At 71.0% G+C, this 52419-nt stretch carries 72 protein-coding genes (1 of these 72 only partly in view); 40 read left to right on the top strand and 32 right to left on the bottom strand.

Going from position 1 to position 52419, the window contains the following annotated elements; all coding sequences use genetic code 11:
- The 7 genes from ACIF8S_RS28545 to ACIF8S_RS28515 all read right to left on the bottom strand — a co-directional run.
- On the bottom strand, positions 1 to 811 hold the 5' portion of the coding sequence (locus ACIF8S_RS28545) for a hypothetical protein (protein WP_400002860.1). 797 nt of this gene lie to the left of the window's left edge; only the first 811 of its 1608 coding nucleotides appear in the window; it begins with the start codon at positions 809 to 811; its stop codon lies off the left edge, out of view.
- A 186-nt stretch (positions 812 to 997) separates the two neighbouring features.
- Positions 998 to 1411 (bottom strand): hypothetical protein, encoded by a 414-nt coding sequence (locus ACIF8S_RS28540; RefSeq protein ID WP_400002858.1) that lies wholly within the window; start codon positions 1409 to 1411, stop codon positions 998 to 1000.
- An 80-nt stretch (positions 1412 to 1491) separates the two neighbouring features.
- A complete protein-coding gene (locus ACIF8S_RS28535; RefSeq protein WP_400002856.1) occupies positions 1492 to 2697 on the bottom strand; it encodes a DUF2637 domain-containing protein in 1206 nt (401 codons plus the stop codon).
- Positions 2698 to 2850: 153 nt separating this feature from the next.
- Complete coding sequence (locus tag ACIF8S_RS28530) at positions 2851 to 3660, bottom strand: ATP-binding protein (RefSeq protein ID WP_400002854.1); 810 nt, start codon at positions 3658 to 3660, stop codon at positions 2851 to 2853.
- Between the two features lie 12 nt (positions 3661 to 3672).
- Positions 3673 to 4677 (bottom strand): hypothetical protein, encoded by a 1005-nt coding sequence (locus ACIF8S_RS28525; RefSeq protein ID WP_400002852.1) that lies wholly within the window; start codon positions 4675 to 4677, stop codon positions 3673 to 3675.
- On the bottom strand, positions 4674 to 4949 hold the full coding sequence (locus ACIF8S_RS28520; protein ID WP_400002850.1) for a MarR family transcriptional regulator: 276 nt from the start codon (positions 4947 to 4949) through the stop codon (positions 4674 to 4676). Before ACIF8S_RS28520 ends, ACIF8S_RS28525 begins: the two co-directional genes overlap by 4 nt.
- Before the next feature lie 59 nt (positions 4950 to 5008).
- The gene (locus tag ACIF8S_RS28515; protein ID WP_400002848.1) at positions 5009 to 5608 is read right to left on the bottom strand and encodes a hypothetical protein; all 600 of its coding nucleotides are present in this window, start codon (positions 5606 to 5608) and stop codon (positions 5009 to 5011) included.
- 430 nt (positions 5609 to 6038) lie between these two features.
- Between ACIF8S_RS28515 and ACIF8S_RS28510 the strand changes: the two genes are divergently transcribed.
- The 5 genes from ACIF8S_RS28510 (at position 6039) to ACIF8S_RS28490 (ending at position 9626) form a co-directional block, all read left to right on the top strand.
- Entirely contained in the window at positions 6039 to 6677 is a 639-nt protein-coding gene (locus ACIF8S_RS28510; RefSeq protein WP_400002846.1) for a hypothetical protein, read from the top strand.
- Between the two features lie 21 nt (positions 6678 to 6698).
- On the top strand, positions 6699 to 7340 hold the full coding sequence (locus ACIF8S_RS28505) for a hypothetical protein (protein WP_400002844.1): 642 nt from the start codon (positions 6699 to 6701) through the stop codon (positions 7338 to 7340).
- 31 nt (positions 7341 to 7371) lie between these two features.
- Positions 7372 to 7983, top strand: coding sequence for a hypothetical protein (locus ACIF8S_RS28500; RefSeq protein ID WP_400002842.1), 612 nt, complete (start codon positions 7372 to 7374; stop codon positions 7981 to 7983).
- A 74-nt stretch (positions 7984 to 8057) separates the two neighbouring features.
- Entirely contained in the window at positions 8058 to 9116 is a 1059-nt protein-coding gene (locus ACIF8S_RS28495; RefSeq protein ID WP_400002840.1) for a peptidoglycan-binding protein, read from the top strand.
- Between the two features lie 51 nt (positions 9117 to 9167).
- Positions 9168 to 9626 carry a single-stranded DNA-binding protein gene (locus tag ACIF8S_RS28490; protein WP_400002838.1) on the top strand — a complete coding sequence of 153 codons (459 nt, stop codon included), beginning with the start codon at positions 9168 to 9170 and terminating at the stop codon, positions 9624 to 9626.
- A 54-nt stretch (positions 9627 to 9680) separates the two neighbouring features.
- On the opposite strand, the gene ACIF8S_RS28485 is transcribed toward ACIF8S_RS28490, so the two are convergent.
- Genes ACIF8S_RS28485 through ACIF8S_RS28475 form a run of 3 tightly spaced genes read right to left on the bottom strand, consistent with a single transcriptional unit; the run spans position 9681 to position 12338 of the window.
- Positions 9681 to 11288 carry a hypothetical protein gene (locus tag ACIF8S_RS28485; RefSeq protein ID WP_400002836.1) on the bottom strand — a complete coding sequence of 536 codons (1608 nt, stop codon included), beginning with the start codon at positions 11286 to 11288 and terminating at the stop codon, positions 9681 to 9683.
- Positions 11285 to 11674, bottom strand: coding sequence for a hypothetical protein (locus ACIF8S_RS28480; protein WP_400002834.1), 390 nt, complete (start codon positions 11672 to 11674; stop codon positions 11285 to 11287). The genes ACIF8S_RS28485 and ACIF8S_RS28480 overlap by 4 nt, the downstream gene beginning before the upstream one ends.
- Entirely contained in the window at positions 11658 to 12338 is a 681-nt protein-coding gene (locus ACIF8S_RS28475; protein ID WP_400002832.1) for an RNA polymerase sigma factor, read from the bottom strand. The genes ACIF8S_RS28480 and ACIF8S_RS28475 overlap by 17 nt, the downstream gene beginning before the upstream one ends.
- A 248-nt stretch (positions 12339 to 12586) precedes the next feature.
- On the opposite strand from ACIF8S_RS28475, the gene ACIF8S_RS28470 reads away from it, so the two are divergent.
- A complete protein-coding gene (locus ACIF8S_RS28470; protein WP_400002830.1) occupies positions 12587 to 12850 on the top strand; it encodes a hypothetical protein in 264 nt (87 codons plus the stop codon).
- A 181-nt stretch (positions 12851 to 13031) separates the two neighbouring features.
- Entirely contained in the window at positions 13032 to 13544 is a 513-nt protein-coding gene (locus ACIF8S_RS28465; RefSeq protein WP_400002828.1) for a hypothetical protein, read from the top strand.
- 42 nt (positions 13545 to 13586) lie between these two features.
- Here the strand turns inward: ACIF8S_RS28465 and ACIF8S_RS28460 are convergent, their stop codons facing one another.
- On the bottom strand, positions 13587 to 14705 hold the full coding sequence (locus tag ACIF8S_RS28460) for a helix-turn-helix domain-containing protein (protein ID WP_400002826.1): 1119 nt from the start codon (positions 14703 to 14705) through the stop codon (positions 13587 to 13589).
- 352 nt (positions 14706 to 15057) lie between these two features.
- On the opposite strand from ACIF8S_RS28460, the gene ACIF8S_RS28455 reads away from it, so the two are divergent.
- Together ACIF8S_RS28455 and ACIF8S_RS28450 are read left to right on the top strand one after the other, a co-directional pair.
- On the top strand, positions 15058 to 15288 hold the full coding sequence (locus ACIF8S_RS28455) for a hypothetical protein (protein ID WP_400002824.1): 231 nt from the start codon (positions 15058 to 15060) through the stop codon (positions 15286 to 15288).
- Positions 15285 to 15602, top strand: a complete 318-nt coding sequence (locus ACIF8S_RS28450) for a type II toxin-antitoxin system PemK/MazF family toxin (RefSeq protein WP_400002822.1) — start codon at positions 15285 to 15287, stop codon at positions 15600 to 15602. Before ACIF8S_RS28455 ends, ACIF8S_RS28450 begins: the two co-directional genes overlap by 4 nt.
- 47 nt (positions 15603 to 15649) lie before the next feature.
- On the opposite strand, the gene ACIF8S_RS28445 is transcribed toward ACIF8S_RS28450, so the two are convergent.
- On the bottom strand, positions 15650 to 16099 hold the full coding sequence (locus ACIF8S_RS28445; protein WP_400002820.1) for a hypothetical protein: 450 nt from the start codon (positions 16097 to 16099) through the stop codon (positions 15650 to 15652).
- A 287-nt stretch (positions 16100 to 16386) separates the two neighbouring features.
- On the opposite strand from ACIF8S_RS28445, the gene ACIF8S_RS28440 reads away from it, so the two are divergent.
- The 6 genes from ACIF8S_RS28440 (at position 16387) to ACIF8S_RS28415 (ending at position 22226) form a co-directional block, all read left to right on the top strand.
- Positions 16387 to 17010: a hypothetical protein gene (locus tag ACIF8S_RS28440; RefSeq protein WP_400002818.1), complete on the top strand. Its 624-nt coding sequence runs from the start codon at positions 16387 to 16389 to the stop codon at positions 17008 to 17010.
- Positions 17007 to 17606 carry a toxin gene (locus ACIF8S_RS28435; RefSeq protein WP_400002816.1) on the top strand — a complete coding sequence of 200 codons (600 nt, stop codon included), beginning with the start codon at positions 17007 to 17009 and terminating at the stop codon, positions 17604 to 17606. The genes ACIF8S_RS28440 and ACIF8S_RS28435 overlap by 4 nt, the downstream gene beginning before the upstream one ends.
- Positions 17606 to 18817, top strand: coding sequence for an MAB_1171c family putative transporter (locus tag ACIF8S_RS28430; protein WP_400002814.1), 1212 nt, complete (start codon positions 17606 to 17608; stop codon positions 18815 to 18817). Before ACIF8S_RS28435 ends, ACIF8S_RS28430 begins: the two co-directional genes overlap by 1 nt.
- 126 nt (positions 18818 to 18943) lie before the next feature.
- On the top strand, positions 18944 to 20344 hold the full coding sequence (locus ACIF8S_RS28425; RefSeq protein ID WP_400002812.1) for an NAD(P)/FAD-dependent oxidoreductase: 1401 nt from the start codon (positions 18944 to 18946) through the stop codon (positions 20342 to 20344).
- A gap of 137 nt (positions 20345 to 20481) precedes the next feature.
- Positions 20482 to 21315 (top strand): ParA family protein, encoded by an 834-nt coding sequence (locus ACIF8S_RS28420; RefSeq protein ID WP_400002810.1) that lies wholly within the window; start codon positions 20482 to 20484, stop codon positions 21313 to 21315.
- Positions 21312 to 22226, top strand: coding sequence for a hypothetical protein (locus ACIF8S_RS28415; RefSeq protein ID WP_400002808.1), 915 nt, complete (start codon positions 21312 to 21314; stop codon positions 22224 to 22226). Before ACIF8S_RS28420 ends, ACIF8S_RS28415 begins: the two co-directional genes overlap by 4 nt.
- 104 nt (positions 22227 to 22330) lie before the next feature.
- Here ACIF8S_RS28415 and ACIF8S_RS28410 read toward each other — a convergent pair whose 3' ends face one another.
- From ACIF8S_RS28410 to ACIF8S_RS28330, 17 genes are all read right to left on the bottom strand, one after another.
- Positions 22331 to 23272 (bottom strand): hypothetical protein, encoded by a 942-nt coding sequence (locus ACIF8S_RS28410; RefSeq protein ID WP_400002806.1) that lies wholly within the window; start codon positions 23270 to 23272, stop codon positions 22331 to 22333.
- Positions 23273 to 23376: 104 nt separating this feature from the next.
- Entirely contained in the window at positions 23377 to 23652 is a 276-nt protein-coding gene (locus ACIF8S_RS28405; RefSeq protein WP_400002804.1) for a hypothetical protein, read from the bottom strand.
- A gap of 183 nt (positions 23653 to 23835) precedes the next feature.
- On the bottom strand, positions 23836 to 24567 hold the full coding sequence (locus tag ACIF8S_RS28400) for a hypothetical protein (RefSeq protein ID WP_400002802.1): 732 nt from the start codon (positions 24565 to 24567) through the stop codon (positions 23836 to 23838).
- A gap of 80 nt (positions 24568 to 24647) precedes the next feature.
- Positions 24648 to 25109: a hypothetical protein gene (locus tag ACIF8S_RS28395; RefSeq protein ID WP_400002801.1), complete on the bottom strand. Its 462-nt coding sequence runs from the start codon at positions 25107 to 25109 to the stop codon at positions 24648 to 24650.
- Positions 25102 to 25734: a hypothetical protein gene (locus ACIF8S_RS28390; RefSeq protein WP_400002800.1), complete on the bottom strand. Its 633-nt coding sequence runs from the start codon at positions 25732 to 25734 to the stop codon at positions 25102 to 25104. The genes ACIF8S_RS28395 and ACIF8S_RS28390 overlap by 8 nt, the downstream gene beginning before the upstream one ends.
- Positions 25735 to 25755: 21 nt before the next feature.
- Complete coding sequence (locus ACIF8S_RS28385; RefSeq protein WP_400002799.1) at positions 25756 to 25887, bottom strand: hypothetical protein; 132 nt, start codon at positions 25885 to 25887, stop codon at positions 25756 to 25758.
- A 27-nt stretch (positions 25888 to 25914) separates the two neighbouring features.
- Entirely contained in the window at positions 25915 to 26190 is a 276-nt protein-coding gene (locus tag ACIF8S_RS28380; protein WP_400002797.1) for a hypothetical protein, read from the bottom strand.
- A 72-nt stretch (positions 26191 to 26262) separates the two neighbouring features.
- Positions 26263 to 27183, bottom strand: coding sequence for a hypothetical protein (locus tag ACIF8S_RS28375; RefSeq protein ID WP_400002795.1), 921 nt, complete (start codon positions 27181 to 27183; stop codon positions 26263 to 26265).
- Between the two features lie 125 nt (positions 27184 to 27308).
- Positions 27309 to 28202 (bottom strand): hypothetical protein, encoded by an 894-nt coding sequence (locus ACIF8S_RS28370; RefSeq protein ID WP_400002793.1) that lies wholly within the window; start codon positions 28200 to 28202, stop codon positions 27309 to 27311.
- A 144-nt stretch (positions 28203 to 28346) separates the two neighbouring features.
- On the bottom strand, positions 28347 to 28925 hold the full coding sequence (locus ACIF8S_RS28365) for a hypothetical protein (RefSeq protein ID WP_400002792.1): 579 nt from the start codon (positions 28923 to 28925) through the stop codon (positions 28347 to 28349).
- A gap of 78 nt (positions 28926 to 29003) precedes the next feature.
- Positions 29004 to 29453, bottom strand: a complete 450-nt coding sequence (locus ACIF8S_RS28360; protein ID WP_400002791.1) for a hypothetical protein — start codon at positions 29451 to 29453, stop codon at positions 29004 to 29006.
- An 81-nt stretch (positions 29454 to 29534) separates the two neighbouring features.
- Positions 29535 to 30257, bottom strand: coding sequence for a hypothetical protein (locus ACIF8S_RS28355; protein WP_400002789.1), 723 nt, complete (start codon positions 30255 to 30257; stop codon positions 29535 to 29537).
- Positions 30258 to 30414: 157 nt separating this feature from the next.
- Positions 30415 to 31302: a hypothetical protein gene (locus ACIF8S_RS28350; RefSeq protein WP_400002788.1), complete on the bottom strand. Its 888-nt coding sequence runs from the start codon at positions 31300 to 31302 to the stop codon at positions 30415 to 30417.
- A 90-nt stretch (positions 31303 to 31392) separates the two neighbouring features.
- Complete coding sequence (locus tag ACIF8S_RS28345) at positions 31393 to 31815, bottom strand: hypothetical protein (RefSeq protein ID WP_400002786.1); 423 nt, start codon at positions 31813 to 31815, stop codon at positions 31393 to 31395.
- A gap of 226 nt (positions 31816 to 32041) precedes the next feature.
- Positions 32042 to 32401: a hypothetical protein gene (locus tag ACIF8S_RS28340; protein WP_400002784.1), complete on the bottom strand. Its 360-nt coding sequence runs from the start codon at positions 32399 to 32401 to the stop codon at positions 32042 to 32044.
- 95 nt (positions 32402 to 32496) lie between these two features.
- A complete protein-coding gene (locus tag ACIF8S_RS28335; protein ID WP_400002782.1) occupies positions 32497 to 33261 on the bottom strand; it encodes a hypothetical protein in 765 nt (254 codons plus the stop codon).
- A 194-nt stretch (positions 33262 to 33455) separates the two neighbouring features.
- On the bottom strand, positions 33456 to 35243 hold the full coding sequence (locus ACIF8S_RS28330) for a hypothetical protein (protein WP_400002781.1): 1788 nt from the start codon (positions 35241 to 35243) through the stop codon (positions 33456 to 33458).
- A gap of 271 nt (positions 35244 to 35514) precedes the next feature.
- On the opposite strand from ACIF8S_RS28330, the gene ACIF8S_RS28325 reads away from it, so the two are divergent.
- The 15 genes from ACIF8S_RS28325 to ACIF8S_RS28255 all read left to right on the top strand — a co-directional run bounded on the left by ACIF8S_RS28325 (position 35515) and on the right by ACIF8S_RS28255 (position 44667).
- Entirely contained in the window at positions 35515 to 35841 is a 327-nt protein-coding gene (locus tag ACIF8S_RS28325) for a hypothetical protein (RefSeq protein ID WP_400002780.1), read from the top strand.
- Positions 35842 to 35983: 142 nt separating this feature from the next.
- Positions 35984 to 36460 carry a hypothetical protein gene (locus tag ACIF8S_RS28320; RefSeq protein ID WP_400002778.1) on the top strand — a complete coding sequence of 159 codons (477 nt, stop codon included), beginning with the start codon at positions 35984 to 35986 and terminating at the stop codon, positions 36458 to 36460.
- Between the two features lie 69 nt (positions 36461 to 36529).
- Positions 36530 to 36970: a hypothetical protein gene (locus ACIF8S_RS28315; RefSeq protein WP_400002777.1), complete on the top strand. Its 441-nt coding sequence runs from the start codon at positions 36530 to 36532 to the stop codon at positions 36968 to 36970.
- Positions 36971 to 37047: 77 nt separating this feature from the next.
- Entirely contained in the window at positions 37048 to 37284 is a 237-nt protein-coding gene (locus ACIF8S_RS28310) for a hypothetical protein (protein ID WP_400002775.1), read from the top strand.
- A 183-nt stretch (positions 37285 to 37467) separates the two neighbouring features.
- Positions 37468 to 37842, top strand: a complete 375-nt coding sequence (locus ACIF8S_RS28305; RefSeq protein ID WP_400002774.1) for a hypothetical protein — start codon at positions 37468 to 37470, stop codon at positions 37840 to 37842.
- An 83-nt stretch (positions 37843 to 37925) separates the two neighbouring features.
- Positions 37926 to 38453 carry a hypothetical protein gene (locus ACIF8S_RS28300; RefSeq protein WP_400002772.1) on the top strand — a complete coding sequence of 176 codons (528 nt, stop codon included), beginning with the start codon at positions 37926 to 37928 and terminating at the stop codon, positions 38451 to 38453.
- Between the two features lie 102 nt (positions 38454 to 38555).
- Positions 38556 to 38948: a hypothetical protein gene (locus tag ACIF8S_RS28295; protein ID WP_400002771.1), complete on the top strand. Its 393-nt coding sequence runs from the start codon at positions 38556 to 38558 to the stop codon at positions 38946 to 38948.
- An 89-nt stretch (positions 38949 to 39037) separates the two neighbouring features.
- Positions 39038 to 39442, top strand: coding sequence for a hypothetical protein (locus tag ACIF8S_RS28290; protein WP_400002769.1), 405 nt, complete (start codon positions 39038 to 39040; stop codon positions 39440 to 39442).
- A gap of 124 nt (positions 39443 to 39566) precedes the next feature.
- Positions 39567 to 40376: a hypothetical protein gene (locus ACIF8S_RS28285; protein ID WP_400002767.1), complete on the top strand. Its 810-nt coding sequence runs from the start codon at positions 39567 to 39569 to the stop codon at positions 40374 to 40376.
- Positions 40377 to 40444: 68 nt separating this feature from the next.
- Entirely contained in the window at positions 40445 to 41296 is an 852-nt protein-coding gene (locus ACIF8S_RS28280) for a hypothetical protein (protein WP_400002766.1), read from the top strand.
- A gap of 58 nt (positions 41297 to 41354) precedes the next feature.
- Positions 41355 to 41876, top strand: coding sequence for a hypothetical protein (locus ACIF8S_RS28275; RefSeq protein WP_400002764.1), 522 nt, complete (start codon positions 41355 to 41357; stop codon positions 41874 to 41876).
- Between the two features lie 68 nt (positions 41877 to 41944).
- Positions 41945 to 42328, top strand: a complete 384-nt coding sequence (locus tag ACIF8S_RS28270; protein WP_400002763.1) for a hypothetical protein — start codon at positions 41945 to 41947, stop codon at positions 42326 to 42328.
- A 137-nt stretch (positions 42329 to 42465) separates the two neighbouring features.
- Complete coding sequence (locus ACIF8S_RS28265; protein WP_400002982.1) at positions 42466 to 43836, top strand: DNA cytosine methyltransferase; 1371 nt, start codon at positions 42466 to 42468, stop codon at positions 43834 to 43836.
- An 83-nt stretch (positions 43837 to 43919) separates the two neighbouring features.
- Positions 43920 to 44363 (top strand): hypothetical protein, encoded by a 444-nt coding sequence (locus ACIF8S_RS28260; RefSeq protein WP_400002761.1) that lies wholly within the window; start codon positions 43920 to 43922, stop codon positions 44361 to 44363.
- A 100-nt stretch (positions 44364 to 44463) separates the two neighbouring features.
- Positions 44464 to 44667, top strand: coding sequence for a hypothetical protein (locus ACIF8S_RS28255; RefSeq protein ID WP_400002759.1), 204 nt, complete (start codon positions 44464 to 44466; stop codon positions 44665 to 44667).
- On the opposite strand, the gene ACIF8S_RS28250 is transcribed toward ACIF8S_RS28255, so the two are convergent.
- Entirely contained in the window at positions 44654 to 45034 is a 381-nt protein-coding gene (locus tag ACIF8S_RS28250; RefSeq protein WP_400002757.1) for a hypothetical protein, read from the bottom strand. The genes ACIF8S_RS28255 and ACIF8S_RS28250 overlap by 14 nt on opposite strands.
- Positions 45035 to 45118: 84 nt before the next feature.
- Here ACIF8S_RS28250 and ACIF8S_RS28245 point away from each other — a divergent pair, with 84 nt between their 5' ends.
- The 3 genes from ACIF8S_RS28245 (at position 45119) to ACIF8S_RS28235 (ending at position 46453) form a co-directional block, all read left to right on the top strand.
- Entirely contained in the window at positions 45119 to 45430 is a 312-nt protein-coding gene (locus tag ACIF8S_RS28245) for a hypothetical protein (protein WP_400002756.1), read from the top strand.
- Between the two features lie 68 nt (positions 45431 to 45498).
- Complete coding sequence (locus ACIF8S_RS28240; protein WP_400002754.1) at positions 45499 to 45906, top strand: hypothetical protein; 408 nt, start codon at positions 45499 to 45501, stop codon at positions 45904 to 45906.
- A 400-nt stretch (positions 45907 to 46306) separates the two neighbouring features.
- Positions 46307 to 46453, top strand: coding sequence for a hypothetical protein (locus ACIF8S_RS28235; RefSeq protein ID WP_400002752.1), 147 nt, complete (start codon positions 46307 to 46309; stop codon positions 46451 to 46453).
- A gap of 123 nt (positions 46454 to 46576) precedes the next feature.
- Here ACIF8S_RS28235 and ACIF8S_RS28230 read toward each other — a convergent pair whose 3' ends face one another.
- Positions 46577 to 47455, bottom strand: coding sequence for a DNA ligase (locus tag ACIF8S_RS28230; RefSeq protein WP_400002751.1), 879 nt, complete (start codon positions 47453 to 47455; stop codon positions 46577 to 46579).
- 198 nt (positions 47456 to 47653) lie between these two features.
- Here ACIF8S_RS28230 and ACIF8S_RS28225 point away from each other — a divergent pair, with 198 nt between their 5' ends.
- Complete coding sequence (locus ACIF8S_RS28225) at positions 47654 to 48127, top strand: hypothetical protein (protein WP_400002750.1); 474 nt, start codon at positions 47654 to 47656, stop codon at positions 48125 to 48127.
- Positions 48128 to 48202: 75 nt separating this feature from the next.
- Positions 48203 to 48745: a hypothetical protein gene (locus tag ACIF8S_RS28220; protein WP_400002748.1), complete on the top strand. Its 543-nt coding sequence runs from the start codon at positions 48203 to 48205 to the stop codon at positions 48743 to 48745.
- 46 nt (positions 48746 to 48791) lie between these two features.
- On the opposite strand, the gene ACIF8S_RS28215 is transcribed toward ACIF8S_RS28220, so the two are convergent.
- The gene (locus ACIF8S_RS28215) at positions 48792 to 49349 is read right to left on the bottom strand and encodes a hypothetical protein (RefSeq protein ID WP_400002746.1); all 558 of its coding nucleotides are present in this window, start codon (positions 49347 to 49349) and stop codon (positions 48792 to 48794) included.
- A 58-nt stretch (positions 49350 to 49407) separates the two neighbouring features.
- Between ACIF8S_RS28215 and ACIF8S_RS28210 the strand changes: the two genes are divergently transcribed.
- The 5 genes from ACIF8S_RS28210 to ACIF8S_RS28190 all read left to right on the top strand — a co-directional run bounded on the left by ACIF8S_RS28210 (position 49408) and on the right by ACIF8S_RS28190 (position 52308).
- Positions 49408 to 49746, top strand: coding sequence for a hypothetical protein (locus ACIF8S_RS28210; protein WP_400002745.1), 339 nt, complete (start codon positions 49408 to 49410; stop codon positions 49744 to 49746).
- Between the two features lie 717 nt (positions 49747 to 50463).
- Positions 50464 to 50820, top strand: a complete 357-nt coding sequence (locus ACIF8S_RS28205) for an HNH endonuclease (protein ID WP_400002743.1) — start codon at positions 50464 to 50466, stop codon at positions 50818 to 50820.
- Positions 50817 to 50942: a hypothetical protein gene (locus ACIF8S_RS28200; RefSeq protein WP_400002742.1), complete on the top strand. Its 126-nt coding sequence runs from the start codon at positions 50817 to 50819 to the stop codon at positions 50940 to 50942. Before ACIF8S_RS28205 ends, ACIF8S_RS28200 begins: the two co-directional genes overlap by 4 nt.
- Complete coding sequence (locus ACIF8S_RS28195) at positions 50939 to 51322, top strand: hypothetical protein (RefSeq protein WP_400002741.1); 384 nt, start codon at positions 50939 to 50941, stop codon at positions 51320 to 51322. Before ACIF8S_RS28200 ends, ACIF8S_RS28195 begins: the two co-directional genes overlap by 4 nt.
- A gap of 365 nt (positions 51323 to 51687) precedes the next feature.
- Entirely contained in the window at positions 51688 to 52308 is a 621-nt protein-coding gene (locus ACIF8S_RS28190) for a hypothetical protein (protein ID WP_400002739.1), read from the top strand.
- Positions 52309 to 52419: the final 111 nt, after the last annotated feature.

Raw genomic sequence — 52419 nt, 5'->3', positions numbered from 1 at the left:
GTTGGTTCCGCTGCTGCGGCTGCTGCTGGGGCCGCTGTGCCTGCTGCTCGTCCAGATACGCCTCCGGCCGGACCTCGGTGACCTGGCGGGCGGCGGCGGCCTCGTGGAAGCCCATGCGGCGGAGCAGGGCGTCGATGCTGAAATCGTCGAAGCGCTCGCTCTGGCCGGGGGCGACTTCCCAGTGCAGGGTGCGCACGCCCGTCAGGTATGCCTCGCCCAGGGCGTGAAGCTCGACGATGGCGTCGACGGCGGAGGGGAGGTTCTTCTCGGCCTTGATCTTCCGCGTCTTGTCGCGGGTGGGCTTGTCGTTCTCGAACGCCGTGACGATCTCCTGCCGGGCGATCAGGACCGTGGGGCCGGTGTGCCGCCGCAGAAGCCACAGGATCTCGCCCCACCGGTCCTTCGCCCGGTTCCACAGGTCGGGGTCCACGGTGACGGGGAGGTCCGGGTTCGGGCCGCGGCGGCGCTGCTCCTGCGCCTTCTTCTCCGCGCGCCACCGGGCGTACATCGCCTGTTCGTCGCTGAGCATGTCCCAGAGCACGGTGACGTTGTCGACGACGATCATGTTCCTCTTGCCCTCGACGGCGGGCGGCTGTGCGACGGCCCACCGGACGGCATCGAGGATGTCCTGGTAACTGCCGTCGTGCGGAACGATCTCGTAGTGCGCTCCGGGGAGGCGACCGTAGTAGTCGGCGGTTCCCTCGGACCCGCCGATCTCGATCCAGTAGGTCATCCCGAGCAACTCGGAGGCGGTGCCTTCGGCGGCGATGCGGCTCTTACCCGTCTTCTCCGGCCCGGCGAGGAGGATCATCGGGGGGTTCGGCAGCCCGGTCGGCCGCCGGGATGTACGCGCGCGTTGAGGCGCGGTGATACCAGGCATTGGGTGTTCCTCACTTCGTGGTTCCCCGGGTGCTCTCCCGCGGAGGATGCAACGGCGGAGGGCTTAACCTCTCGCCGTTGCCATCGGCTTACCATTCTACCTGCCTGGTGAGGTAGATCAATGCCGATTCAGCAGATCAGCGACGGGAGTTGTCAGCTCCGGGTCCTGGTCTTCGCGGTGGCGGGCATACCACCGGTCGAGGTCCTCGGACCCTTCGGCCGCAGCCGCCATCTGCTCCTCCGGAAGGGCCTCCCACTCGGCCACCGAGTCCGCGTACTCGGTTTCGACCGTGCCCGGGTCACGACGGTTCAGCGCGTGCGTGATCTCCTCCCACGAGGCGCCACCGAGGGCTTCGCCGAGGACGACCAGGTCGACGATCTCGTTGACCATCTGCCGCAGCCGGCGGGCGTTCTCGATGCGTTCGGCCGGGCTGGTGGCGGTGGCCGTGGCCGCGAGTGCCTGCCGGGCGAGGTCGGACAGGTCGCGGTATCCGCGGGCGGTGGCGATCCGGGCCAGGATCTCCGGTGTCATGTGGAAGGGTCCGATCATGCAGGCGGCGGGCACCCCAGGTGGGGAGCCCGCCGCTTCGGTACGGGTAGGGGCAGGATGCCTTACGGGCTGACTGCCGTCATCGGGCGGGCGAACGCGGCGAGGACCTGGTCGATGGTCGCCCGCGGCGGCAGATCGATGCCTCGCTCGGCCGCGTACGTCTTGATCAGGCGCTGACGCACCTTGCGGCCGTTGCCCTCGCTCTGGCCCATCACGCCGGCGATCTCGGAGCCGGTCAGCGCGCCGCCGGGCTCGAACACCTCACGACGTCCGTTGTCGAGGACGTCCTTGATGATCTCGTACAGCTCATCCTCCGTGCTCCACTTCGGGACGGCGTACTGCCCCTGCGGCTGCTGCTGAGGCGGCTGCTGCTGCGGGACGGTCGCCGTGACCGGACGCGGCTTGCTGGCCGCCGCAGGGACCGCCGCGGGGGCGGGCGCCGGAACCGGGGTGGGAGCTGCAGCCGGGAGCGCCTTGTGCTGCTCGAGCGGCTCGGCCGGCGACAGGGCGAACACTCCCGTGGGCTCGAGACCAGCCGCGCGGAGACCGGCGGCGGCCGTCTCCTGCAGCGGGATACCGGTGCGCGCGAGACGGAGCGGCAGCAGGGCCTCGACAGGGGCCTTCCGGCGCCACGCCCGACCGAACCGGCCGCGGAGCTGCGCCTGGTAGACGATGCGCTCCTGCTCGAGAGCGAGGACGGTGTCGTAGTCCGTGATCTCCCACAGCTTCATCCGTCGCCACAGCAGGAACGTGGGCCAGGGCGCGAGGAACCAGCGCGACCACCGGACCTTGTCCATACGCCGGCGGCGGCCCGTGACCGCGCCGATCCGGACGGCGTAGATGTGCGCGGCGATCTCGGAGACGGCGACCCACAGCAGCGACATGGCGCCGTGCGCGATCTTGGACCACAGGGAATTTCCGGCCGCGACGTTCAGCGCGCAGGTAACCAGACTGAGGAGCCAGGGCACGAGCCGCGCCCACCACAGCGGCATGTCCATCCGGATGAGGAACAGGTACGCCCCGGTGAAGACCGGGATCGCCGAGTCGATCGCGGTGGGCAGCACCCACGGCTCGGTGAAGCCCCACGACATGGCCGCCTGGGACACGGAGTCGAACGACGCGTAGAAGCCGAGTCCTCCGACACCGGCGCCGCCCACTGCGACCAGGCCGGCGCCGAACTTCTCCCAGCGGGTGAACGGCGGGACGCCGGCGCTGTCGAGGTTCTTCGGCTTCCCGCCCCGGCGGGAACGGGGGAAGAGACGGATCAAGACACCTTTCCTCTCGTTCGGGTCTCCCCGGTCGGCTTATGCTCATGGCCTTCCGGGTCGACCAAACGATATAGCGTCTTCCGTCTTCTGCGCCGGTATGGACGACCACGCCCCGTCAGCGACGTGGACGATGCGGGCATTTCGACCCCGTGGTTACCAGTCGAGCGGCTTTGCTGGCTTCCTGCGGTCCGGGCCCACGATCTTCGCCAGGTGCGCCGAGGACTCCAGCCGGGACAGCAGTCGCTCGCCCAGGATGTCCACCACGCCCATCGCCTGACTGCCCGGCTGGCGGCGGCTCCCCAGGTTTGTGGTGTACGCCGTGGGCCGCCCGGCGGAGATCCGCGCGTCGATCAGGTCGATGGTCTCCCTGCGCGCGAACTCCGTGGCGGTCACGTCCATCTCGCCACACAGCTCGTCGAGGATCAGCAGGTCGCACTCCACGAACTTCTTGCGGACCTCCCACGCCTTCATGTTGTGCGGTGCGGAGTCCGGCCTGCGCCACGTCAGGTACGTTGCGTGCTTCACGTACAGGGTCCATAGGCCCCGCTCTGCGGCTTCGTTGCCGAGCGCGCACGCGGCAGCGCTCTTGCCGCTGCCGATGGGGCCCGGCATGAGCATGTTCAGGACGGTGGGGCGCGCGTCCAGCTTCTTTGCCTCGACCAGGGAGTCGAGCCAATTCCGCAGCGTGTTGGGCTTCTGCATGTCGTCGAGGTGGCTGAACCGGAACGCCAGGTACTCGTTTTGAGCGGCGTCCTCGATGCTGTTACGCCACATGTTGAGCCGCGCGCGGGCCTGCGGCACCGACACGTCCTCCCAGAGTCCGTCCTGGGGCGCGGGCTGGGGCGGCACACCGAGCTGGGAGATGTCGGCGCCGTTGCGCTCCATCACCTTCACGATGTGGGCGCTCAGGTCGCCGAGCACGTTCAGGCCGCGCGCCGGGGCGGAGGGCGTGGTGGTCGACATCGGGGCGGCTCCTTACGGTCGTGCGATGACACCGAACGTGGCGTCGTCGGAGTCGTGCGGGGTGCTGTCGGCGTTGTCGCCGCCGGGGGTGGTGGGCGCGTCCTGGCGGCCCCAGGTGGCCTCATCGCTGTACGGCACGCGGCCGGCGGGTCGGCTGGGGACGATGTGGTTCGTGGCCACGCCGAGGGCGGTCTGCCACTGCTGTGCGCTGGGCAGGTGCTTGCGTGCTTGGCGGAGGGCGTCCGCGCACTGCCGTTGGGTGTATCCCGCCTCGAGTGCCTTCTTCACCATGCCGCGCATGGCCAGGTAGCCGTTGGTCCGGCCGACGTACTTGCCGAGGTGCTTCTCGGCGTCGTCCCACCACCACTTCGCGACTGCTTCAGCGGCCGCGTCCAGGGCGGCCTTCTCCTCGTCCTTCTGCTTGGCTGCGGCCGCCTTCTTCGCGTCGTCGGCGGCCTTCTGCTCCGGTGTGCGACGGGGGCGCCGCTTCTTCGGCGGTGCGGCGGGCGGCTCGGCGTTGGCGGCCGCGGGTTCCGGCTCGACGTGGGCGGGCGGCTCCTCGTCGGCGTAGGGGTCCGGCTCGAAGCCGTCGCTGCCCAGGGTGCCGTCGGGGTACTGCACGAGGAACGTGCCGTCTTCCTGCTCGATGACGGGGACCGCGGGGTCCTTCTGCGTGCTGAAAATCTCGTGGTCGCGGACCCACTGCTGCAGGGGCGTGCCTGACAGGGCGGTCCCCATCACGCACTTGCCGTTGCGGAGCTTGCGGCGCTCCAGGCGGTAGTGGCCGGCGACCTGCAGTTCCCGAAGGGCCGTGCGGATCGCTTCGCGCCCTTCGCGGCCTTCGCCTCGGGAGAGTTGCTCGGCGCGGACCTGCCATCCCTCCTTCTGGTCGAGGAGGTAGACCAGGAGCCCGAGCGCGCGGTAGCTGAGGCTGGTGTTGCGGACCGTCGCGGATACCACGTGCACGAAATGAGGCTGGTTGATCCGGACCCCGGCCGGGTTGGACAGGCGGCTCATGCGGAGGCCTCACTGGCGGTGTCGGTCAGGCGGAAGTACGTGCGGTGCGTACGGTGGCCGTCGTCGCGTACGTAGCAGCGGCGTCGTTCGGCCATGCCCGCGGTGCGCAACTCGTTGAGCGCGGCGCGCACCTGGTGGGAGTTCAGGCTGAGCCCTTTGCATATGGACGCCACGGCCACCCACTCGCCGTCGGGGTGAAGGGCAAGCTGGAACAGGACACGGTGCGCGCGGTCGGAGAGGTCCCGGGTGCTGGTGGTCACGGTGGTGGTCATCGTTGTGGTCCCTGGGGAAACGGGCCCGGCCGCGGGGGGCCGGACCCATGCGGCCGTCGTCACTCGCTCGCGCCGGGCTGCGCCGTGGGCAGCAACTCCGGCGTCTCCCGCAGGTACTCGTTGAGTTCGCCCCGCCTGTACGCGGCGAGGAGCACGGCCTTCCCGATCGGCTGGCCCTTGTGCTTGTTCCAGGTCCAGGTGACGGTGCCGGTGGGCTTCCCGCCCGGCACGAACTTGATCCCCGGGACGACCTCACCGGTCCGCGAGTCGAAGATCGTGCCCGTCTCTGGGTCCCGCTGCGCGTGCGCCAGGACCGCGTTCACGAACGCGGGCTTCGGGACGATGACGATGTCGATCTCGTCCTTCTCCTCCGCGTACGCCTCGAACGCGGCGGCGTCGGCGACCTCAAACCGGTCCTTCGTGGTGTTGACCTTGTAGTGGCCCACCTTCTCGCCGCCGACCTCGACAACGAGTTCCGGCCGCTTCGTCGCCTGGAAGTCCTCCACCAGAGGGTCGCGCGGAGCGTCCTTGCGCGGCTTGATGACCTTCTGCTGGTGTTCTTCCATCGCGCGGGCGAGCGCGCCTACCAGCGCGAGGGTGGACAGCGGGATGCCCTGGGGCTCCTCGGACTGGGTGTCCTCGGTGACGTCGTGCGACATCTGGGTGTTCCTCTCCTCCCCGGACGCGTCGGCCCAGGGTTTGGGTCCTCCCGGGCGGGGTGTTCTCGGGGCGTCACCTTGAGGTACGTCGCCGGCCGATTTTTGTTACACCTAGGCCCAGGTAGCTGGGTTGCTCTCCCAACCGCTCCGAATAGTACACCGAGGCAAAGGGCTTGTGGAGTGCGCGACGTAAGCGGCGCACCCACCTACGTTCCTCCCGGCTCTGCAGCGTGCGGCGACGTCACCGAACGCGGCGGGGCCCCGGCTCCACCCCATCCGGAACGAGGGCGGAGCTGGCCCGGCGGCGGGTGAGGACCGGCCATGACGGCATGTCCCGCTTGCGAGGCGGGGCGCCGCGGTAGAAGTCCGCGGGCTCGCAGCCCTCACCCGTCGCCGGACACCGACCGCATGGGAGAGGACCGCACCAGCCGTGACCGAGACGATCGCCAGGCCGCCGCGCTTCATCGCCTACCTGCCGCTCACCGACCTGACACCGGCGGACCGCAACCCCAAGCGGCACGAACTCGAGCTCATGATCGCGTCGATCGACATGCACGGCCTGGTGGAGATCCCGGTCGTCGACGAACGCACCCAGAAGACCCTTCACGGCCACGGCCGCCGCGAATCCCTGATCGAGATGCAGAACCGCGGCATGCGCGCGCCGAGCGGCATCGTCATCGACGAGGACGGTGGCTGGCTCGTCCCGGTCCTGCGCGGCTGGGCGTCCAAGAGCGATGCCGATGCCGAGGCCCTCGCCATCAAGCTCAACCGGCTGCCCGGCGAGGGCGGATGGAACCCGCGCGAGCTCGCCGAGATCCTCGAGGACCTGGCCACCGGTGAGCCGGAGCTGTTCGACTCCCTCGCCATCACGGACGACGAGATGGACAAGCTGTTCGCCCAGGTCGACCCCGAGACCCTGCCCGGCGGCGGCCGCGAAGACGAAACGCCCCTGCTCCACCTGCCCGACGACGGAGAACGCAGCGGCGACGACCTCAGCCCGGACGATGAGGGACGCGCCCCCCACACCGCGTGCCCCGCCTGCGGGCACATGTTCACCCCCAGCCGCTGACCGCCCCTTCCGAGGAACACCATGGCCACCCGACGCAAGGCACGCCGGCCCCAGAGCCGGGCCGGCCGCCCGCGCCTACTCTCCGAAGAGGTCGAGCAGCGTCTCGTCGCGGCCTCGCGCACGGGCGTTGCTGTCGAACTGGCCGCCGAGATGGCCGGCGTCTCCCGCTCGAGCTTCCTCGCATGGATGGCCCGCGGCCGCGCCGAGATCGAGGCCCGCGAAACAGGCGAGAAGCCGAACCCGGACGAGGAGGAGTACGCGGCCCTGTACGAGAAGGTCCGCACCGCCCGCGCCTCCGCGGCCGCGCGCGCCATGATGAACATCCGCCGGGTCGCCGACGGCGGCATCGTCACCAAGGTCACCACCCGCAAGTTCCGGGACTCGGTGACCGGCGAGATCGTCGAGGAGACCGTGGAAGACCGCACGGCCCCCGACTGGCGCGCCGATGCCTGGTACCTGGAGCGGCAGCACCGCGACCAGTACGGCAAGGACGCCACCCTGGCCGTCGAGATCACCGGCCTGGGCGACATGCCAACCGGCGGCGACGACCAGGCCGTCGACCTGGCTGCGCTCGCCGAGCGCCTGGACCGCTCCCTCTTCGCGGTCGAGTACCCGCCGGAACTCGAGGACGGCAGCATCGTCGACGCCGAGGTCCTGGAGTGAATGTCGGCCCGCTGAGCTAGGGTCCGCCCGCATGGGAATCGCTGACACGTCCATCGCAGCCGCTGCCGCCGCCCTCAGCGGCGTGGCTGCCTTCGCCTCCTGGCGGGCCTCTAGAGAAGCCAACGCGACTGCCGGCTCCGTCGCCCAGATCGAACGGGACCGGTGGCACAACGCGCTGACGCCGCAGCTACGGATGCGGCAACAGCCCGACGGCCTCGATGTCCTGTATGAGGGCCCTGGGTCCCTGGGGCGCCTGCAGGTGCACCTGCAGGTGCGCGACGACCGCGACCGCTCGAACGACGTCGAACTTGCGGGCAGCGTCACCAGGGAGATGCGGGCCGAAGTGATCTGGGGCCCGCGGCGCTTCCGGCCGGGCATCGACGGGGCGGACGGGCAAGGCCGCACGGTGGGCCCGTTCTTCCTGGAGCCCAGCGACATGACCCGCCTCGCCACCGACTCCTCCGTGCGGCCGTCCTGGTACGAGGGCGTGGAGGGAGAGCAGCGTTGGCGGGAGCAGTACAGAGATGGCCGCATGCGGCTGTGGGCCACCTGCACCGCCGAGGGCCACAAGCCGTGGCGCCTCAGCTTCGTGGTGCCGGGCGGAGGCCACTGGGGTCGCACAGGCCCCATCGCGCAGGTGTGACGGCCACGGCGCGACGTTAGCCGTCGACGCCTTGCACGGTGCCCCTCCCTGATCACACAGCGGAGGGCACCACCGTGACGAACATCGACATCATCTCCCGCGGTACCTGGGGAGCACAGGCATGGAACGGCACTCCGGCGTCCGTTCCCCTGAGCCGCCGCACCGAATTCTTCATCCACTACGACGGCGGCACCCCGATCACCCGCACCGGCTACTCGATCATGCGCGCGATCGAGGCCGGGCATCTGGCACAGGGGTGGTCGGGGGTCGGCTACCACTTCGTCGTCGACCAGGCCGGCAACATCTACGAGGGCCGCGGCTGGTACCTGCAGGGCGCCCACTGCCCCGATCACAACATCACCGGCATCGGTGTGCAGATCGCCATCGGAGGCGACCAGAAGCCCAGCGCGAAGGCCCTGGCCGCAGCCCGAGCCCTGTACGAGAAGGCGTGCGAACTTACCGGCCGCCGACTGGCGATGAAGGGCCACCGGGACGGCTTCGCCACGCAGTGCCCCGGCAAGCACCTGTACGCGTGGGTGCAGCAGGGCATGCCGGCCGGGGACTACAAGCCCGCCCCGGACCCGGGCGGCTCGATCCCGGACGGCGGCTCGGGCTCCATCGCCCGCTACAAGGTCACCATCAAGGGCCTCGAGTACGGGTACGGGGCGTACGGCGCCCACGTCACCCGGGTCGGTCAGGAGCTGGTGAAGCGCGGGTTTGGACGGCACTACACCTCGGGCCCCGGGCCGCGCTGGACGGACGCCGACACCGCCAACTACGCGGAGTTCCAGAAGTCCCTCGGCTACACCGGGAAGGCCGCCGACGGCATCCCGGGCGAGGCGTCCCTCAAGGAGCTTCTCGGCACCCTCCCGAGCAAGGTCACCGTGAAGCCGGCGCCGCCGTTCCCCGGCCGGGACAAGTTCGGGCCGGGGAAGTCGAACGCGCACATCACCACGCTCGGGCAGCAGCTGGTCCGCAAGGGCTACGGCAGGCACTACACGAAGGGGCCGGGCCCGCGCTGGTCGGACGCGGACCGGGAGAACGTCCGCGACTTCCAGCTCTCGCGCAAGGAACTGGCAGGTGACGCGGACGGCCTGCCCGGACCGCTGACCTGGAAGCTCCTGTTCTCCTGACCGTTCAGCCGGCCCCCTGCCTGGGGGCCGGCTCACATCGAAAGGCCCTCCGTGGCAGGCGAGACCGTCATCACCGTCGTCGGCAACCTGGTCGACGACCCCGAACTCCGATTCACCCCGTCCGGCGCCGCGGTGGCCAAGTTCCGCGTCGCCTCGACCCCCCGCACCTTCGACCGCCAGACGAACGAGTGGAAGGACGGCGAGAGCCTGTTCCTGACCTGCGCCGTGTGGCGCCAGGCGGCGGAGAACGTCGCCGAGTCTCTCCAGCGCGGCATGCGCGTGATTGTGCAGGGACGCCTCAAGCAGCGCTCCTACGAGGACCGTGAGGGCGTCAAGCGCACGGTCTACGAGCTGGACGTCGAGGAGGTCGGGGCGAGCCTGCGCAACGCCACCGCGAAGGTCACCAGGAGCGGGAGCACCGGGCAGCGTTCGTCGGCCGCCGCGGCGCAGGGGCGCCCTGCGGCCGACGACCCGTGGAACGCCCCGAGCGGGGACGAGCCACCGTTCTGATACCGCGCACGACGTAGGGCCCCCAGATCGGCGTCTGGGGGCCCTACGGGTCTTTCAGGCGGCTGCGACCGTCCAGGCCGAGTCCAGGATCAGCAGATCGTTCCTGCCTTCCTCCTGCGGCCGTGCCGGGAGATCGGCGGGGGGCGTCTCGCCCGGAGGCCCCTCCGGCGTCGGGTCGGGCGCCTGATCGGCCGGAGGCTCTACGGGGTCGGTGGGCGGGGGGTCCACCGGCGACACCGGCTCCGTGGGCGCAGGCGGCTCGACCGGGGGCATCGACGGTTCCTCTCCCACCGGTGGTGTCACCGGGGGTGTCGTGGCCGGCGGTGGCGTCACCGGCGGCGGGGTGGTCGCCGGTGGTGACGTCGGGGGCGTCGTGGCGGGCGGGGTGGTCGCCGGAGGTGTTGCCGCGGGCGGCTTGGTCGGCTCCTGCGGCGGGGCCGTATCCGCAGGCGGCTTCGTCGGCTCCGCCGGCGGCGTGGTTGCCGGGGGCTTCGGCTCCACTGGGGTCGTGGACGGCTGCGTCGCCGGCTGGGTGGTCTGCGGCGGGCTGGTCGGTTCTGTGGTCGGCCCACTGGGGCCCGACGCCGGTTCGATACCCGCAGCGATGGCCACGATGTCCTCGCCCCCGGGAGCATCGACGCTGGGGCCCAACGGCGCCTGGTCCAGGCCCAGTACCAGCCGGGCCGCCATGATGGTGGGCGTGTCTGCGGGCACGGGGACCGGCGTCTGCGCGATGAGTTGGTGCACCTGGTTCTGGTCCAGGCCCAGCGTGCCGAGAGTCAGCGCGGCCAGTCGGGGAGGAAGAGGCGTCGCCATCACCTCGCCCATCGGGGTGACCCCGCGGTCAGCCTGGGCGATCAGCGTGCCGTACTCCGCAAGCCGCGCCGCGTCGGTGCCCCACAGCGCGTACCGGCCGTGAACCTGCAGGTTGGGGTAGAGGTCCTGCGTTCCGTCCTGCCGCGCCCACGTCTGCGCATAGGCGGCGTCGTAGAAGATGCGCAGGCCGATGCGCTCGCTGCCGTAGCTGAACGTGAAGATCGTGCTGTCCGGGCCGGTGGCGGCCTTGGTCGCCATGACCTTGCCGTCGGCGTCGGTGCACTCGGCCTCGAGGGGACTGATCGGGTCACAGTCGATGTTGTTGGCGCCGGCGAAGTGAGTGAACCGCGGCTCCAGGAACGGCGCCCGCTGAGGGTCGGCAGGCGAGTCGGGGGACGCGTCGGGTGCAGTCGCCGCTGTCTGTGAAGGAGCTTCGGGGGCGGTGCTGCCGACGTTGGTGTAGCGGCCCAGGGCCCAGCTCGCGGCCAGCGCGGGAAGCAGAGCAGCGACGAGGACGGCCCTGCGGCGCCGCCTGTTCGAGGGCTGCTCCTTGACGACGTCGTCGAGAGGGGCCACCGGCGGACGGTCCACGCTGGGCGGGGCGGGCCTGGTCAGGCCGAGCAGGTCGTCGAAGTCCTTGAACTCCCCCGGGCACTGCTCACGGATCATCCGCTCCGCTGCCTCGAGGGCGATGCCCGGCATCACGTTGCGCACGTTGCGCACGGCGCTGCTGAACGTCTGCCCGGAGGACAGAAAGAGCGTCCGGGCGCCGTTGATGTTGTAGAGCGCGGCGTCGGTGGGGAACTCCCCAACGACGATGCTGAGCTTGTCGGTGGGGCTGCTCAACTCAGGTGATCCTTCGCCCGGCGCTCGAGTATCTTCGCCATCGCCTGGGCGGTCTCCTCGAGGCGCTCAGGTGTGATCTCCTCGATGTCGGAGACCACGAGCTGGCCCCCGCCGGGCAGCGCGACCTCGGTGCGGTGGAGGTCCGTCTCCTCCAGGCCGTCGTCGGTGCCGGCGTCCTCGCGGCTCTCAACTGGGTTGAGGGTCCGCATGAAGGCGGTCATCATCGCGTCGTGGGTCTGCTGGATCCGCTCCGAGCTGCGGATGTGACCAGGTGCCAGGGCGCCCGCGGCCGCCAGGGCGCGCCGGGTGTCGGTGTCGTGGGGGATGGGGCCGCCCTCGAGCGCGCGCTCCAAGCGCTCGGAGCCCTTGTCAGCGCGTCGCAACATGAGGCGCCCTCTCCTGTGTCGTATTGACCCGAACACCGACAACTCTTCCTCTGCCCACTGCGATGGTCAGGAGTTCCTCCACCAGGTCGGCGGAAGAGTCCCCCTCCGGCAGCACCTGGGCCAGTCTGCGCAAAGACCGTACCGTCAGGGTGCGCACTGCGCCCTCCGTCTTGCCCATGATCTGAGCAGTATGCGCGGGACTGCAGCCGTCGAAGAAGCGGAGCCGTAGGCAGGTGCGCTGATCCGGCTTGAGTTCGTTCATCCTCGAGGCGATGGCTTCGGCGAGCTGCCGGCGTTCGACCTGCTGGGGCACGGACAGGCCCGGTCGCGGGCGGTCGAGCTGCAGGTGGTCGGCCTGCAGGACCTCGGTGGGGCGCCGCTGTTCCTTGCGCAAGTGGTCGACGGCGGTGTTCCGGGTGATGGTCATCAGCCAGCCCATGAGGTTCGTGCCGGGCCGGTAACGCGCCACGTTCTGCGCCACCTTGATCCAGACCTCTTGGGCGATGTCCTCGGAGATGTGGGGGTCGCGGACGTACTGCCGCACCCAGTTGTGCACCGTCGAGTGCAGCCGGGAGTACAGCTCGCTCATGGCCGACGGGGCGTCGGCGCCGCCGGCGGCCGCGCGGGCGATGAGCTGGTCATTGGTTGCTGCAGTTGCGGTCACGGCGTGGTGTCCCCCCATGTGCCGACGAGGCGCCCGATGTGCGGGGTCGGATTGCTCGGGACACCCAACCGGGTACAGGAGGATCGTCTTCCGCTGTGGCGCGAACGAAGCATAACCGGCCATGTTGCGACAGTCACCGCACGTATGACCGATAGTCGGTTTCCCTTGGCGTACTGTAATCTGCCGACCGCCGGCGCCGTCGGGAGAGCAACTCGGCGGACGCCCCACCGCGAAGAGAAGGAGCACCCGTGACGACCTCGCCCGCACCCGCGCCCGCCCCGGCGGCTGATGCTTCCATCTACGCGGCACTGATGCGGTTCCCGTACGAGCAGTGGCTGGACGCCCCGGCGGCGGCCGCGCATGTAGAGGACGTGGGACTACCTCGTGAAACCTTGCGCCTGGTGATCCGCGCCGGCCGCCGACGTGGTCTTCTGCTTACGAGAAGGGAACCCGATCGGCGCGGGTTCTACGTGATGCGAGTCGCCGGAAACGGCGGCCGCGCCAACGCCTGACTGATCTTTTGGATAACGGGCCTGGGCGCCTCTCCCTCCTAGCCAGCCGCGCCGCGAGGCGCGTGGCCTGTGCGCGAAAAGCACTTAGGGGAAGGAGGGGCGCCCAGGCCCGTTATCCGAAGACATGTGGTGGGTAGTAGCGTGGCACATTCTCACCGCTCATCGTGGGACAGGAGCTGCCGTGTCTGACTCGTTCACCGCGACCGCCGCGGCGCTGAGTGAGCAGGTACGCAGAGCCCGCGGCCGCCGCGACGAGAAGCGCGCGCACCGGGCACTGCAGGAGCTGCTCACCCTGTACGTACAGCTGGGCAACCGCGAGGTGGGCACGCTCCAGGAGCAGAACGACTACATCGTCGCCCGGCACCTGGGCCAGCTCCCCGAAGCCTTACAGGACCTGGGCGTCCGCCCGGACGACCTGCCGGAGCCCCCCGGCCGCCGGCGCCCCGCTCCCCCGGCCGTCGACCCGGAACGCATCGCCTCCCACCTTGCCCACGTCGGAGCCCCCGACGACGAGCCGCACGACCGATTCGTCGTGCAATACCGGCCGGAGGACGACAAGCGGTTCAAGGGCCGACTGTGCCCCTGGGCCGTCATCGACACCAGCGACGGTCTTCCTGTCGCCTGGTACTACGACAAGGACTTCGCCGAGCTGACCGCCGACGCGGTGAGCCAGCTCCGCCGCCCCGAGGACTGACCGCCCGCCCCGGACTGGGGCGGGCCTCAGCCGACGGCGTCGTCACAACGCCAGCTCGGGGACCCGGGAGCAAGCCGGGCAGAGATCCCCCTTCGCCTCGACGGGCACCCCGCACAGCCCGGCGCGGCCCTCACACTCGTACCGTCGCCGCACCACGGGATCCGAGTCCGCCGTGTACCGCGGAGGCGTGGGAGTCTCCTCGCTCTCCGCCGCACGACGGGGGCCGGGAAGCGGTGAGTCCAGCGCGTCCCGCAGACGTTTGGCGATGACCGCGCTCACGTCCTTGCGAAGGGGCTCCGGCAGAGGCCGTGTGAGCAGCTCCCACAGAACCTCGTCCTTCCAGCCACGCGCGAACAGCTCGTCGACGACCGTCCCCTGATCCCGCAAGGGCTTGCCGGTGATCATCAGGCGGGGGTGCTGGTTGCCGAGCTCCTGGAGGAAGCGCACCCCTTCGGTGCGGGGTACCTCCTGCTGCTGGGGGGCCATCTCTCCGTCCGTCCGTCCTTCCGTCTGGAGGATGCGGGTGGAACCTACGGAGGGACGGACGGTTCCGTGAGGGTTCTCTGGTGGATCACTGACGGTTAGTGGCTCATCTTGACCCCAGGTCGGGCTCAGGTTGACCCCGAGGTCGGGCTCATCTTGAACCGGGGTCGGGCTCATCTTGAGCCCAGGGTCGGGCTCATCTTGAGCCATCAGCAGGTCAAAGGGGGGTTCGGTGTTGTCCACAGGGTCGGGCTCATCTTGAGCCGTCAGCAGGTCAGCGCGTCGTGCGGTGCGCTTGGGAGCCTGCTTCTTCTTCTTGGTCGGCACCGGTACGTCGTCGCCGAACGTGAGCTTCTCGACCACGTTGTCGTCGTACTCGGTGCGCTTGCGACGCATCGCCGCCAGCAGTTCGAGGTTGACGCGCGTCAGGTTCGAGATCGGCTCGCCCGTCCGTGGGTCGACACGGCGCATCGAGGCGATCAGCTTCTTGTCGATCAGCCTCTTCTTGACGCGCTTGACCGTGGCCGTGGACGTGCCGCAGTCGTCCGCGAGACGCTGCTGCCCCGGCCAGCAGTAGCCGTGATCGTCGGTTCTGTTGCAGTAGGCGATCAGCAGCAGCTTCTCGGGCCCGTCCAGCCCTTCGGCTTCAAGCACCATGGCGATGTGCTTGATGGTCACGCCGGGACACCTGCCGTTTCTGCCAGGAGCAGGCGCTCGATGGAGCTGATGTCGGCTGGGATGTCGAGCGCGACGCCGATGTGGGTAGTGCTCATGAGAACTCTCTCTGTCGTACAGAGAGCAGGAACCGCGCATCGCGGATATCACAGGTGGGCACGGAAACGAGTGGTCCGCGCCGAGCAGCCTGTATGCTCGATGCCAAGCAGTCCCTACCCCCTTTGGCGAGGAACTGGGTAGGAAGATTGGGGCGTCGACCGGGCCAGGTTGGCGCCCCTTCTGCGTTTCTGCCGCTACTTTCGGTGTTGGCGATCACACCTTACACCCGCGTCATCCCGACGGTAGGATGGATGGCATGACGACACCGAAGATGCCCGCAAGGAGCAAGGTCAGCATCACGCTGCCTCCCGAACTCGAGCAGCGAGCCAAGGAAGCCGGCGGCTCCAACTTCTCGGCCTACGTGGAGCAGGCCCTCGAGGAGAAGCTGCTGAACGACGGGATGCTGGAGTACGCCCGCCTGCGTGCCCGAGATGCTGCCGACGACGTGTTCGAAGCCTCCGAGGCAGACATCGAGGCCGCTGCGTGAACCAGATCCAGCGGGGGGCGGTGTGGCGTATCCCCACCGTGGGCCGTGAGCGGACCGTCTTGGTCATCGAGAACAACGCGGTGATCCGGCTGCACCCGGGCGGCATCCTGTGCGCCTTGATCCAGGAAGCAGACGACGCTCGGGACACCCTGGTCACCGTTCCCGTCGAGAACCCTGTGCGCGGTGTCGTCATGGCTCCTGACATCGCAGCGTTCCGCCCCGTGCGCTTCGAGCAGGGCAAACTCGTGGGCTACCTCTCTGCCGCGGACATGGAACGCGTCGACCGTGCGGTTCGTGCGGTCCTTGACCTGTAGGACCACGTTGTCGTCTCGCCCCCGCCGGGCTCCGGTCGGGGGCGTTGTCATGCCGGGACCGCGGCCCAGGTGACCCGGCCGCCGTGGTCGCCGGCGTGCTGGCCCACTTCGGCGGCAAGGCGGTGCACCAGGTACAGCCCCGGCTCAACCTCGGGTGCGGGCAGCCGGCTGTCCATGTCTCCGATCGACACGGTGACGTGCGCACCGTCGTAGGAGATGCGGCCGGTCATCGTGGGGCCCGCCTGGTGGCGGGCGGTGATGTCGATCAGTTCCGTTGCGACCGCCTGCACGTCCTTGCGCGTCTGGTGGGCGTTCGGCACTCCGTCGAGCAGACGGGGCAGGGCCAGGGAGACGGCAGCAGAGGCGCGTTCCAAAGCCTCGGCAGGGGTGGCGGTGGGGCCCATGGCGAAGTCCACGGAGCTCTCGGTCCTGAGAGCTTCGGTGGTCCTGCCGAGCAGGCTTGTCCACTTGTGGGGTGTCGCATCGGAGAGCGTCACGGCTGGTCCGTCCCGTCGGCTACGTTGTGCGAATACTAGTTCGAATACCGTCAGCGGTCGCTGGGTCTTCGACTGGGGTTGGTGATCATGTCGGCTCTCGGTGGGGGCGATGGATGGTCCTGTGGCAGGTTCTGCGCGCGGCTACGCGGAGTGGCCGGATGGACCGCTTCCGCACATGCCGGATCTTGCAACGGCCTGGACCTTGGTGTCAACGATCGTTATCCGTTACTGAACGATCGTTTCGCGCCTGGGGGCTGACAGCGTAATGTGCACCAGACAGACGGACCATGACTGACCTTCAGGAGCGATTGGTGGCGTACTCCCTCGCCGAGACTCTTCGACGCCTGAGAGCGCATATCGGGGAGCAGGAGCTGAATCCCGAGGAGCTGGCCGATGAGACGGCTCTGCCCGTGACCGTCGTGCGGGCCCTGCTCAATGGCGACGATCCCGGGACAACGACCGTCGAGGAACGGGTGTGCTCCCGCATCAAGAACCTCTCCGACGCCCATCTGCACAAGTACGGAAAGCGGGAGGGCGACCTGGTTGCGGAGGTTCATACCCGGCTCGGCATCTCCGACGTGTGGGCGCGCAAGCTGCTCCGCGGTGAGAAGGTGCCGAACGTGACGCTGCTGCACGGCATCGCCGACTTCTTCGAGGTCGACGGCGGAGAGGCATTCTTCACCGCACCCCCGGCCGAGGCCCTGAACAGAGTCCTGCAGCTCAGGCTCAACAGGTACGAGACGCCCGAAGTCGACCCGGTCCAGGTCCTCATGGAGCGGTACGGCGTAGTCGGGTCCGACCTGCGCCTGCACGGCGCCGCCCTGACCAATGAGCAACTCGAGGCTCTCCTGGCCGGCGTCATCAAGTCCGTCATGCCGACCATCCAGCAGCAGGGGGACGCGCCGCGATGAGCACCCGCGCCATGAAGGGGCTGCTGTCGGCACTCGGCAAGGAAGCAGGCAAAGCCATCCAGCGGCCCGCCGAACCGAGGGTCGTCATGGAAGAGTTCTGCAAGGCGATGACTGCCCGCACCGGCCGGCCGATACAGCTCGTCTTTCGGTCCTTCCCGGCCGACATACCCGTCTCCGGCATGCGCCTGGACTGCGGCGACTACTCCATCATCGTCGTGGAGGAACGGGCCGTCCCCGACTCGCAACTGGTCATCCTCGGACACGAGCTGTACCACGAGGAGCAGGGAGAATGCAGCCACGGCATTTCCGCAGCGGCTCGCAGTCTCACCACGGAGCAGACCCCGGACATGCTCCAGCGGGCGGCCGAACAGATCCTGTCCAGCCAGGAAGTACCGCGCGAAGCGCTCATGGCGTTCGCCGCGCGCGCCGACTCCGCGGACGAGCACGAGGTCGAGGCCGAGACGTTCGGGCTGCTGTTCGGCCGTGAGGTCCGCACGTGGATCACCGGCCGCCACGCGAAGGGCCCCGTCACCCCCTCCACCGTTGAGGGCCGGATCGAGCTGTCGATGACCAACCGGCGAGGCCACCTCCTCTGATGAGCCTCGACGACCTCCACATCCCCTACGCCGTCCCCACCCTGCTGCTCGCCGTCGCGCTGGCGTTCAAGGCGCCCACCCTGGCCCGCGCCTGGAGGGACGCCGACGTCCGAGCAACGTCTCTCCTGCTGGGGCTGGCTACCTGCGTGTTCGTCTCCGTCACGCCGGTGAACATTCACCGCATCAACGAGGTCACCGGCGTACCGAACATCGCGGCACCGTGGACGTACTCGCTGCTGACGGCGTTCTGCGCGACCTGCCTGACGATGATCATGCGGTGGCGGGAGGAACCCTCACCGGCCCGCGACCGGCGGATGCGGCTCGTGTACGTGATCTACACCGGCATCATCGTCGGCCTGTGGGTGACGTTCCTCCTGGCCGACGTCGGCCAGGAACGCATCTACGACCTGGACACCTTCTACGCGAACACGCCCTTCATGCGTGAGCACGTGCTGCTCTACCTGGTCGCGCACATGGTCTCTGCCCTGGTTGCGGCGTACATGATCGGCACCTGGTTCTCCGCGGTGGAAAGCCGCTGGCTCAAGGCCGGACTTGTTTGCCTCCAGGCGGGATACGCCTCCGGACTCGTCTTTGACGTGGCGAAGATCGTGGCCGTCGGTGCGCGATGGAACGGCGTCGACTGGGACTTCCTCAGCACCAAGCTGGCCCCGCCGTTCGCCCTACTGGACGCCGTCCTCGTCGCCGTCGGCTTCATCATCCCCCAGGCCGGGCCGCCCCTGCAGCGGTGGATCTCCGACCGTCGCCAGTACCAGCGGCTGTACCCGCTCTGGCGTGCGCTGCGCACCATCGAGCCCTCCTCCGCCCAGGCCCGGGTCAGCCGCTTCGCACCTCTGGACCTGCGGCTCCTCCAGCGGGAACAGCACATCCACGACGCCATGCTGCGCCTCGCCCCCCACTACGACGCCGACCTGTACGAACGGCAGTTCCGCGCGGCTCGCGCCGCCCTCGGCGACGAGGAGTCGGCGCGCGGAACCGCTGGCGCAGCAGCCATCAAGGCCGCCGTCGCCTCATTCCACGAGCGGACACCACGAGAGACCACCGACCAGCCGGTCATCGGGCCCGAGATCACTGAGCACATCGAGGCCATCTCCCTCGCGATGCGCCGCCGCCCACGCCGCTCCGCCCGCCGGACCCCGACCGACAGCAGCGGCGACCTCGCCGCCACGAGCAGCGCAGAACCCAGCCGGTGACCCTCACCGGACCGACCGCCGCGAAGGAACCGCCCACCGTCACCTGATCGCCCGCACCCCTGGTGCGCCCTCGCACCGTCGCCAGCTCCCGCCAAGGGGCGACCAGAGCAGAAAGCCATGCCGAACATGTCTGAAAGCGTCTTCACCCGCCGGCCCACGGCGATAGTCATGGGCGCCAGTGCCGCCGGTCTCTTCGCGGCCGCCGCGCTCACCGAGTTCGCCGACGTCACCCTCATCGAACGCGACACCCTGCCCGACGGCCCTGAGGCACGCCGCGGTGTCCCCCAGTCCCGGCACGCACACCTCGTGTGGAGCGGCGGCGTCGACGCCTTCAACGAGCTGCTGCCCGGAGTCGTCGACGACATCGTCGCCAGCGGGGCCCGACTGGCTCACATCATGGGCGACATGGTCTCCCGCGCCCCCAACGAGGTGTGGTTCCGCCGGTTCACCTCGACCCACCACCGGAACCTGGTCTGCTCCCGCCCCCTCCTCGACTCCGGACTGCGCACCCGCGTCCTCGCCGACGAGCGGATCACCCTGCGCGAAGCCACCCACGTCGTCGGCCTCGAGGGCACCCGGGGCCGCATCACTGGCGTACGCGTCCAGGCCGGTGACCGTGAGGAGGCCCTCACCGCGGACCTGGTCGTCGACGCCACCGGGCGCGGCTCACGCACCCCGCAGTGGCTGGGCGACCTCGGCCTCCCCACGGTCACCGAGCGGGAGGTCAACGCCGGCGTCGCCTACGCCACCCGCCTCTACCGCGCCCCTGGCTCGACCGCCGACACGAACTTCCCCCTGATCAACGTGCAGGCCAACCCGGCGAAGGCGCCCGGCCAGGGCGGCATCATCCTGCCCATCGAAGACCACCAGTGGATCGTCACCCTGTCCGGGACCCGGGGCGGCGAACCCACCGCGGACCCGGACGCGTTCGTCGATTTCGCCCTCGGCCTGGGCGACCCCATCATCGGGGAGCTGCTGAAGAACGCCGAGCCCATCAGCGACGTCGCCACCACACGCAGCACCGCCAACCACCGCCGCTACTACGAGAAGATGAAGGCGTGGCCGGACGGCTACCTCGTCCTGGGCGACGCCATCGCCAGCTACAACCCCGTATATGGCCACGGCCTCACCGTGGCGGCGCAGTGCGCCATCGCTGTGCGCGACGTCCTGCGCTCCACGAACCTGACCGCGCCGGGCACCGCCCGCAGCCTCCAATGCGCCGCGTCCAAGCCGGTAGCCGCCGCCTGGGACCTGGCTGTCGGGCAGGACGCGCTCTATCCCGGCGCCGCCGACACCCCGCCCACCGCCGTCGAGCGGTTCCTGGCCGGGTACGTCGACCGGTGCGTCGAGACCGGCGCCAGCAACCCCCGCGCCCTCGGCGCGCTCCTGGACGTCATGAGCCTGGAGAAGCCACCCACCCGCCTGTTCTCGCCCGACATGGTGTGGCCCATGTTCTTCGGCCGGAAGAAGCCGCTCCTGTCCGCCGCGCCCCTCAGCGACAGCGAACGCGAAACGACCCTCACCTGACCAAGATCATTCTTGCCCAATTGGGCAACTCCCGGGCCCCGTACGAGTGACGTGCGGGGCCTTATCACGCACCACGCCCGGTACCGATACGGGATCGCTGACCGAAACGACGCAACGGTCTGACTATCGTCCCTCCCATGACGACACCACGAGGGGACACCAGTCCGGACCCCACCGCACCCGCTCGAGAGACACGCACCCTCTGCGTGACCAACTACAAGGGCGGCGTCGGCAAGACGACCACGATCATCAACCTCGCCGGCGCCCTCGCCTACTACGGCAAGCGCGTCCTCGTCGTCGACGGGGACCCACAGGGCAACGCGACCGACGGATTCCGGGTCGAAATGCTCGATGAGGACGAAGGCCCCACACAGGGCACCGTCGTCATCGACGGCTCGGACCCCCACCCGCTGGTGGCGAAGCCGTTCGACAACATCCACGTCCTCCCCGCCGACCTGGACATGATCTATCTGCCGTCCCGTCTCCGTGAGACCGAGGGCGGCGAGTTCCGGTACGCGCGCATGCTGCGCCACTTCCACGGCGAGTACGACATCATCCTGATCGACCAGCGGCCCGCCATCGACACGGACACCAACGCGCAGGCCGTGGCAGCGGACTCGGCCATCATCCAGGTCGACGTCGACCGCTGGGCCATGAAGGCAGTCACCCGACAGCTCGCCGCGCACCTCAAGGTGAACGACGCCCTCGGCCGCCCCGCGGACGCGCTCAAGCACCTGGGCCTGATCATCGGCAAGGTCACCAAGCCCATGGGCGCCTTCGACCAGGCCGTCTACAGCAAGCTGCAGCAGCATCCGCGCCTCCCCTACCTCGGCGAGATCCCGATCCGCTCCGCCGACCTCAAGGAGGCCCGGGAAGAGGGCAAGCCCGTGCAGTTCTTCCGTCCCCGTTCGGACACAGCAGGGTTCTTCCGCGACATCGCCGTCAAGGCCGGCCTGGTGGAGGCAGCGTGAGCAAGAAGTTCGACGTCGAGTGGGACGACGACGAGAAGCCTAAGGAGACCGCGGCCGCTCTGTCCCGCACCGAGCAGCGGGTGACGACCGAACGGCAGAAGACGGTCGAGCAGCAAGTCACCGCCGCCGTCGAGGCCGCCAAGCCCGGCCTGCACAAGATCCCCGACCCGGTCGAGCCCGCCGGGGAGGGCGCGCTCACCGACGAGGAACGCAAGCGGTACGAGGAGTGCCTCGAGGGCGTCGACCTCGGCAACACGGCCTGGTTCATCCAGGGCAAGGCACTCGACACGATCGCCACCGGCCGGCTGTTCCGCGACACCCCACACAAGCTCGAGCCCGAGCGGAACTACCGCACGATCGAGGAGTGGGCGCCCCTTGAGAAGGGCATCTCACTCAGCCAGTGCGGCAAGCTACGCGCCGGCTGGGAGATCGGCGAGGTCCTCGCCGCCCGCGGTTACCAGGTCAACCCGGGCCAGGTCCGCGAGCTCGTTCCCGTCAAGAACGCGTACAACCTCAACGCCGCCGTCGCGGTGTACGTCCTGGTCGCCGAGAGCGTCGGCACCGGCAAGGTCACGGCCGAACGGATCCGCGACACCGTCAAGATGCTGCCGGGCGACCTCGAGCTCGACCAGGACGACGACGTCGACACCCTGGCGAAGACCATCCAGGGCGTGCTCGTCGACGAGATCCAGCCGCAGGTCTCCCGCGCGATCCCGCCCGCGGTGACCCGGGCCGTCGACAAGCGGGCCATCAACATCGCGGACGCCCTCAACCGGCCCCGCATCCCCCGCTCCGAGGTCACCCTCCGGCTGATGGAGGCGTTCGCGGACCCGGACGACTCCACAGTCTTCGATGCGGTCCTCGAGCGGATGAAGGCCGCGGAGAAGGCCGCCAAGAAGGCCCTCGACTAGACGCACCACCCACCAAAGCGCGGAGGCCCGGTCATAGGTGGTGACCGGGCCTCCGCGCGTGACTTCACGGGCAGGATACGGCAGTTACCGCCGGCGCGGGCAGGTCATACCGTCCGCAGCCGGGCCCGCGGAGCTGCCAGACTCACACGCCAGCGCGTCGGCTCGCTCGCCGGTTCCCACCGCGGCCCGTCGCTCCCCTTCACCGGCTGAGCGCGCTCAGGCCGCTCACCGGCCCACTCCCACTGACTGATGATGACGTCCGGGTCGACGACCGCCTCGACGACGGGCCACACCTGAAACGGGATGGTCTTCCCGAACTCGGCGAGCAGCTCCTCGGAGTCCTCGCCCAGGCCCTCGAACAGGCCCCGCACCGTGGCCATGGACCCGTGCGCCAGTTCGCGGCTGGACGCCAGAAGCGTCGGCCGGTCGAGCAGCACGGGGTGCGGCTGGAGGCCCTCCCAGGTGCCGTCCGTGTCCACCACCAGGCGCAGCTCCGGCCGCCCGTTGTTCGCGTCGTGCTCGAGGTGGATGAACACCCCCAACGGCCACCGCAGCGGGCCCGCCTCCGTCGGCCGGTCCGCCTGGGGAAGGGCCACATACACGCAGTGCTGGGGCAGGCCGTCGACGAACCGTTCGGCGCCCAGCACCGGATCCACGGGGACGTTCGGCGCCCGCCACAGCCGGGTGACGTGTGCGTCCTGGGCGTCCGGCTCCAGCCAGTACACGCCCTTCGTCAGACGCCACGCCGCCAACGCCCCGAGCCGCCCCATGTCAGCGGTGCGGGAGTCGGTGGCCGTGAGCCGGTTGGAGCCACCGCCCGACACCACCGCGTACGACGCGCCCAGCGGAAGCCAGCACCAGTCCGGCCAGTCCGGCATGCCCGGGGCGCCCTTCTGACGCACCATGCGGTTGAGATGCGCGAAGCCCTCCGGGTACCGCTTGCGCACCTCGGCCAGGTACCGCTTGGTGCGCTTCCCGGCCAGGGCAAGCACCGTCTCGGCATCATCGCCGGCCTGCGGGACCAGACCGCGGCCCGAGCTACCCATTCCGTTCCTCGTCTCTGTAGATACTGGGGCGGGGTGGAGCCGCTACCTTCGGCTCCACCCCGCTCACTCTTCCGCACCGCACCGACAGGCACGGTGCGCTTCGGTCACTCCAGACCGGCCGCGACCTCTTCCACGGCCGGCTGGAGCTGCTCCACGTAGTCGTCCACGTCGTCGGCGTCGGGGTCGTCGCCGAGCGCGTCGACGACCTCGTGCCGGTGGACGATGACCTTGGAGTGGTGGACGTACGCCGACACCCACACGTCGGGCTCCAGTTCCCCGCCCTCATCGTCGGGCCCGGCCTTGAGGTACAGGACCGGGTCCTCCCCGGTAGCGGCGAGGAGCTGCTCGATGTCGGCACGGATGATGACAGGGGTGTTCATGGCAGGGGCCTTCCACGGTGCGAGAGGTTGACGGATCGCCGCAGCGCGACGCATCCCCGCCACGCGGGGAAGAACCAGGCCCAGGCCCGGCAAGAGACCCCGCCATTGCGGGGATGAACGACGCGCACCGGCTGATCGGCGCGCCGTGCTTTCCACGATATCGACGGCGGCCGCCCCGCAGGGCTACTGCCGCAGGAACGGCCGCATCAGGCACCGGCGCAGCCCGAGTTCCTCCGTGCACGCGTGCGGCACGTCCTGCGGGTGAGCCCTGCGGACCGCCTCGAGCTCCTCGGCGGCCAGGCCCTCGATGTGGTCACGCCCGGCCAGGGCGGCGTTCTTCTGCGGGTAGGGCTGCCAGCCGCACGAGCACACCGCCGCACGGACCATCGGCGTCAGGGGGTATGCGTCCGGCCTGGGCAGGTTGATCGTCGGCCGGACGAGGATGTGCGGCCCCAGGTCCTCCCGCTGCAGCAGCTGCAGCAGCCCCAGCGCCCGCGCGACGTCCGCGGCCGCCACGGTGACAGCGCCCGCGATCTCCCCGCCCCGGTTGTCAATCCACCAGGCCGCGGACGTCTGGGCGAGCAGCGCCGCCTCGATGATCCCGGCCGGGTTCTCCTCGAGCTCCGGGTACTTCTCCGGCCACCAGGCCGCGGAGTCCCGCGTCTTGGCGACGGCCGCCGCGCGGAGCGTCTCCGCCCACGCCATCTGTCGCTCGCTGCCGGTCAGCGTCGGCCAGCCGGCCGCCCGCGCTGCCGCCGCGTTCTCCTCGTTCTCCTTCTGGCGCTTCTCCTCCACGCAGGCGTAGCAGTCGCTGCCCTCCATCTGCTCGAGGGCGTACTCGCGCTTCCTGTGCGGGCCGATCAGGTCCACCCGCTCCTGGTGCCCGCAGGCCCGGGTGACGGTGTACTTCGCCATGACGGCGTCCTCCCCTTCGTGGTCTGGGCGGTGCTCTCCGCCCAATCAGCATGTCGGGCGGCACTGACACCGCCCGCAGATCACGCGATTTCCATCCCGGCACGGCACGCCGAGTGGTCCCAGCCCTCGGCGACGGGGTATCCGCAGAAGCACGTTCCCTCGACCGCAGGCAGACCCCGCATACGGCGTCGCAGCGCCTGCATCAGCTCGGTCTCGTGGATCCAGCCCCGCCGGCCCACCATGTCCAGGAGTTGCCCAAGGCCGCGGTCGTACGCGTCGAACGCCACGTCCCCGCTGGGCACCGGCGCCCGGGTCGCCTCCCATGCCAGGCGCGTTCCGGTCTCGTCCTCGTGCCGGGCGACGAACCCGTAGATGCGGCTGCACCGCATCTCGTCGAGCTCGTCCAGGCGCCAGATGCTCCCATCGCGGTCGTGCCACCAAGTCGACTGGAACAGCAGCTCCGACCAGTGGTCGACGGGCGTGGGCGGCTCGTAGTCGCCAGGGTCGCAGTCGCTCAGGTCGACACCGAACCAGTCATCCACGGGACCGGTTCCTGCCCGTGCGTTCGTGCAGCTCCTCGCGGGCGGCCTGCCAGTCGTCGGGGCTGGGCGGCAGGATCTGCAGCGCGCCGAGGACGGCCCGCAGGATCGTGCCCGGGTCGGCGCCCGGCTCGCCGGCGGCGCCCTCGATCGCGTGCCACGCCCGGTCGTGCTCGGCCGGGGTGAGCACGTACGGCTTCCGCGCGGCGGCGGCAATGCGCTGCTGGGCGAACTGCGCCGTGCTGGTGAGCGCGCGGCGCAGCTCCGGCAGTCGGGCGGTGAGGACGACAACGCGCACCGCGGCGGTCGCCCCGTACTGGTCCTCGAGCCGGGCCGCCTCGAACGTGGTCCACGTGCTGCCCGGCAGCACGGTCAACGTCTCGCCGGTGTGGTCGGTGACCTGGTGCTGCGCGCTGTCGCTGAGCGCGGCATCGAGGCCGGTGACCTGCTCGAGCGTCAGCCACACGTCCACCAGGTCGCCGCCGTGGGCGAGGTTCTCGGCCGAGACCCACACGTGCGGCTCCCCGGCCTCGGTGACCGCGGTGCGCAGGGTCAGACGATGGTTCTGGCCGTCGGTGTACTCGTACGGGTAGGTGAGGCGGTCGTGGGCGTCGGGAGCACTGGTCATGGTCTTCTCCTGGTGGGGTGGTCAGGCGGGGCGGGGGACGGACAGGGACGGGATGTCGAGCGGCCACGGCCGGCGGCGGACGGACTCGGTGCGGTCGGCCTTCCAGCGGCCGGAGTTCGGCTTGCGGCGGCGGGGCGTGACGTTCCATCGCATGGCGGTGCCTTCCTGGGCGGAGGATGGTCAAGCGGCTTCGGTGTCGGTGGGGTTGGGCACGAGACGCAGGTGACGCGGGCGGCCTGCGCGCTTGCGGTCGCGGCTGCGTTCCCGCTTGCGCTCCGAGGTCTGGTCCGGCAGGTGCCAACCGTGCTGGGCCTGGTCCAGGGCGGCGCGGCGTGCGGCCTGCTGCTCCGGGGTCGACGGCGCGGCCGGCGTCTTGCGGGCCCGGCTGTCGTCGGGGCGGCCGAACCTGCCGGTCGGGATGGCTTCGTTCATGAGGCGCTCGTACGGCGTCGTCATCTCGCATCTCCTGCCGGGTCGAACGGGGCGGTGACCGGGGCCGGGCGCGGAGGGCGCCCGGCCCGGGGCGGGCTACTCGGTGGGGGTGCCGCCGGTGCCGCACTCGCACTTGTGGGCGCACCGCTCGCAGTCCTCGCAGACCTGGTGCGGGCAGCAGCCGCACGGCAGGCGGCGGGTGGGCGGCAGCGTGCAGTGGTGCGCGCGTCCACCGTTGAGCGCGGCGTTCAGCTCGTCGTCGGCCTGCTTCTTGGCGGCGAGAGCCTTGACGCACGCCTGGCACGTCACCTCGGCGTCGGGGGCCTCAAGGCTGGACTCCTTGTCGCGGGGGAAGTACGCCCCGCACGCCCCGATGTTGCCGATGCCGTCGTGCATCTGCCGGGTGGCGTGCACGGCGCGGCCGCGCGTCCCCTTCTTCCGGCTCGGGTAGCCGTGCGGGTCCTGGCGCTCGAGCTCGGCCAGGGCCTGGCGCACGGCGTCGGCGTCGGCGTCGCTCCGGATACCGACGGCGCGCAGCGACCGGCATGGCCACGGCACCTGACCGCCGATGGTGTGCTCGCTGCTCCGGCACTCCGGCCGGTGGCTGCCCTTGCAGAGCTTCGGCCTGCCACAGCATCCGTGCCGGGGGTTGTCGGTCTTTGGGTGCAGGGCGAGCATCGCGCCCTGGAGGCGCAGCGTGCCCACCGCGGCGGCGGCCCGGACGGCGTCCTCGTGCGCGTCGAGGAGCGCCTTCGCCTCCTCGTGGAAGACGGGCCCGCCGGCCTCCGGGGCGACGAGCTGGTTGAAGATCGGGCGTCGGGTGTTCTTCACGCTCGGGTCGGGGGCCTGCCCGCCCAGCTCGTCGGCCTTGCCGTCCAGCCGCAGCGCGGAAACGAGGATGGCGTCATGCGTAAGCGTGTGGGCCGTGCTCGGCAGCTCCAGCTCGGTGCGGCGCAGGTACCGCGCGGCCCGGCGCAGGGCGGGGATGTCCTTCGGGGTGAAGTCGAGGGGTTCCATCGGTGTCCTTCCAGGGACAGGGGTTGCGGGAAGTGCCGGGCGCATGGGGGAACGTCGCGCCACGGCGGGCTGTGTCAGAACCGGGGTCCGGGGCGCGGTGGGGCGCCCCGGGGAGCTGCTGCGGGTCAGGCGGCGAGCAGGAGCTGCGGGTCGTCCGGCAGGGAGTTGAGGAGCTGGTTACGCCAGGCGCGGGCGTACTTCGGGCAGTTGCCGCAGTGCACGTGCTTGCCCACGCAGCCGGGCATCGGGGCCCGGTTCACGGCGTTGTACGACCAGGCGAGCGAGTCGGAGCTGTAGAGCTGGTGGGCGACGCGCCGGAGACCGGTCTTTTTGAAGCCGAAGCCGTGCAGGCGGACGCCCATCCCCCAGATCGTTTCGATGATCCGGGCGGCTTCGTCGGTCTGCTGCAGGCGGCACACGGAGCCGATGCCGACGACCGGTTCGAGGGTGAGGTCGACGCCGACCTGGTCGTACAGGTCGATGCACCGCAGGTAGTCGTCGAGGGTGCGGCCCTGGATCACCGGCATCCACGGCAGGTCGGCGTCCAGCGACATCAGGTTCAGGAACGACGCCACCGTCTTGAGCTGGTGGTCGGCGATGGTGCGGCCGGTCTTGGCGAGGATCTCGTCCTCGCACATCCAGTCCTGGATGGCGCACATGTCCATCAGGCCGATCTCGTCGTAGTACCGGCGGGCCGCTTCCGCGTAGTGGTACGGGGACACCGTCCACTCGCCGTACTTCGACAGCTCCGTGAAGCCGCCGGAGTCGAGCATCCACGGGGTGACGGCGCGCGGCATGGTCTTGCGGCCGTCGAGCCGCTGGTGGGCGACGCACAGCGGGATGCAGTCGTTGCCGAACTCTTCGCGGGCGAGCCAAGAGGGCTGGTGCGTGCCCAGGTAGGTCACGCGGTCGACGTCGGCGAACCAGCGGCGTTCGGCGTGCACCGGGGCGGGACGCTTTGCCTTCGGCTGAGCGTTCCCCGCAGGGGTGGGAATGTCGAAGAGGGCGGCAGTAACCATGGTGTTCCTCGCTTCGTGGTCTGTCGGCGCTTGCTCTGCACCAACACCACAAACACTACACCAACGGAAATCAATTGGGGTAGGGATCGGCGAAAAACGAAACGGCGGCCGCCCACCAGGACGACCGCCGCTGTACGGACCGGCTCAGCTCTCAGGCGTCAGGAGCACCGGGGGCCGGCCGTCGTCGTAGCGCATCCGCAGCGCCCGCCCGTCCGCGTGCCGGTCCAGCCGCATCCCACGCTCACCGAGTGCCTCGGCCACCCGGCGCGCCACCTGCTCGCCGGGCACGGCCTGGTCCTCGTCGACGTTCCCGACCGTGACCCGGTAGGTCGCCCCCTGGTCGACGATCCGGGCGGCCATGCGGGGGCGCTGGTGATCTGCGTATACCGGCTGTCCCACGGCCTCCCGCACCCACTCCCGCGGCGGCAGAGGCGGCAACTTGAGGACCTCGGGCCAGCCGTCGGCCAGCCCGATGATGATGTCCGTCACGGGCCCGCGCTTCCGCCGGGCGGGCGTGCCGTCCATGCGGAGCCGGTCACCGGTCACCCACACCACGCCGGACGCCACGTCGGGCGACATGCGAGCACTGGTCACGCGGAACAGGTACGGCCGGCTGTCCGGAATCCCCGACAAGGCCCCCGTCACCGTGATGGTCCGGCCCACCAGCGCGCGCACCGCCTCCGGCTCCGCCTCAAGGTCTACGGGCTGTTCGAGCATCGTCATCTCTCCATCGGGAACGGTGGGCGGGCGTACAGGGGTGGTACGGGCCCGGGGGCGCGCGGGGGCCCTCCGGAGCGGCCGTCAGCGGTACCAGTGGCCGAACTGGTTGCGGGCGGTCACGTACATCTCCGCGTGGTCCTGGTCGTGCCAGTCGCTCGGCGGCAGCGCGTAGCGGACGACGGCGCCGAACCGGCAGGTGGATACGACGGTCGCCGTGTCGCCGTCGTGAAGGGTGATCACGTCGCCGGGCTCCAGCCCCAAGTAGTCCGGCGTGGGCATGCTGGCCTCATCCCTCCACCAGGCGCCCCACGCCTTCGGCCCGGACGGGGGCACCGGCAGCGGGGGGAACTGGTCGCCGGGCCGGTGGTCGACGGCCGCGGCCGTATTCGCCTTCGGGCTGTAGAGGTGCTCCCGGTCGTACGCGGCCGGGACGCTCGAGACGGGCAGCTCCCCCAGCGCGAGGGGCCTGCGTCGGCGCGTCGGCCTCACGGCCTCGGCGGGGGGGAGTTCGAAAAGGGTGATGGTCTGCATGACAACGTCCTCAAGAGCGGGAGCGGGTGGAGGCAGGCGGTGAAGGCCGGGCGCAGCAGCGCACCCGGCGAGGCTCGCGGGTCAGAGGGTGCGCACGAGGGCGGCGGTCGCCTCCTGGCGGTGGATCCGGGCCTGGTCGAGCGCGAACATGCGCCGCTCAAACGTCCCCGCCCAGCCGCGGCACGTGCAGCTCGCCGCGCTGGTGCCGTCGTAGATGGTGCCCCCGCGTCTCCCGCCCTTGTTCAGGCCGATCGCGTTGAGGCCAACGTCCATGGGCTTCACGTACCCGAGCGGCTCGCCGGTACGGGTGCGGTGGTCCTTGGCGTGCAGTGCCAGCCGTGCCGAGAGGGAAAGACGAACCGGGGTACGGGTCTCGGGCAGGTAGCCGTTGGACGTCGACGGGTACGGGGTGCCGAGGACGACCAAACTGCGGTCCACGAGCCGCTTCGATGCGGTCGGCGGAATGCTTTCGAGGCCGGCACAGATCCGGCCGTTGCGGGACCGGAAGATGTCCACGGCGTCGGTGACCAGGTAGGCGTCACGGGCGGCGATGGCGTCCAAGGCGCCGCGCATGGTCGGTGTGATGCTCCCCAGTGGGGTGAGCGGCTCAAGGTCGATCTTGCGCGTGCGCATGATTCCGCCCTCCCACATCCGCCGCTCGATGATCGCGCCGCCCCGGCGGGTGGCCTCCACGGCGCAGTGCTCCCACCTCTCGGCCCGCCGGAGCAGCGACAGGGCGTGCGCCTCGGTAGCGGTACCGGTGCTGCTTGTGCCGTCGGTGCGGGTGATTGTCGTACGGAACATGCGGGTTCTCCTGATCGGGGATGTGGAACGGGGAAGGGACGGTCAGGGGCGCAGCGGGGGCCGCGCCCCGGGCGGGGGAGCTGTCAGGCGGCCGTGGTGAGCGTGCGGCGGGAGGGAAGGGGGGCGGGGCGCCGTGCTGCGCCCCGCCCGGGGGTGGTCAGTCGCCCAGGTACCGCTTCGCGGCCTCGCCCGGGGTCAGCTCCTCGCCGCCGGGGAGGACCCAGCGCAGGGCGCCCGCGGTCTTGCTGAACGCCATGCCGCCCGGGGCTCCGGACTCCCGCAGGCGCGTCGGAATCGACTTTCGGGTGACTCCGGCGGTGACCGTGATGGTGCGGCCGTTGCTGGTGGTCGACGACACGACCCGGGGTGCGGGGGCCTTCCGGGGGAGTCCGCGCAGCTCCCCGACGGGGACGGACAGTTCAGAGGAGCGCAGCCGGCGCAGGCCCACGCCGCCTTCACGGCGGGACACGGGACCGGCCACCGGGTCGGCCTCCACCACCTTCATCGCCTCGGTGCGGGTCTCCCCGCCCTGCACGCGGGCGACTTCCCGGCCCTCGCTGTCCACCACGGACCACACCTGGGTCAGTTCGCCCTGCGGCTCCGAGAGCGGCGCGGGGATCGGGTGCAGGTCCGCCAGAGCAACCCGGATCATCTCGCCGTTGAGTCGGCCGCTGACCGCGTCGGCCTTGCCGTCGGCGTCCGGGGCGGACTTGACGATGACGACATCGCGCGCTCCGCCCTCGGGCACGTAGACGGCCGTGGAGTCGACGGGGAACTGCTCGGCGAGCGTCGGCCCGGCGGGCTTGTCCTCGACGACCGTAGCCGGGGTGGCCTCGTACCGCTCGGCGTACGGGTTGGTCGAGCGGGGCGCCCGCACGGCCTTCGCGTACAGCTGCTGGGAGCTGTAGCCGAAGTGCACGAACCCTTCGCCCTTGCCGAAGTCCCCCCAGGTGATCCACCGGATGGGACGGCCGCCCTTGGTGAAGGTGACTTCCTCGCCGGTGCCCGGGTGGACGGTGCGGTACGTGGTCTTGGCGCTGGCCATGATGCGTTCTCCTGGAGTGGTGAGACGAGACGGGGAGGGTGCCGGGGCGCGGCGCGTACGGTCGCGCCCCGGCGAGAGGGACCGGACCGGTCAGATGACGTCGGTGACGTCGTAGAAGCTGGCCAGGCCGCACCGGAACCGCTCGCGGTCGAGCGTCAGGGTGGGGTCGGCGAACTCGGCGAGTACGGCGGTCTCGTACGCGGACTCGGCCACGGGGCGGTGCACGTGGTCGGTGGCCCAGTAGCCGTTGATCGACCAGTAGTCGACGGCGTACCGCGTCCACTGGGAGACGGGGTCGATGTACTTGACGAGCCGGACGAACAGGTCCGGGGTGCCGTCGGCGCCGTTGATGACCGACTCCCGCAGCGTGTCCCCGCCCAGGATGTTGAAGACGTGCACGGGGTGCTGCTGCGAGGGGATGGCGGTCGGCGCCGCGTGGTGCAGCACGGTGCGCATCGGCCCGTACTGCGCGGTGAGCTCCTCCAGGGGCTTCACTGCAAGGGAAACGTTCACGAGGGGTGTTCCTCCCTTTGTGGTCTGGCGGGTGCTCTCCCGCCAACATGAAGAATAGTACACCAAGGGAAATGACGGGAAGGGGTAGCTCCGAAAAAATGGGGGAGGTTCCCCTGGGATTCCCGACGGCTGACCGTTCGGGAGGGTCCCGGGGGTGACGCGGGGGAGCGGTCAGGCCACCGGGGCGTACCGCCGGCGGTCCGTACTCACCTCCGGCCAGATGCGCTCAGCGGCGCCGGAACAGGCGGGCCAGCCAGCACGGGCGGCGACGGCCGGGACGCACCCCCCGCTCGTACGCCCGGACCATCGCGGCCACCGTCTCCGGACTCGGGGACTGATGCCACTCGGTGAACAGCCGCACCCCGTCGCGCAGCTCCCCGTACGGGCGCTCGAGGAACAGGGACGCGCCACCGTCCTTGTACCGCCAGACCATCCAGACACGGTCCGTGTCATACCGGCGCACGTAGACCTCGGACGGGGACGCGGGCGGCAGCTCCAAGAGCCGGGCGACCGCGTCGGTGAACGCGACGAACGTACGGGTGGGCCCGCTGGGGAGATGGGAGCGAAGCCACGGGGGCAGGGACATGACGAGCTGAGCCTTCCTGGGAGCGCCTCGCAGCGCCCGGCCACACAAGGACGCCGGGGAGCTGCTGGCAGGGCGGGAGAGCAGGACTGGGAACGTCAGGAGACGGCCGAGGGCTCCGTGGCGGCGGGCGGCGACATCACGTCCCCCAGGAGGGACCGGAGGCCCTCAACGGTGCCGCAGAACTCGGCGAGGAACTGCACCTGCGCCGCGGCCCCCTGGTTGTTCACGCTGCTCGCCCGCGCGTCGGCCTCGTCGTGGACTTCCTCGTACGCGTCGTCATCGCTCAACTCCGGGTGCGCGCCGCCGTTGTACTCGTCGGCCCCGTCCTCGTTGGCGGCCTCGTACACGACTTCGTCCAGGTCGCCCTCCCCGATGCCGAACTCCGCCACCAGGGAGTCGGCTTCCTCGTCGGAGACGACGGGGGCGTGCTCCTCCTCGGCCGGGGGCGTCACGTCCACCCGCAGAGCGCGCCGCGTCGCCGTACGCCGGCTCTCGACCCGCCACACCGTCCACCCCGCGTCGCGGAACACGCCGGCGACACGGTCGAGGGCCTCGTTACGGGCGGCCCGCACGGTACGCGTCTGCCTCGACCGCATACCGCGCTCATCCTGCGCCCCGTCGATGAACCAGGAGACTTTCAGCATCCGACCGGCGCCGGGCCAGATGAACGCCCCCTGCGGCCCCTGGGAGCTGTGCCACTCCCGGTACAGCAACTTCCGGCCCGGCACCGTCGCCACGGCGACACCGGCCGCCCGCAGGATCTCCAGAGCGGCCACCACCCCCGGCGTCCGCGCGTACTCACCCATGACGCCTACCGCGTCCGCCTCCACCGGCCGTACAACCGTCGGCGTGCTGCTCATCAGGCTCTCCTCTTCGTGGTACCGGCGTGCTCTCGCCGGAGATTGCGCCGGGCACGCCCGGCTTGCGTCACCGCCTGGAACGGCGTCTGACGCGGGTTTCTGGACTTTCTGGACCGTCCACACGCGCGCGGGCGCATATGGGGCCGCTGGGGGCGCCGCCCGACCCTTCCCGGCCGGGCGGCGCCCCTGCGCGGTCAGTGCCGGACGGGGAACGGCTGGAGCCGGTACGAGGTCGTGCCACTCGTCGGCTGGATCTCCACGCCTTCGAGGGACTGCCAGACCTTCGAGCCGGAGCGCAGCGATTCGACGATGAGGCTCAGCGCGGACTCGCGGGCCACCGTCAGGTACTCCGCCTTCTCCGGCTGAAAGGTGTGGCGGATCCACTTCTCGCCGTCGCCGAGGATGGCAGCGGCCTGCTGCTCCTTGGTGGAGCGTCCGCCGCTGCACGGGCCGTCACCGTTGGTGGCGTACGGGGTGCCGCAGCCGGGGCAGAGGTCGGCGGAGTAGTCGGCGATCCGGGCGGCGGGGGTGTACCGGGCGGCCTGGCGGCCGTTGGACAGGTAGACGGTGCCGTCGTCGTCCAGGGTGGTGCGGGCGCGGCCGGGGGCGTTGTCCAGGGTGCTGCGCAGCGCGTGGGCGACCTGGCCGCGCGTCATGGTGCACCCGTCGTCGTGGTTGGGCAGGGTCCAGATGCCCGCGTCGCGGAGCTGAACGACGTAGGCGGTGTGGGTGAGGACGTCGGCGGGGGTGCGCAGCTCCTGCCGGGTGATCTGGCGGCCCGGCATGCCGTCGAGGACGGAGAGGCCGGCGGGGATCGGGTCGGCGGCGAGGACCTCAGCGGCCGGGCGCGGGACCGGGGCGGTGCCGTACAGCCGCTGGAGGGACTCCACGGTGACCATCAGGTGGTGGAACGGCGCGAAGACGCGGGCGTCGCCCATGACGCTGTCGGCGGGGGTGCGGGTGGTCCAGGTGACGCTGACCCACGGGGAGGGGCCGTTGAACGCGGTCACGGTGTCGACGGTGCGGTCCTCGAGGCGGACGGCGGCGATCACGTCCATGCCGGGCCGGATCATGTCGGCGCGCACCGGGACGGCGGTGCCGTCGGCGACGGCGGCGTACGTTTCGGCGTACTGGGCCATCAGGCCGTCGTCGATGGGGCCGGTGAGTTCCCGCACGGTGGGGCGCTGCGCCTGGACGGTGAGGGTCTCGCCCTTGTGGGCGGGGCGCAGCTCCACGGTGCCGCGCTGGCGGTTCTTGTAGACGATGCGGGCCCAGCCGCGCGTCTCGGACATCTCGCGGACGTCGCTCCGGCCGCCCATCATCGCGTGGTTGATCTCGGCGAGGGCGTCGCGGGTGGGGATGAGCACGGGCGTGCCGCCGTTGATGCTGCGGAAGTGGTAGCGCTCGGCGGCGGGTGCGCCGGCGGTCTGCTCGCCGGTCGTGGGGACATAGCGGCGGTTGTCGCTGACGATGGCGCGGGCGTCGTCCTGGTGGACGTGCCAGCCTCGGAAGCGGCGGTTCTTCACGATGGTGCGGACGTGCGCGGCGGGGATGCCCTCCTTGCGGAGCTGTCCGTCGATGTAGAGGGCGTGGGGGGCGTCGACGACGTCCTCGGGCTGGGGCGCGGTCTCGCGGGCGTACCGGTTGGAGTCGCGGCCGAGTGTCTCGATGTGGGCGCGGACGGCGCGCAGGGTGCGCAGCTTCCGCTGGTCGGACGTGCCGTAGGCGGTGGCGTCGTCCAGGCGGCCGCGGCCGGCCTTCTTGCTGCGGGTCCAGAGCATGGTCAGGGTGTCGTTGCTGATGGCGCGGCCCAGTTCCGTACCGGCGTACGCGGTGGGGACGGGGATGGAGATGCGCACGACGTGCGCGGTGATCGTCTCGCGGTCGGTGGTTTCGACCGTGACGGTCAGGCCGTACGCGGTTCCGAGGGTGATCAGTTCGTCCGCGTTCTTGATGCCGGTCAGGGGGGTCTGGTCGCTCATGGGGTGCTCCTCGCTTCGTGGTTGCCGGGGATGCTCGCCCCGGCCCCGCCTTAGTGGCGTGTGCCGACCGTACAGCCACCCCTCAGAATGCGCAACCAATGGAAACGGTGGGGTGTCGACTCGTGAGGGAAAGCGGCTGATGGGGCGGCATTTTCGCGGGAATTCCGGCTGTAGGGGTTGCGCAGCCTTTCCCTAGGTGTACTGTTCTCTTAGCGGTTCACCCCGCCGCCCCGGAGAGCACCGGGGCCACCACGAAAGCGAGGAACACGACATGCCCGTGACCCTGGACAAGACCGACCGCCGCTTCACCGTCGTCTACACCGACGGACCGGTCGCCGGTCTTGAGATCCGTCGCGTCCTGCCGGACGTCGTCCGCGTCGGCGACCCCACCAACGCGGCGTGGGTCTCCCTGCGCGACACCGGCCTTGACTGGTTCTCCGTCGCCGCCGTGAGCGTCGGCGACGCGCTCCTCAAGGGACGCGCGGAACTCGCCCAGGACATCGCGGCCGACTGGGCGTTCCAGGGAATCGAGATCGGCGACGAACACACCCCCGCCACGTACTTCGCCGACGTCCTGGTGAACGTCGCCCTCGCGTAACCGACCCGCACCGCCCGCCACCCCCCGGCGGGCGGTGCGCCCCGCCCCCGGGCCGGCTGTCCGCCGGAACGGGCGCAGGGCGCACCGCCCCACGGCCCCGGAGAGCACCGGGACCCGCCACCACGAAGCGAAGGAACACCCCGTGAAGCACTTCCCCCGCATCCTGGCCCGCCGCCCCCGCCCGGCGTCCCTCTTCGCCGCCGGTCTGGCCGTGGCGCTCCTCGGCACCCTGGGCGCGCTCACCGCGTCCGACGCCACCATGGACGACTTCCGGGCCGACCGGCAGGCGACCGTGACGAGCGGCCAGGCGGACGCCCTCGGCGACGACAACCGTGACGGCCGCATCGACGAGGACGAGAGCGGCTGGGACTGCCGCACGATGGGCAACCGCCAGTGCGGCACCGCCTCCCTGTGCCGGGGCGAGGTCGAGTTCGCCGACGTGTGCGCGACGGTAGCCGCCCGCCCGGCCTACGCCTGGACCGACGACAACGGCACCCCGCACAGCGTGCCCAGCGGCCGGGAGCTGCTCGCCCAGGTCGACGCCGAGCCGGGCACCGAAGAGTTCGCCGCCGCCCTGTTCGCCCTCGACACCCAGTGGGTCCAGCACAACGAGAACTGACAGCCCGTCGCCCCCGGCCGGGGCGCACCTGCCGCGCCCCGGCCCCTGCTCCCCTGAGAAGAGGCCACCGTGTCCCTGCCCCGCCACATCCCCGCCAAGCACATCGACCAGCTCCGCGCCGCGCTCACGGCCGCCGGGGTGACCTTCCCCGAGACCCTCAAGCCCGGCTCCCGCATCGCGTACGCCGTCGAGCACCAGGGCCACACCTGGGAGCTGCGATACGTCCTGTCGCACGGCGGTGAGGCGCTGTGGAAAGTGACGGGACCGGGCCCCGACTACGAGTGGGGACCGGGCCGGCTGACCTCGGAAGTGGCGGACGCGATCACCGCGCCCGTGCCCGAGCCGGAGCCCGAGCCGGTCGACCCGCACCCGTCCGCGCCCCGTACGCACCTGGGGTTCGAGCTGCCGGAGTTCGTCCGCGCCGAGTGGGACAGCCCGCGCGCCGAGTGGTTCCGCCTCGGTCTCGCCGTGGCCGTCGGCAAGCTCCCCGACACCCGCCCCCGCGCCTAGCAGCTCCCCCCGCCCGCCGGGGCGCGCCCCTCGCCGCGCCCCGGCCGCCCGCACCGCACAGAGACAGGAGAGACCCCGTGAGCACTGCCACAAGCCCTCAGGGCCGCGACTGGACCGCCATGCGCCGGGCCGACTTCGACGAGGGCGCGCCGCTCGCCCTGGTCGACGACGACGCCGTCACCCGCCGCGTGGAGGCCGTGCCGGACGAGTACGGCACGGCACCGTTGTTCGGGGAGGCACCGGCCCCCAGCCGCGCCCCCCGGACCCGGAGGCCGGCTGTCGGGGCCGCGCCCCAGGACGACGCCCTGTTCTGACCACGGGAACAGTACGCCGACGGCAAGACATCCGGTCGTGAGCGATCCGGCCGGACGTGCTGCCATCTGCTAGAACACAGGATTTTTTCAGGCAGGGTGTTCCCTTCGGTGTTTCCTCTGGTGTACTATTTCCTTGTTGGCGGAGAGCACCGCCGACACGGACCACGAAAAGCGAGGAACACCATGGCTTCTGCCGTCGCCCGCCGAGTTCTCCGGGACCGCACCCGCGCCAACCGCGCCGCCGCCGCCCAGCGCCGCGCCACCGCCCGCGCCGCCCGCCGCGTCCGCACCGCCCCCCGCTCCCTCACCACCCACGTGATCGCCACCGGCGCGGACGCCGCCACCGTCAAGGGCGTCACCACCGCCCTCCGCACCGCCGCGAAGAAGGCAGGCGTCAAGGGCCGCCCCGCCCGCATCCGCCGCTCGTTCACGGACGGCCGCCGCGCCGTCAAGACCGTGTACCGCTACACCCGCGAGCAGGTCCGCGAGATCGCCGCCGCCTACAAGCCGCGCAAGGCCGAGTACAAGGCCACCCGCGCCGCGCTGCTGGCCGCCTGACCCTCCCCAGACCGCCGGGGCGCGCGCGGTCCCCTCCCCGCCGCGCCCCGGCCCCCGACTCACGGACCCGGAGACACCACCCGATGGACACCACCACCAGCCCGTACCTCGCCGCCGCCGACCGCGCCCACGTCATCGCGCAGATCGCCCGCGACCGCTTCGCCTCCCACGGCATCGTCCGCGTACTGCACGACATCGCCCGGCACCTGGACGCCGCCGCCGACATGCTCGCCAAGTTCCAGCCGTCCACCATCCCCGGCATCGCGGGCCACGAAGCCCCCATGGACGCCTGGGAGGAACTGTTCATCGTCGAGACCCTCGCCGACGACCGGCCGCAGACCCTGTTCCCCCCGGAGATCACCGAGTACGTCAAGGCACCCGTCATGGGCCGCGCCCTGCCGTTCCCGGAGCCGCTGAACCCCGTCTCCGCCCGCTTCGCCGCCGAGGAGACCAAGTACCGGGCCCGGCTGGAGCAGCTCCACCAGGACACCGCGCGCGCCGCCGACGACCCGGCCGGATGGCTCACCGACGTCTGCACCGTCTGGCGCGACTGGGTGAGCCTCCGCGAAGTCGTCCGCGTCGACAACGCCCGCCCCTGCAACCGCCGCTGACCACCCCTCGCCGGGCGGGCCGGCTGTCACACGCCGCACCCGCCCGGCGTTCCCCCCCGGCGAGAGCACGCCGGGGCCGACCACACACCGGAGGAACACCCCATGACCAGCACCGCCACCGCCTACGACGAGCACGGCCGCTACATGCCCGCCCCTGGCACGGAGTACCCGTTCAGCATCTCCGACATCGCCCGCGCCACCGCCCGCATCCTCGGGCCCGACTGGATGGCCGAGTCCGGCTACTGGGGCGTCTCCGGCACCCTCTCCGGCCCGCGCTCCGCGCAGTTCGAGTTCTTCATCGACGAGTGGGGCGACCTGTGCATCGGCTTCCGCCGCTCCACGGACGACAACTGGCCGGAGGAGCCGGAGCTGCCGGACGGCATCCTCCGGGGCGACTTCGGCGTCTACCTCGAACTCGCCTCCGCCGCCGACGGGCTGGACAGCCTCGCCGAGCGGTCCGCCGCCGCCGTCCGCGCCGTCACCGGCGCCCAGTAGGCCGCCGCACCCCGGGGCCCGGACATACGAGCCGCCCCGGGGCGTGGCCCCCACCACTCCCGCAACACCCCGGAAGGAACCCACCCGACATGACCAGCGCGACCGTCCTGCCTGCCCTGGACACGCTCGAAGACCACGAGCTGCAAACCCTGCACGCCGAGGTCGGGCGCATCCTCCGCGAGCGGATCGAGGCCGACCTGCCCGCCGTGATCCTGGAAGCCATCCGGGAGGCGCTCGCCGAAGACGGCGACACCCGCACCCCGCTGCGCGCCAGGTTCTCCACCACCAAGTGGGACAACGGCTATTTCTGGTACGCGGCCGGTGCGCGCGTGACCTTCTTCGACGGCAAGACCGAGGAGATCGAGACTCTCGACCTCGACGACACCGGCGCGGACGAGGCCCTCTCCGATCACGCCTCCTACCAGGTCGACCCGCTCGACAGCTCCGACACCCTCACCGTCACCTTCGAGCCGCCCAGCGTGCGCATGAGCTGACAGCCGGCCCGCAGGCCCGGGGCCCCTGCGCGCCCCGGGCCCGCGCGACGCAAGCACCCCCCGCGTGACCCCCTACCGGCCGGAGAGCACCGCGCCGGACCTACCCGAAGAGAAGGAACACCCCGTGATCCCTGCCATCGCGCACGCCGCCACCGCCGCCCCGCTCGCCGCGCTTCTGCCCGCCCGGCGCGGTGAGGCGTGGAAGGTCGAACCGGCCCCGTACGCCATCCGGCAGAACGCCGCGACGTCCCGCCTCACCAACCGCGACCGCGCCCTGATCGTCGTGGAGCAGGCGGGCCGCATCGAGGTCTACGCCGACCGGGCCGACCGGTTCCCGTACACCCCGGACGCCGTCGCCGACGCGGCCGACCCGGGCCACCTCGCCGCGCTCGCCTCCCGCATCCTGCGGCACATCCTGCCGTCGCTCGCCAAGGACTCCATCGACCGCGTCCGCCAGGAGCGCGGGCAGGAAGGGGTGATGCTGGCGCGCGCCGAGGCCCTCCAGGAGGTGTACGCCGCGCTCGCCGCCCGCCTGCCGGAGCCGCCGGAGACCGGGCGGGGCTGGAGCGGTCCGGGCCTGATGTGGAAGGCCGCCAGCGGCGGACAGTGGGGCCTGGACAGCGTCCTCACCTACGACGGGCCCGTGCGCGGCCTGTACGCCCTGCTGCCGGTCCTGCTGCCCGCCCCCGACGGCCAGGAGCCCGCCGACGTCGGCAGCGTCTTCACGCGCCACCTGACGGACCGCTTCCCGCAGCTGAGGCCCCTCAACGCCGACGAGGTCGAGTTCGGCCGCTTCCAGGACGTCAACGGGTACATCGCGCTGCCCGCGAAGGACGAGCCGACCGACTACGCGGACGACGACCGCCGGGTCGTCGCCGAGTTCGGAGCCGTGGGCGTCGACCTGCTGCTCACCGCCGTGCCGCACCTGGTCTGACCCCTCGCCCACCCCGGCCGCACCCCGGCACCCTGCCCGGGGTGCGGCCCCTCGAAAGGCCCCACGACATGACCCCGCCCACCATCACCCCGGCCCGCACCGACTGCCCCGCCCGCGTTCTCGCCGAGCAAGTCGCCGCGATGCTGCCCACGCGCGCCGGCACTCCCTGGACCGTCGAGCCGTACAACGCGTGGTGGACCGCCCGGCACCCCGCCGCGCGCCTGGTCCAAGGCGACCGCGCGCTGGTCCTGGTCCCCCGCCCGTGGGACACCCAAGTCGGTTGGCAGCTCCCCGACCGTGAGCCGTACCGGCCGGACGTCACGCTGCACGCCCTGGCGCCCGGCCGGATAGCCCGCGAGGTGCTGCGCCTGGTGCTGCCCGTCGCCGACGACGAGGCCGCCCGCACCCGCACGGGCGACCCGGCCGCCGCGCGTATCCAGCTGCTCGCCGAGATCGGCACGGCGATGCGCGCCCAGGGCGCCGCCACCTATGAGCGGGGCGGACTGCTGCGGAACACGTCGACCGTCACCTGGACGTCGTCCGGCGTGCGCTACTCGGCCACCCTGCACGGCACCAACCCCGTGGCCGACGTCCAGATCGAGGGCCCGGTGCGCGCCGTCGAGCGGGCCACCGCCTACTTCCTGCCCGACGCGCCCTCGCAGACGCCCCGCCGCCCGGTGCGGGACGCCGTCCGGGGCCGGATGCAGCGCCGCATGGCCGCGTTCCTCACGCAGTACGTGGAGGTCGAGCAGACGGAGCAGGGCGGCCTCGCGTTCGGTACGCGGCCCGGCCCGTACGGGTACGCCGCGCCCGCTCAGGACCCGGCCGCCCGTGTGCGGGACACCAGCCCGGCCTCCGTCGAGATTCACGGCGTCGGCGTCGACTTCCTGGCCGCTCTCGCCCCGTACCTGGCCCGCTGACCGCCCGCGCCCCGGGCCGGCCCCCGGGGCGCGCCCTCTCCCGAAAGGACATCCGCTCATGCCCGCTGCCACCCTGACGCCCGTCTCCGTCCTGGACGACGCCCTGGCCAAGGCGCGCGCCGCCGCCCGCGCCGTGCTGTCGCTCGTCTGCGAGACGCTGCACCACCAGTTCCCCACCGGCGCGTACCTGGTCCTCACCCGGCCGATCGACGACTACGACGACGACGTGTCGCTGGACTCCATCCGTGATGCACACGGGGAGACCGTGCAGGACCTGAGCCCGTACGGCCGGGGTTCCTACAGGCTCCCGGCCGTGCCGGACGACGTGGCAGCCCTGTGGGGGGACACCGACCCGCGAGATCCGCGCGCGGTCCTGAACCTGGTCCAGCGCATCGACGGGGTGTCCCCGTACGAGTTTCTCGACTTCCTGCCGTCGGAGCTGCGCACGCCGGAGGAGGTGCAGGCGGAGAACGGCGGAGGCCGCACGCCGCTGGGCCTGCCGCTGCGCGCCGCTGACTGCCCGGTCCACGGCGCGCTGTGCGAGCCGGACGACCACGTCGAGCCCCCGGCTTCCCTCTGACCCTGCCCGCCGCGCCCTGGGCCCGCCACGGCCCGGGGCGCGCCGTCTCCCTGAACTGGAGTGCCCCTGTGCTGTACGCCGCTACGCCCGAGGATCTCGCCGAGTTGGACCGTCTGCTGCGCCCCAGCTCGGCCGGGTCGCTCGCCGTCGCCCTGGACGCTGCCGAGGTGCACGCCGACACGATCAACGGACGGCACACGACGGAGGCACTCGGCAGGTACTGCCGCACCGCTCTGCCGATGCTGCTGCGCCGTCTGCTGGCCACTGAGACCGCGCTGCTCACGGTGCGCACGAAGGTCGCCGGGCACGTCGCCGCGTACGACCAGGGCGACGACCCGTCGGCTCTGGAGCTGCTCGAGGACCTCCGGCGTGCCGGGGTTGATCTGAGGGCGGACGTCGAGATGGCCGCCGCTGTCCTCGAGGCGGAGGTGCGCGCCGCGACGTTCGGCTGACGGCCCGCCCACGGCGGCGACCGGTCCCGCGGATTTGCCGGGACACCACACGGAACGCGCATCCCAAGGCAGTGGGGTGCGCGTTTCCGCAGTTCCCCACCCTCTGTATTTCCCTTGGTGTAGCATTCGGGGTGTTGGTGGAGAGCACCACCGACGCGGACCACGAAGCAGAGGAACACCAGATGCGGATCATGCCCCCAGCGGTCGCAACCGCCGTCCACGTCGCCACCCTCGCCCGGAAGGCCGGACGGCCCATCCCGCCGAAGGTGTACGCCGTCCTGGAGGCCGCCGCGAACCCGTGGCCCGCCGAGTGGCTCCTCGCCCCGCTCCCCGGCGACCCGATCCGCGTGGTGGAGCTGTTCGCCGGCCCCGGGGGCTGGTCCGAGGGCATCGCCACCGTCCTCGGTGTCGTCGTCGACTCCGTCGGCGTGGACCTCTCCAAGGACGCGTGCGCCACCGCCCGCGCCGCCGGACACCGCCGCATCTGCGTCGACATCACCAGCCTCGACCCCGAGCACATCGCCCTGCGCTACACGCGCGGCCTGATCGTCTCCCCGCCGTGCCCCTCCTTCTCCCCGGCCGGGAAGCACAGCGGGCAGGAGCAGGCGAACATTTTCACCCTGTGCCGCGTACTCGCCCAGTGCTCCGAAGCGGGCGGGTTCCTCCCCGGCAACGAGCTGGATGACTGGTGCGAGGGCTGCGCCGTCTGCGACGAGCTGGGCTACCACGACGGCTACGCCCCCCGCTCCGGCCTCTCCTGGGATGACCTGCGCGCCCAGCTCGCCCCCCTCACCGACGCCCGCATCGGCCTGATGGCCGAGGTCCTGTTCTGGGGCTTCGGCCTCCAGGCCGCCGGGGCGCCGCTGGAGTTCATCGCCATGGAGCAGTCCGCCCGCCTGCCGCAGCAGATCCTCGACGACATCCGCCTGGAGCTGCGCGGCGGACAGGGCGAAGGCGAGTGGGCCGCCACCACCCACAAGATCCTGGAGGCGTCCGAGTTCGGTCTGGCCTCCCGCCGCGAGCGCGTGTTCTTCCTCGCCACCCGCCGCTACGTGTCCCTGCCCACCCCCACGCCGGAGATCACCACCACGACGATGGCGCAGGCCCTGGGCTGGGGCGACGGCGAGCGGATCAACACCCGGGGCATCCGCCCGATCGACCCGAAGACCGGCCGCCCCAAGGGAGGCAACGAGTTCTCCGCCGACAAGCCGTCCAACTGCCTCACCGGCAAGGCCCGCACCTGGAAGCGCGTCCGCGACGGCCTGCGCCTCACCGTGCAGGAGGGCGGACTCCTCGTCGGGTTCCTCCCCTCCTACCTCTGGCACGGCTCCCGTACGAGCGTCTTTCAGCAGGAAGCCGACGTCGTCCCCCCGATCATGGCCGCCGCCGTCCTAGGCGAGGTCCTCGGCGTGCCCTGGAAGCCCCGCGTGCGGGACTACACCGATCAGCTCTACCGGATGAGCGACTACCTCGACCCGGACGCCGACGACTTCGACACGGTCGCCTGACCGGCCCCACCGGCCCTCGCCCGCCCGGCGGGGGCCGCCGTCGTTCCCCGGCACTGTCCGCCGCTCGAACTAGGCTCGAAAGCATGAGCACCCCTGCCCCCGATCCCGCCCCGTTCGATCCGCACGCCTTCCCCGACGACCTGGTCGCCGCGCAGCGCACGGCCGCCGAGCTGTACGCCGCACTGCACGCGCTGCAGGCCCGGCTTCCCTGGTCCCGTGAGCCCCACGAGGGATGGCCGGCTGAGACGGAGCGGGGACGGGAGCGCCCCGGACGGCCCGCGTCGCCCGGCTGGTCGCAGGAGGAAGCCGCCGAGTTCGACCGGCTCCTCGAGCGGCTGCGCGCGGCCACCGCCGCCGTACAGACGCACGCCTGGTGGGAGCGCTGCGACCGCGAGGGCATCAAGGGCCAGGCCCTGGTCGCCGCCCGTATGGCGCTCAAGCACGCCGAGGGCGCCGTGCCCGCCCGCAGCGTCCCGGCCGCAGAGGGCGCGGCCCTCGAGCAGGACGACGTCCGCCCGGCCGCCTGAACCGCCTTCTCGGGCCCGGTCCTGTCCGGGCGGGTCCGAACGCACCCATGGGGTACAGGGCGGCCCGCACGGGGCGCGCCCCCGCTCGAAAGGCCACCCCATGGCTCACATCGCCCGCACCTACCTGGTGACCAACCCCACCGCGCTGTTCGGCCCCGGCCGCCGCATCACCTTCCGCAGCGCCGCCCCGGCCGGTTCCGTTGTCTCCCTCAAGGTCGACGGCCGCCCCGTCCGCGTGCTGCTCACGGACACCCCACTGACCGGCGGCCGCCGCGCCGCCGAGCTGCGGATCAGCTACCTGTAGCCGAACCATCCTGCGGCCCCTTGTGCGGCCGACGGTGCGGCGCCCGGGGCAATCCCCCGCGGTGCTGCCCGTCGGCCGCCCTGGACGGCTCCGAGCCGCTCCCGTGGGCCACCCGCAGCCCTTCCTGTGGCCACACGTACGTGCGCGTCACCACCCTCGTGTCCCCGTGCAGGTCCACCTCGACCTGGTAGCGGACCGTGCCGTCCGGCCAGTCCTGCCGCGCCCGGACCGGCGCGTACCTCCACCGCCCGCCGGACCAAACCTCGAGCGCCGGGCGGTCGTTGAGCGGCCACGTCCACACCTGCGGGCGCGGCCCGTCGTCCGGCCGCCACGGGCGGGTCGGCTCCGGCTCCTCGATGGTGCTCATGCCCTCGAGCGTAGGCAGCGCGCGACGCAAGACCCGCCCGGCCTCCACGCTCCCGGCCTCATCCCTCGTATGGAAGGCCACACCGTGAAGAACACGCACGACGACCGCGAGTCCCGCCTGATCGTTTCCTTCGCGGTCGGCTGTCTGGTGCTCGCCCTGGTGCTCCTGGTGGCGTTCCTCGCCGACGACGCCGACGGCAACGAGGGCAGCACCGGCACGAGCCGCTGTCCGGCCGCCGTGGGATCCGTGGACCCCGTGACGTGCCGCCCGTACGGGAGCACGAGCGCCGGCACCCACTCCGGGAGCAGCGCCCACCGGCCGAAGACGCCCGCGGCCAAGGCCCCGGCCGCACCGAAGGCCCCGGCTGCGCCGCCACGGGTCCGGCTCACCAAGTGACGACGCGACGCAAAGCAGCCACTCAGGACACAGTCCGGCCGTCCAGTTCCCAGCCAGAAGGGCCCACCGTGCCAGAACCCGCCTGCAGCTCCTGCCCGACCCCGCTGGAGCCCGCCGAGCTGATCTCCGACGGCACATGCTGCCGCGCCCGCGCCCGCTTCCAGTACATCCTCCTGGTCCTGATCGTGCTCAACCTGGTCGCCACGGTCGCGTTCGGCGTCGTCGGCCTGCTCCGGAACGACTCCTCAAGCTCGACCAGCCCCACGCCATCCCCGACGTCGACGCCAACGACAGCACCGCCGACGCCGGCACCGACGACCGCGCCGCCGTCGGAGCCGCCGAGCTCGGGCGGCACTGACGGCGGGGTCGACCCCACCCCGACCATGCCCCCGGACCCGACCGACGGCGGGAACGGCGGCTGCAGCAGCATCTTCGACCCCGAGTGCTCCGGCACCTCCGGCGGCATAGGGGCGTAGCCCCTCTCAATGCGCTCCTGCGCCCCCGACCGCACAACACTGCGGCCGGGGGCGCAGCCGTCGGCGCCGATGGTCCTCCGAGAGGCCTCCGGACGGATGATTACAGACAGCTGTGATAACACTCATATCCGTTACTGACCGTATATGAGTGTGGCTTGCAGATGACTCCACCCCAGGTCATCGAGCTGCGGGTGCTGAAAAAATCAGATTGCAAAGCGTCACGCTCGGTGACTTTGCGTAGTTCGGTGATCTTGCAACCGCGCGGGCGGACTGTGATCTACGGGTTTCAACCCCCACACCCTGTGCTTCTCTGTACCTCGAAATCCGCCGCGCCCGGACGACGTTTCCGGAGCGTGGTGCAGCCCTCTGGCTATGGCCAGAACTCAAGAAAGGGACCTGCATGTGTGATCGAGATCGAAGGGGAGGCTGGCGCAAGTTCCGCGTCGGCTGCATCGTCGTGGCCGGTGCCATGACGGCCACGTACTGGACGCTGCGCGTCGTCGAGGCCGGAGTCGACCTGTACGGGACCGCCGGCCCCTGGGTCTGAACACCCAGGAGACCGGCGATAGCCACCCAGTAGGGCCCCGAGAGTTTGCGGCTGGAAGGGCCCCGCTGTGACAGACGGGCAAGCCGTCCGTCCGTCACGATGGCACGTGACCCGGGTGAGGCGCTACCTCACTCGGGTCACGGTCACTACGGCGTGCCGTGTTGTCCCTGCCAGCACTTCGACAACGACCTCGTGCGCAAGGTCGACGAGCCGGAACTCGTCTCCGCTGCTGGTGCGCGCCCGCGGGCCATCATCAACACCCCGAACGTGTTCCGCGACATGGGCCGCGAGCGGTGCCGTAACTGCCTGCGACAGGGCCACGCGCCCGTCCGGCAGGCGCACGGCCAGGCGCCGGGGACGCACCGCCGTCCCGGTGAAGCCCACAACGACCGCGTCGACGGTCTCCGCGTGCCGGACCTTCCGCCACTGCCGCGCGCCCCCGCGGTACGTCGACCTCCCGGACTTCACCACCAGGCCCTCAATGCCGATCGTCTGCAGCGACTCGTACCAGAGGCGCGCGGTCTCCGCGTCGGTGGTGGTGGGCACGGCTTGGATCGGCGGCTCGATGCCGTGCGCGGCGAGGAGGTCCTCGAGGAGGGCGCGGCGACGGACGTACGACCGGCCGCGGACGTCCCCGTGCTCGGGGTGCTGCAGGATGTCGAACACCGCGTAGTGCGCGGGGTGCTCCTCCGCCAGGATGCGGGCCCGCGCCGGCGTTGAGGCGGCCCGGGACTGCACGGCCCCGAAGTCCACGCGACCGTCGACGAAGATGACGCCCTCCCCGTCCAGGACCGTCCCGGGCGGGAGCTGCATTCCGGCGAGCGCGAGGTCCATCCAGACGGGGGTCACGTCTCGGCCGGACCGGGTCTGCAGCCGCACCGACTCGGTGGTGCGCCACATGACCAGCCGGTGCCCGTCGAACTTCGGCTCGTAGTGCAGATCAGGGCCCACCGGCAGGGTGGGCACGGCCTGGGCGAGAGCGACGGAGACGGGCCAGTCCACACAGCGAGGGTGCGGCAGCCGGACTCGGCTCGCGCGGCGGCGTACTCCGGTCGGCCGCTGTGTCGGCGCGGTCGTGAACCACTCCGGCCAGCGAAGCGGACACAAAACCTCCACAACGTGCACGGTGCGCCCCTTGCCCGCTGCGTGACCTGCGGCTGCCGCCCGGCAGCCCCACGCCGGCGAGCGGAGAGGAGCAACGTGCAACCGCACGTCATGCAGGCGCTCAACGAGTGGCGGATCACCTGGGACGACCAGCAGCTCGCCGCGCAGGAGGCGTTCACCGCGGCGTTCCCCGCACTGGAACCGGCCTACCGGTGCCAGTGCTACGGCCCCACCCTGCGCTGGGAGAAGCCCGGTGAAGGCCAGGGAAAGGTGTGCCTGGACGACCACGGGCGCGCCACGGTCGAGTTCGAGCGCGTCCCCAAGGCGGCCGTCGGCCACGCCATGAAGGAAATATGGGGCGCCGACTGGTTCGACGAGGGCCCCGGCGGGTTCGCCGACGCCGAGCCCGGCAGCTACCACTACGACGACGAGTCGACGTACGCGGAGTACGCGTTCGACGTCCACGACGACGGCACCGTCACGTTCGGGATCTCCTACGTGAAGATCGACGACATCGTGGCGATCCTCGACGTCCTCGAGCAGGCGCTCGCCGAGCACCGCGCCGCCTGACGCCGCAGTACGGGAAGGTGACGCGGTGCCTCGGATCCGTATCGCGTCACCCACCCACCCGGGCAGAATCAGGGCATGGACTCTGCCGCCGCCTTCACCGCCGCGCTCGCTGTCACGGCCGCGGCCGGGATTGTCGCCCGCTACGTCGTCCGTGCCGGCGCGCCCCTCGCCCGGAGGCAGGCCGTCCCGGACTCGGAGGAATGGCGGCGCGCGCACACGCGGCGCCGCCAGGCGTACATCGACTTCACCGAACCCGCCACGCGGATCGCCGCCACCGCCGAGCTGTGGCCCGCTCTCGACGACCCGGCAGCCCGCCGTGAGCGCCGCACGCAAGCGCGGGAGCACCTGCAGGACCTCAAACGGCGGGAGCCGGTGATCGCACTCGACGCTGGGCCCGACGTCCGATCCGCCGCCCGCACGCTCGTGGAGGACTGCGAGCGGCTGGTCCAGGGCCTGGACGTGTCCGCGTCGACCGGGCCGGTCCTCACGCTGCAGCAGGAGCTCACGATGCCGTTCCTGCGCGCGTGCCGGGAGTACCTCGATGCGGAGTCCGAACGGCACTTCGCACTGCGCCGCCCCGCGGGCCGCAGCCTGTTCGCCCGCCTGTCGAGGGGGTGAGGTGAGGCGGTTCTCTCGCCCGTGCCGCATCACCTCACCCGAACCGTCACTGCGTCGGGCCACCGTTGAGATACCGGCGAGCTGCTGGCAGTAGTTCCTGATGCGCGTCTACGAACTGCCCCATCGCATTGTTCCTGCGAGCGTTCAACTCAGGTGAGGTGATGTTGCGGCGGAATAGGGCTCCTGCCCGGACTGTCGGCGTCAGGCGATACCCCCCCAGCTGCGTGGTGCTCTCCCAAATGCGGTCCGCGATTTGCGCCAGGCTGTCGGGACCCTCCAGCCGCACCATGTCCACGGCGTGCTCCAAGGCGTCCAGCGCGTCGTACATCTCGCGTAGCTCCTGAAGGACGTCCTGCGGCATAGGCCCTTGATGGTTCGAGGGTGCGCGTTCCACCGCGAGCTCGGCTTTCTCCCAGGCGTTGATGAACTGGCGTGCTGAGCGATACAGGTCGGCGTATGCCTCTCGCTGAACTGTGCGACGGGTGGCGTCTACGGGCCCGTGATAGGCGCCCCGACTCTGCGCCCGCCCCGCCAACCACGCTGCTGCGGCGGTGACTAAAACCGCAGGCGTGGCGATCAACGCGGCTATGACTTCAGACTCCATGAGCGCGGAGTCTGCCAGGCCGCGACACAAGGAACGGCCGTTCCTACGGTCCGCGGCCATGGTCCCGACTGCCGCACCGTCCCGTACCCGGCTCGCCGGCCTTGCTGCCCGCGCCCGGAACATCGTCGACTCCGGCCTGTGCAGGCGCGTGGTGGGAGTCCCCGAGTGGGAGATCCGCTCAAAGCAGCTCGAGCGCCTGGCCGCCGCTCCCGTACCGGAGCGCCGGGCCACCCTCACCCGCTACGACGACGCCGTCGTGGTCGACCTGCTGGTCCTGTCGTACCTGCGGCACGGCACGCCCTACTGGCTGTGGTCCGACACCCTCGCAGGGTTCGCCGAGGACATCCTCGGCGCCATCACCTGGGCGCAGCTTCACAGGCGACTGGACGCGGCGTGACGGCCCTGGTCGACGAGCGGATTCGCCGGGCTCGGACTCACCGATACCGACGGAGCTGTTGGGTCGGGAAGCGGTGCCAGGTCCCTGTCGGTGCTCGAGGAGAAGGACAGCAGGAGGCCGAGCGCTGCCACAACGGCAGCCCAGACGCCGACCGCGCCCATCAAGTCACCCTGCCCTGCGGGTCCACCTGGGGAGGCTGGCTTGCAACTGCGGCGGTATACGACAGCTGCGATCACAGAGGACGTCACGAAGATAAGGACGGCCACGCCGTCGATGAATACTGTCATCAGTAGGGCCTTTCCGGCTCGAGGGCCTGCCCGCGCTCCTGCCAGACCGATGGGCAGGCCCGACTCTTCTCGATCCCTGGGCGTTGCGAACAGCAAGGTACTGCCACCCTTCCTACGCGCGTAGATATCGCGAGGTAGGTAGTCGTCCCACACCGCGTCTCACCTGGGGTTTTCGCCGCGAAAACTGCGAGCTCTCGGCGTTGTCCTGACCCTACTCACCCCGCGCATCCCCACACGACGGCGCATGCCGCCTGCACGACGGCACAAGAGGGCGCATGACGGCCGAGCGGACGGGGCCGCTATGGCGGCATGCCCAGCTCGCGACGCAAGGCCCGGCCACCGTCCACTCTCCTCGCCTCGCCCCGGGCGCGCCCACCAGGGCCGTGAACGACGCGGTCCGGCGCCCGGGGCAGGCGAGGAGACCAGCGCTGTGAAGGCACGACGGCGGACCGGCCCGACCGATGTGGTGAAGGCGATCGTCTACGACCGGGACGGCGGCGCGTGCGCTCGGTGCGGCGCCCGGGACGACCTGACCATCCACCACCGCGTGAACCGCGGGATGGGCGGCGCCCGGGAGGAGTGGATCAACCAGGCGCACAACCTTCTGCTGGTGTGCCGGGTCTGCAACGGCTGGTTCGAGGACAACCCGCGGGAGTCGTACGAGAACGGGTGGAAGGTCCGCCGGCCGCAGCTCCCCGGTGAGGTCGAGGTCCGCTACCCGGACGGGAACCTGTACCTGCTCACCCCGGACGGCGTCCGCCGTACGACCGTGGCGGCCGCCCGATGAGCCGGGCCCGCCGCAGCCGGCGCCGCGCGCCGCGAAGGGGCCTGGCGGAGTGGGCCGCGGTCATCGCCGAAGGCCTCGTCGAGGGGCTCCTCGACTTCCTGTTCTCCTGGGGGCGCAAGTGAATCCGTACGAGCCTTCCCGGGCGTACCGGCTGGGGGAATGGGCCTACGACCTGGTCGTCACCGCGCTGCTGTTGTGGCTGTTCTCCCCGACGTCCGCGGTCGTGTTCCTCGGCTTGTCGCGGCTGCAGTCCGTCCGGCGGGCGCGCTTCTTCGACCTGGGCCGGTTCACGGTGGGCGTGTGCGTCGGCCCTCGTGTGAAGTTCCTGTTCGGGGTGGCCTTCACCAGGTACAACGGGGATGGTCGGATCAGCGGCTTCGAGGTCCTGATCAGGCGGCACTCGCTGATGGTGTGCGCCCTGGCGCCCCGGGACGAGTGGAAGACCCGCCAGCGGCGGGCGGCCGAGCGGCGCGCGGTCCTGGAGAAGGGCGGCGACCGGTGAGCCCTCGTGTCACCGTGCGGCACCGGGCGCGTGAGCCGCGGTTCCTGCGGCTGGGCCCGTTCCGGCTGTGGGCCGTGCGGATCCCGCAGGGGCCGAACCTCGGAGTGGGCCGGATCGCGACCACCGACACCCCCAGCAACCCAGCTTCCGGGCAGCGGTACATGCGCGATGGGAGCGGCTGGGTGGTGGTGATCGCCGGCGTCGCGTTCGCCGCGCTCCGCTGCAGGTCAGTGCCGGTCCGGCCGCAACACCCCTGACAAGGGTCTTTACCTTGGTGTACTGTTCTCCGTCGTGGTGGTAATGGGGTTGCCCCAGTCACCGCGCCGGCGCAAGACCGCGCCACCGTTGGACGGAGAACAGCCACCATGCCCAAGGCTGGGATCAAGTACGGTCCGCGCATCGCCGCGCCGGACTACGACGAGATCGCCCTCGAGGCGGAGCAGCAGGTCCTCAAGCAGCTCGGTATCACGCGACCCGAGGACCTGGTCAGCAAGCAGCCCACTGACCTGATCGTGAAGGCCTGGAGCGCCCTCGAGCAGGCCGACGCGGAACTCGGCTCATACCTCGACGAGCGGGACCAGGCCCTTGCAAGCCTGTGGTTCTACGACCCGCGCCTCGGCCTCGCCCGCACCGCCGGCCTGTCGACCATGGGGTACCGCGGCGCCATCGCCCGCGTGGTGTACGGCGACAAGAACCACGCCCTTCCGGCCGTCGAGTCGAACGAGGCGCTCGCCCGACTCGGCAAGGATCTGCGCGTCAAGCACATCAAGGACGCCGAGGCGAAACTCCTCGAGGCGGCCCCGATCGTGTACGCCGCGCGGACCCGCCGCGACGCCGCCGTGCGCTACATGCAGGAGGCCGTCCTCGCGCTGTCGCTGCCGCCGTACAACTGGAAGCCCGAGCAGATCGCCGACCACGTCGGCGTCGACCGGAACCTGATCTACAAGCAGCGGGCAGCGGCCCGTAAGCGCCACGGCCTGGCGTAGGCCACGCTCGCCCGAAGGCCGGCCCCGGCACCATCCGGGGCCGGCCTTCCTGCTGTCCCTCCCCCTGGTTACACCGGGGACGGGTTTCTGGGCCCCGGTCACCGGGGACGG

It is taken from the genome of Streptomyces sp. NPDC085937 (genome assembly GCF_044540535.1).
Lineage (GTDB): Bacteria > Actinomycetota > Actinomycetes > Streptomycetales > Streptomycetaceae > Streptomyces.
Note: the sequence above shows the minus strand (reverse complement) of the source record. Positions and strands in the feature narration are given on the sequence as shown.

What these genes read in the sequence shown, in the direction of transcription:
- ACIF8S_RS28540 (WP_400002858.1), bottom strand. Translation starts at nt 1,411, where the DNA reads ATGACACCGGAGATCCTGGCCCGGATCGCCACCGCCCGCGGATACCGC.
- ACIF8S_RS28530 (WP_400002854.1), bottom strand. Translation starts at nt 3,660, where the DNA reads ATGTCGACCACCACGCCCTCCGCCCCGGCGCGCGGCCTGAACGTGCTC.
- ACIF8S_RS28525 (WP_400002852.1), bottom strand. Translation starts at nt 4,677, where the DNA reads ATGAGCCGCCTGTCCAACCCGGCCGGGGTCCGGATCAACCAGCCTCAT.
- ACIF8S_RS28520 (WP_400002850.1), bottom strand. Translation starts at nt 4,949, where the DNA reads ATGACCACCACCGTGACCACCAGCACCCGGGACCTCTCCGACCGCGCG.
- ACIF8S_RS28515 (WP_400002848.1), bottom strand. Translation starts at nt 5,608, where the DNA reads ATGTCGCACGACGTCACCGAGGACACCCAGTCCGAGGAGCCCCAGGGC.
- ACIF8S_RS28505 (WP_400002844.1), top strand. Translation starts at nt 6,699, where the DNA reads ATGGCCACCCGACGCAAGGCACGCCGGCCCCAGAGCCGGGCCGGCCGC.
- ACIF8S_RS28500 (WP_400002842.1), top strand. Translation starts at nt 7,372, where the DNA reads ATGGGAATCGCTGACACGTCCATCGCAGCCGCTGCCGCCGCCCTCAGC.
- ACIF8S_RS28480 (WP_400002834.1), bottom strand. Translation starts at nt 11,674, where the DNA reads ATGTTGCGACGCGCTGACAAGGGCTCCGAGCGCTTGGAGCGCGCGCTC.
- ACIF8S_RS28455 (WP_400002824.1), top strand. Translation starts at nt 15,058, where the DNA reads ATGACGACACCGAAGATGCCCGCAAGGAGCAAGGTCAGCATCACGCTG.
- ACIF8S_RS28440 (WP_400002818.1), top strand. Translation starts at nt 16,387, where the DNA reads ATGACTGACCTTCAGGAGCGATTGGTGGCGTACTCCCTCGCCGAGACT.
- ACIF8S_RS28435 (WP_400002816.1), top strand. Translation starts at nt 17,007, where the DNA reads ATGAGCACCCGCGCCATGAAGGGGCTGCTGTCGGCACTCGGCAAGGAA.
- ACIF8S_RS28430 (WP_400002814.1), top strand. Translation starts at nt 17,606, where the DNA reads ATGAGCCTCGACGACCTCCACATCCCCTACGCCGTCCCCACCCTGCTG.
- ACIF8S_RS28425 (WP_400002812.1), top strand. Translation starts at nt 18,944, where the DNA reads ATGTCTGAAAGCGTCTTCACCCGCCGGCCCACGGCGATAGTCATGGGC.
- ACIF8S_RS28420 (WP_400002810.1), top strand. Translation starts at nt 20,482, where the DNA reads ATGACGACACCACGAGGGGACACCAGTCCGGACCCCACCGCACCCGCT.
- ACIF8S_RS28410 (WP_400002806.1), bottom strand. Translation starts at nt 23,272, where the DNA reads ATGGGTAGCTCGGGCCGCGGTCTGGTCCCGCAGGCCGGCGATGATGCC.
- ACIF8S_RS28405 (WP_400002804.1), bottom strand. Translation starts at nt 23,652, where the DNA reads ATGAACACCCCTGTCATCATCCGTGCCGACATCGAGCAGCTCCTCGCC.
- ACIF8S_RS28400 (WP_400002802.1), bottom strand. Translation starts at nt 24,567, where the DNA reads ATGGCGAAGTACACCGTCACCCGGGCCTGCGGGCACCAGGAGCGGGTG.
- ACIF8S_RS28390 (WP_400002800.1), bottom strand. Translation starts at nt 25,734, where the DNA reads ATGACCAGTGCTCCCGACGCCCACGACCGCCTCACCTACCCGTACGAG.
- ACIF8S_RS28385 (WP_400002799.1), bottom strand. Translation starts at nt 25,887, where the DNA reads ATGCGATGGAACGTCACGCCCCGCCGCCGCAAGCCGAACTCCGGCCGC.
- ACIF8S_RS28380 (WP_400002797.1), bottom strand. Translation starts at nt 26,190, where the DNA reads ATGACGACGCCGTACGAGCGCCTCATGAACGAAGCCATCCCGACCGGC.
- ACIF8S_RS28375 (WP_400002795.1), bottom strand. Translation starts at nt 27,183, where the DNA reads ATGGAACCCCTCGACTTCACCCCGAAGGACATCCCCGCCCTGCGCCGG.
- ACIF8S_RS28370 (WP_400002793.1), bottom strand. Translation starts at nt 28,202, where the DNA reads ATGGTTACTGCCGCCCTCTTCGACATTCCCACCCCTGCGGGGAACGCT.
- ACIF8S_RS28365 (WP_400002792.1), bottom strand. Translation starts at nt 28,925, where the DNA reads ATGACGATGCTCGAACAGCCCGTAGACCTTGAGGCGGAGCCGGAGGCG.
- ACIF8S_RS28360 (WP_400002791.1), bottom strand. Translation starts at nt 29,453, where the DNA reads ATGCAGACCATCACCCTTTTCGAACTCCCCCCCGCCGAGGCCGTGAGG.
- ACIF8S_RS28355 (WP_400002789.1), bottom strand. Translation starts at nt 30,257, where the DNA reads ATGTTCCGTACGACAATCACCCGCACCGACGGCACAAGCAGCACCGGT.
- ACIF8S_RS28350 (WP_400002788.1), bottom strand. Translation starts at nt 31,302, where the DNA reads ATGGCCAGCGCCAAGACCACGTACCGCACCGTCCACCCGGGCACCGGC.
- ACIF8S_RS28340 (WP_400002784.1), bottom strand. Translation starts at nt 32,401, where the DNA reads ATGTCCCTGCCCCCGTGGCTTCGCTCCCATCTCCCCAGCGGGCCCACC.
- ACIF8S_RS28335 (WP_400002782.1), bottom strand. Translation starts at nt 33,261, where the DNA reads ATGAGCAGCACGCCGACGGTTGTACGGCCGGTGGAGGCGGACGCGGTA.
- ACIF8S_RS28330 (WP_400002781.1), bottom strand. Translation starts at nt 35,243, where the DNA reads ATGAGCGACCAGACCCCCCTGACCGGCATCAAGAACGCGGACGAACTG.
- ACIF8S_RS28325 (WP_400002780.1), top strand. Translation starts at nt 35,515, where the DNA reads ATGCCCGTGACCCTGGACAAGACCGACCGCCGCTTCACCGTCGTCTAC.
- ACIF8S_RS28305 (WP_400002774.1), top strand. Translation starts at nt 37,468, where the DNA reads ATGGCTTCTGCCGTCGCCCGCCGAGTTCTCCGGGACCGCACCCGCGCC.
- ACIF8S_RS28300 (WP_400002772.1), top strand. Translation starts at nt 37,926, where the DNA reads ATGGACACCACCACCAGCCCGTACCTCGCCGCCGCCGACCGCGCCCAC.
- ACIF8S_RS28295 (WP_400002771.1), top strand. Translation starts at nt 38,556, where the DNA reads ATGACCAGCACCGCCACCGCCTACGACGAGCACGGCCGCTACATGCCC.
- ACIF8S_RS28290 (WP_400002769.1), top strand. Translation starts at nt 39,038, where the DNA reads ATGACCAGCGCGACCGTCCTGCCTGCCCTGGACACGCTCGAAGACCAC.
- ACIF8S_RS28280 (WP_400002766.1), top strand. Translation starts at nt 40,445, where the DNA reads ATGACCCCGCCCACCATCACCCCGGCCCGCACCGACTGCCCCGCCCGC.
- ACIF8S_RS28275 (WP_400002764.1), top strand. Translation starts at nt 41,355, where the DNA reads ATGCCCGCTGCCACCCTGACGCCCGTCTCCGTCCTGGACGACGCCCTG.
- ACIF8S_RS28260 (WP_400002761.1), top strand. Translation starts at nt 43,920, where the DNA reads ATGAGCACCCCTGCCCCCGATCCCGCCCCGTTCGATCCGCACGCCTTC.
- ACIF8S_RS28255 (WP_400002759.1), top strand. Translation starts at nt 44,464, where the DNA reads ATGGCTCACATCGCCCGCACCTACCTGGTGACCAACCCCACCGCGCTG.
- ACIF8S_RS28250 (WP_400002757.1), bottom strand. Translation starts at nt 45,034, where the DNA reads ATGAGCACCATCGAGGAGCCGGAGCCGACCCGCCCGTGGCGGCCGGAC.
- ACIF8S_RS28235 (WP_400002752.1), top strand. Translation starts at nt 46,307, where the DNA reads ATGTGTGATCGAGATCGAAGGGGAGGCTGGCGCAAGTTCCGCGTCGGC.
- ACIF8S_RS28220 (WP_400002748.1), top strand. Translation starts at nt 48,203, where the DNA reads ATGGACTCTGCCGCCGCCTTCACCGCCGCGCTCGCTGTCACGGCCGCG.
- ACIF8S_RS28215 (WP_400002746.1), bottom strand. Translation starts at nt 49,349, where the DNA reads ATGGAGTCTGAAGTCATAGCCGCGTTGATCGCCACGCCTGCGGTTTTA.
- ACIF8S_RS28210 (WP_400002745.1), top strand. Translation starts at nt 49,408, where the DNA reads ATGGTCCCGACTGCCGCACCGTCCCGTACCCGGCTCGCCGGCCTTGCT.
- ACIF8S_RS28200 (WP_400002742.1), top strand. Translation starts at nt 50,817, where the DNA reads ATGAGCCGGGCCCGCCGCAGCCGGCGCCGCGCGCCGCGAAGGGGCCTG.
- ACIF8S_RS28190 (WP_400002739.1), top strand. Translation starts at nt 51,688, where the DNA reads ATGCCCAAGGCTGGGATCAAGTACGGTCCGCGCATCGCCGCGCCGGAC.